The following is a 55,415-nucleotide window of genomic DNA, read 5'->3' on the forward strand; positions in this document are numbered from 1 at the left end:
CGGTTCTGCTCGCGATGCGGGTCGGAGTTGGACGAGGCCGAGGTTGCGAAGGCCCCCTGGTGGCACAAGCTGCGCCCGCGGCGTGGTCCACGCGTCGTCGCCCTGGGCAGTGGAACGGGTACGGGTCGCACCGGTCCGGCGGTCGTTCCCGGTCAGGGCCGGCAGAACTTCGTGAACAAGGTCAAGGTGATAGGCGGAGTCCTGCTCTGTCTGTCCTGTCTCCTGTACGCGATGTACGCGCCCTTCAGGAACGCGGTCGACCGCCAGACCGCCAGTATCCGGGCGGCCGTCAAGGGGTTCGTCGAATCCCAGTACTCGCCGGTCCGCCCCTCCAAGGTGTCTGCTAACAAGGCGATCAAGGGCCACGGCCCTGAGAACACCAAGGACCTGAACACCGCGAGCTACTGGTCCGCGCGGTACGCCTCCGAGGTCCAGTCCTTGGACACAGTCACTCTGAACGTGGAGTTCGACAGCATTGTCCAGCTCGACCAGCTGATCATCACCCCGGGCGTGGCCGACGCGTTCACCGACCACGGTAGGCCCCGGCTGCTCATTCTCAGGTTCACCAACGAGAAGACGATGATGATCAACGTCAAGGACAGTGCGAAGCCGCAGAAGTTCGACCTGTCCGGTGCCACGGGGATCAAGTCCGTATCGATCACTATCGGCGCCATCTTCCCGTCGGAGAAGAACAAGGACGTAGCCATCTCCGAGCTGGAGTTCTTCTCGCTCCTGTCGTGACCCCTCCTTCCCACGCGCGTGGGCGGAACCTTCGTTCCGCCCACGCGCTCCTTTGATGCGCCGTACGGCGAGCACCTGCGACATTCGCGGATCAGCGGTCGTGGTGCGATCACTCGCACACTCCCCTGAAAGGAGCGGTGAAGGCGGACATACTGGCGAGCGAAACCGTATCGTGGGATCTGTTTGCAGGATTTGGTTATAGGATACGGTTTGGATTGGTACAGACGATGCGTACGCATATGAGGGGGCCGCGCTATGGCTGCTGAGCAGGGGACCAACCAGAGTGTGGAGCGGGCCGTCTCCGTCCTGCGGGCTCTCGGCACGGGGAGTTCCGAGCGCCGAGTCTCGGACATCGCCGTCGACGCCGAACTGGGCCCCTCCACCACGTCACGGCTGCTCGCCACCCTGGAGCAGTTCGACCTGGTGGAGCGGAACCCGATCAGCGGTCTCTACCGGCTAGGCCTGGGCACTCTGCCGCTCGCTACGATGGCGCTCAACGGCCACCCTGTCCACCGAGCCTCCCGCATGGTGCTGCAAGGGCTGGCGTCCCGTACCGAGCTGGGCGCGAACGTCGGCATACTGCGCGGCGCCGACCTGGTCTTCCTCGCCAACTTCGAAGGCACCCGTACCCCCAGGGCGTACACGCAGGCGGGAAGCATCGCTCCTCTGCACGCGACGGCGATGGGCAAGTGTCTAATCTCCCGCATGACGGGCGACGAGCGCCGCTCGCTGCTGGGACAGAAGCTGGACGCGCACACGGAGTACACCGTGACCTCGCACGACGGCCTGGACGCGGAGTGCGAGACGGTCCGACGGGTGGGCTACGCCGTCGAGGCACAGGAGCGCGCGCTGGGCCGGTCCTCGCTGGCCGCCCCCGTCCTGGACTCGCAGGGCTCCGTGGTGGCCGCGATCTCCCTATGGGGTCCTGCCTCGCTGCTGGGCAGCCTGTCCGCGACCGGAAAGCCCGGGACCCGGGAAGCGGAGCTGGCTGGCCAAATCATCGAAGCGGCGGACGCGGTCAGCCAGGCGCTGGGAGCGCACTGACCTCGCGCACTGAACCACGCGGTACCCACTGAGCAACGCCCGGCGTACGGAAGCCCGAACTCCCGTACCCGGGCGTTCGGGCTTCCGTATGGCCGACCTGGTGTCTCACCGTCCGAGCGGTCCACCGTCGACGGTGGACCGCTCCGGAGCGTCTGATCAGGCTTCGTAGGCACGCACCGTGAAGAGGTGGGCCCGAGGCGCGCCGTGTGTGGCGTCCACGGTGATCCGAACCGCGTCGGTCTGCACGGGGGCCCCGTCGTCCAGCCGGTGGACGCGGTGGCGACGCCGGTTGTCCCGCACGGTGACCGCGGTGCGCCACTCTCCCGACGCGTCTCGTACCTCGATCCGGTAGTCGCGCAGCAGTTGCGGGGCGATCGCGTCCGGGACGCGGTCCCGGTGCAGGTTGATGAGGTACGTGTCCACGTCGTCGTCCATGACCAGGTGGACCGTGCGCAGCTCGCGCGGAGCGTCCCACTCCAGGGTGAGGTGGGAGCCGGGAGCGGGGTCAGCGGACACCCACATCTGCGGGCCGCCGAACGGACGCTGGTAGCCACTGACCCCCTTGCCCGGCGCGAAGGCGTCCGTGGCCGGCAGGGCCCGGAAGCAGAAGGACCGGCGCCGCAGCTCGCGCGCGGACCAGTCCAGCACCGGCTGGCCCTCCTGCTCGGGGATGTCGTCGTCGACGCCCGGGTCCCCGGCGGCGCGGCTGCGCAGGGCGAGCACGCCCTCGGTGCCCGTCGGCACCAGGTGCCAGGACGCGTGCGGGTTGGCACGGACAATGACGACCACGTTCTCGGGAACGTCGGGCGTATGGCGGAGGGCCGCGGTGACCCACGTCGGTCCCCCGGCCGTGACGGGAACCTGGACGGTGCCCAGTGCGTCGAGGGGCACGGCGTTCTCGGGCAGCCGCGTGCTCCACAGCTCCACGGTGAGTTCGGTGTCCTGCTCAGCGGAGACGAGCAGTTCCACGCCGTCCAGCGCGGGGTCGACGGGCAAGAGCACGCCGTAGTCGCGGTCAAGGAGGCAGGGTTCGGCCGGGGTGCCGGGGCCGGGTTCCGCCGCGAGACGTGAGAGATGGGAGGAGGCGGTGACCTTGGCCGTACGGGCGAGGTCGTCCGGATCCTCGTTGGCGACACCCATCACGGAACCGTCCTGGCGGAGCAGGACCTGCCCCACCAGTCCGGGGTCATCCGTGGCCAGAGCCCGAGGGCTCTGGCCACGCTGGACGCAGAGCGCGGCGGCGGTCCCGGCGGCCTCACCGAGGGTGGCGCACGTCGCCATCACGCGGGTGGCGCCGAAGGCGATGTGTGTGGCGGAGATGTTCCGGCCGGCGAAGAGCAGATTGCCGACGTTCACCGAGTAGAGACTGCGCAGAGGGATGTGGAAGACGCCGTCCGTGTAGCGCTGCAGCGCACCGGGGCCCTCGGCGTACATTCCCTCGACGGGGTGGAGGTCGATGGACCAGCCTCCGAAGGCGATGCGGTCGTCGAAGCGGCGCTGGGCCAGGATGTCCTGCTGGGTGAGGACGTGGTCGCCGATGAAGCGGCGGTACTCGCGCTTCCCGGGGACGCTGCCGACCCATTCCAGGGTGAGGTTGTCGGCGTCGAATTCGCCGGAGTTCTTGATGTGGTCCCAGATACCCATGATCACGGCGTGCAGCTCGTCCCGGATGGCCTCGTTGTCATGGACGGTGTCCATGGCACCGCCCCACTCGATCCACCAGTAGTGGCAGCCGTTGTCGCCGGTGCGCAGGACGCGGTTGCGCAGGATGGGGGTCTGCGAGATGTCCTTGGCGTACGAGGGCGGTATGAAGGGGACGGGGCGGCCTAGGTCCTTGGTGTAGAAGAGGATGGTGGAGCCGAGCAGCGCTCCGTCCGACTCCTCGGGGGCCCAGGGTTCGCCGAAGTCGGCGGCCGATTCGCGGCCGACGCGGCTGCGTGCCCCGGCCAGTTCACCCAGCAGTCCGTCGCCGGTGCAGTCGAGGAAGACCTGGGCGCGGAAGGTGATCAGACGCTCCGATCCTATGGTCCAACCGGTGGCCGAGCGTAGGGTGCGGTCGTCCTCGGGTCCGTCCGCCTCGACTTCCCGGACATCGGTGTTGAGGAACAGGTCGATCAGCGGTTCGGAGCGGACGGCGTCCAGGACCACCTGGTCCCAGTAGTAGGGGTTGCCCTCCGGGTTGCGGTACTGGTTCTCGGTGTAGAGCTCGCCCATGATGCCCGTTTCGCGGGCGTAGCGCTGGACGCCGTGGGCGGTGGCGCCGCAGACCCAGACGCGCACTTCGCTGCTGCTGTTGCCGCCCAGTACCGGGCGGTTGTGGACAAGCGCGACGCGCTGCCCGAGTCGGGCGGCGGCGATGGCGGCGCAGACGCCGGCGAGGCCGCCGCCGATGACCGCGATGTCGTGGTGGAACTCTTCCTGTCGCATCCTCACCGGCTCCCTTGCGATGTGCGAGGGCGTGGTGCACCGTCGCAGAGCCAAGTGTGCACTCCGAAACCGATAAATGGAACTCAAATGCAGAGTGCGGGATCATGCTGCAAGAACGTCGCCGGGGTGTGTAGGCAGCTGTAGGCCGGGATCGAGGCGAGTCGTCGAGCGGCAACGCCTCTGACTAGGCACTTAAGGGCAGAAGAGCTGCCCGAAGGGGCAGTGCTCCGTCGAGAGTGGGACCAGGCCCATTCTGGACACACGGTTGACAGCAATCAGTATGTGATTGATTATCCCGCATATTGCACGTCGGGCTCAATGTGATCCACCGGCGTTGCCTGGGAAGCAGACCCGCCCCGCCGCGACGCGCTACGGGCGGACAACCGCACTCAAGCGGTCCCTCCCCCCCTGCCGCCCCCCCGCCCGAGAGGAAGCCGCATTGACCACCCTGCGTACGGGGCAGACCAAGCGGAACGGCCCACGACTGTCCGACGGCACCTTCGCGGTGCTGCTCGTCCTGCCGGGGCTCGCGCTGTTCGCAGCGATCATCCTGTATCCGCTGCTCGCCTCGCTGACCACCGGCTTCTTCCGCCAGGACCTCCGGTTCCCCGGCCGGGAGTTCGTCGGCCTGTCGAACTTCGCCGACGTGCTGGAACGGAACTTCTGGCCCACGCTCGAGCACACCCTCGTGTTCGCCGGAGGAACCACCGTCGCCGCCTTCGGGATCGGCTTCGCCCTCGCCCTCGCCCTCAACGCGGGCCTGAAGGGCAGCGGCTTCATGCGTGGCCTGTTCCTCTTCCCCTGGGTGATCCCGGGCGTCGTCACCTCGTTCCTGTGGATGTGGATCTTCAACGCCAACTACGGACTGCTCAACGGGGTGCTCATCAAGCTGGGCCTGATGGATGAGGCCGTGTCCTGGCTCGGTGAGCCGGGCACGGCCATGCTCGCGGTGATCGTGACCAAGACCTGGGCGAGTTTCCCCTGGATGATGGTCATGATGCTGGCCGGCCTGCAGACGGTGCCCGGCGAGCTGTACGAAGCCGCCGCCGTCGACGGCGCGGGGATGTTCCGGCGCTTTACCTCCATCACCTGGCCCAGCGTGCGCTCCATCGGCCTGCTCGCCCTGCTGCTGGAGTTCATCTGGAACTTCCAGCACTTCGACACCATCTACGTGCTCACCGGAGGCGGCCCCGCCAACTCCACGCAGACCTTCGCCGTCGCCGTCTTCCAGGACGCCTTCCAGGGCTTCGACCTCGGCCGGGCCAGCGCCCTCGGCGGCCTGTGGATGCTGCTCCTGCTCGCGCTGGTCGGTGGCTACCTGTACCTGTCTCACCGTGAGGACCGCTCATGACCGCGACGACCTTGGAACCGACCCGTGCCGAGGAGCGGTCGCTCCCCCCGCAGAGCGCGCGCCGCCCCCGGATCCGCCCGGACCTCGTGCGCTCCCGGGCCCTGGCCTGGACCGCCCTCCTCGTGATCGGGCTGTTCGCCCTGTTCCCTCTGTACTGGATGCTCGTCACCGCGCTCAGCCCGGCTGACCGGGTGTTCCAGTTCCCTCCGGACTTCGTGCCGAACTCCGTCACCTTCGAGAACTTCCGGGCGGTGCTAGACAACGGGCCGCTGTTCCACTACCTCAAGAACAGCGTTATCGTCTCGCTGACCACCGCGTTCCTCAGCGTGGTGATCTCCACGTACATGGGCTACTCGTTCTCCAAGTTCCGTTACCGCGGCCGCCGGTCGCTGATGAACTTCGTGCTCGCCTCGCAGATGTTCCCCCAGTCGCTGCTGCTGATCACGCTCTACGCGCTGTTCCGCCAGTTCGGGATGCTGGGCAGCTACACCGCGCTCGTGCTGTCGTTCAGCACGTTCACGCTCCCCCTGTGCGTGTGGATGCTGAAGGGCATCTTCGACACGATCCCCGACGCACTGCTGGAGGCCGCCGCCATCGACGGCGCCTCACGCTGGCGCACGCTGCACTCCGTGATCGCACCACTCGCGGCACCGGGTATGGCCGCCGCAGGACTCTTCGCCTTCGTACGGGGCTGGAACGACTTCGTCTTCGCGCTGAGCCTGTCCGACAACAACACGATGACCCTGCCGCCGGGCCTGGTCCACACCTTCATCGGTGAGACCCAGACTTCCTGGCCCACGCTGATGGCCGCGTCGCTGGTGGTCTCCCTCCCCGTCGTCGTCGCCTTCATGTTCCTCCAGCGCTTCCTGGTCGGTGGTCTCACCGCCGGCTCGGTGAAGTAACCCCCCCCGCTCCCCCCCCCCGCACACCCGTCCCCCACCCGCCGTACGCCCACTCGCCTTGGAGGCGCCATGTCCCTCTCCGACCTCTCCCGTCGCAGCCTGCTGCGCGCCGCCGGCATCGGCGCCGTCGGCATCGCCGGATCCAGTGTTCTCTCCGCCTGCGCCCCCGGAGGCAGTGGCTCCGGCGGCAACACCGGCGCCAAGGACTTCGGTTTCACCTCGTGGTCGCTGAGCGAGCCGGCCTACAAGCCGACCATCGAGAGCTTCATCAAGTCCTGGGAATCCACCAACGGCTCCAAGATCAGCACCACCACGATGCCGTACAACCAGTACCTCCAGGAGCTGAGCCTTAAGCTCAACGGACGCCAGGTCTCCGGTGCTGTGCAGCTGGACATCGCCTGGCTGGCCGCCATAGCCCAGACCGGCAGCCTCGCCGACCTCGGTGAGCCGGCGCTCTCGGGTGGCTACACGGTCGCCGGCCTCGCCAGCGGTCAGTACAAGGGAACGCAGTACGGACTGCCGTGGACCACCGGCGCGATCGGGCTCATCGGCAATCAGGACCTGCTGAATGAAGCCGGAATCAAGACGGCACCCACCACGATCGCCCAATTCGAGGACGCGCTGCGCGCTCTCAAGGAGCTCAAGGGCGTCACCCCGTACGCCGCCTCCACCGCGATCGCGCAGCTCGGTGACATCTTCCCGTGGATGCAGACCTTCGGGTCCCCCATCCTCAAGGACGGCAAGGTCGTCATCGGCGACGACGCCTCCATCGACGCGGTCACCTGGTACAAGAAGCTGTACGACGACAAGCTCATCGCCAAGGACGTGGACCGCAACGGCGCCCGTGCCCTGTTCGGCCGCGGCACCGTCGGTTTCTACGACGACGCCATCGTCGGCAAGGCCTCCACGCTCGCGAACGCGAAGGACCCGAAGAAGCTGGGTCGGGCGATGGTGCCGTTCTCCCGGCCCGTGCTGAAGGCCGGCGACTCCCCGCAGGCGCTGCTGTGGGGCCACGTCATCGTGGTGATCAAGGGGGACGGCCAGGACGCCGCTACCCGGTTCGCGCTCAAGACCACCTCCGACGTGGCCACCACGACCGAGTACTTCAAGGCCGTCGGCCTGCCCCCCGCCACCAGCAAGGGCCTTGCCGCCCGCGACATCGCCGCGGACACCTTCACCACCGACTGGACGCGCCGCATCACGGCGACGGCGACCCCCGGGCCCTTCTGGGCGTTCGCGAAGAACGCCCAGATCATCAGCGCCGTGGCACAGCAGGTCCAGGCTGCGCTCGTCGGCCAGTCCTCGCCCAAGCAGGCCATGCAGACGGCACGCGAGCAGGCGACCCAGCTGCTCAAGGACTGACGGCCCCCGATCCGGTGCCGGGGCCCGCACGCCCGCGGCACCGATACCGGCCCGCTCCCGCTCCGCTCCCGCGCCGCCTCCTCGACGTGGGGGAGCGGGCCGGTCCCCGCCCGGCGGCCGTGGTCTTCTCCGAGAAGAGCACGGCCGCCGACTCATGTCTCGGTTCGGCCGCGGGAGGGGAGGACCGTTCCTCTCAGGTCAGGAGAGGCGCGTCAGCTCCTTGTTAGACCGCGGGTGCCCCGCGTCCGAGAGCTGGGGATCGGCTCCGCGCATTGCCCCAAAGGACACTTGACGGGCGAATGGAGGGCGGACACCCTTCTCGTCATATTCACAGGAGTTTCATCAATCAGCTTCTGAATGCCCACTGATGCACGGCCGATCTGGTGTGCGGATCGAATCGTCCGGTTGAGCGGGCGCCTGTGAGTGCGAGTGCACTCGGCAGTCATCTTCCTGTCAGGAGGCTTAGCCTTGTTCTCTTCTTCGATGAGACGTCCCGCGATCGGCGCGTGTGCCGCTGTGACGGCTTTGGTCGTCGGTTTCGGGGCTCCGCCCGTGTTCGCCGTTTCGACGGCTTCGCCCGGCATGCTCTCGGCTCAGGCCGTTGCCGACGCTGTGTTCAGTGATGATTTCTCCGGTGGTCTGGAAAACTGGACAAGGACTCAGGTTCCTGCCGGGGGTGCCGCCTGGGCGGTGAACGACGGTGCCGTCTTGGTCGATACGACCGCGGCGGCGGGCGGGAGCTATCTGCGTCCTTCCGGTGCGCTGAGCCTGCCGGCTGCGTATGAGCTGACGACCAAGGTCCGCGTGGATGAGATCCGTCCGGACGGCACGGTGTCGTTCGTGATGGACATGCAGGACGCGGACAATCCGACGACGAAGGACATCGCCGTTCAGATCACGGGTGTGAAGCCCTCTGGTCGGGCGGGGGTTCAGGTGACCGCGCCCTTGGCGGGGGCGGTGAAGTGTTCCGGTGACTCACCGGTGACGACCGGGGACTGGCTGGACGTGCGGATCGTGCGTGCGGGCGGGATCACGGCGGCATATATGGGTGGGCGTCTGGTGGCCGCGGAGACCTCTCCGACGGCGGGTGGCACGTTCGCCCTGGGGTCCTACCACAGCAAGATGGCCGTGGGCCCGGTCACGGTCCGTTCGCTCAGCAGCACCCCGGCAGGTCATCCCACGACGGCCGCCGGCTGCACATTCAAGGCGCCCGACCAGGACGCTCCGGGTCATCAGGTCACACACGGCAATCCGACGCAGAGCCTGAACGGAACCTGGAACTTCAAGACCGAGAACACGGCCAGTCCGGTCGACCCGGTGAAGCTGTCCACGCCGGGCGCGGACACGGCGGGCTGGGACAGCCTGCCGGTTCCGGGGAACTGGGACCTGCGTGACGCCTACAACACCTACCGGGGCGTGGCCTTTTACCAGCGTTCCTTCACCGTCGCCCACGCCGGCGACGCCGACGCCCGCTACTGGCTCAACATCGACGCCTGCTACCGGACCTGCCAGGTATGGGTCAACGGCAAGCCGGTCAAGACCCTCGCCCTCAGCGACGCGTCGACGAGCGCTACCGACGGCAAGGACGGCACAGGCCTCGTCTGGTCCGAGACGGACGCGCACACCGGTGGTTACACGGCCTTCCAGATGGACGTCACCTCCGCGATCAACCCCAGCGGCACGAACACGGTGGTCGTCAAGGCCGACAACACCGTCACCACCGGCGCCTGGTACCCGTGGGGCGGTCTGTCCCGGGACGTGAGTCTGACGACCACGCAGCCGCTGTCCGTCACGCGGCAGGAGATCACGGCCACGCCGAACCTGACCGACGGCACCGCCTCGGTCACGAGCAAGGTGTTCGTCCGCAACACCAGCGGCACCGACCAGCAGGTCACCGTCAAGGGATCGATCACCTCGGCAGCTACCGGCGCGGACGTGCCCGGGGCAACCGGGCTGACCGGAACCGCGACCATCCCGGCCGGGCAGACCGCACCGGTCACGCTCCACGCGGACCTGGACGCGGACACCTATTCCCTGTGGCAGCTCGACGACCCCGACCTCTACCGCTTCGGAGTCTCCGTCGCCCACAGCTCCGCCCCGAGCACGGTCGTCAACGCTATCAGCGACACCTTCGGTATCCGCCAGGTCAAGATCGACGGCACCAACATGCTGCTCAACGGCCAGAAGCTGAAGATGGCGGGCGCGAACCGGGTCTCCGACGACCCGGTCGACGGCAGCACCGAGCCGGTCGAGAAGATCCGGCGCGACCTGGACATGATGAAGTCCGCGGGCATGAGCGTCACCCGGCTCATGCACTACGCGCAGGCCCCCGCCGTCCTGGACTACGCCGACCGCATCGGCATGCTCATCATCGGCGAGACCCCCGTCTGGGGTGACAACGCCAACCTGACGACCGCCCTGCCCAACATCAAGCAGCAGATGGCCGAGCAGGTCCAGAAGGACTTCAACCATCCCAGCATCTTCGCCTGGTCCGTCGGCAACGAACTCGCCTCGCACACCGAGGCGGGCAGGACGTACGACCGGCGGATGGCCGCCTTCTCCAGGAAGATCGACCCCACCCGGTACGTCACCCAGGTGAACAACAAGATCAACGATCCGAAGTTCGTCCCGTGCGCCACGGGTGAGACCAACTGCGGCGAGAAGGACGGCACGCAGTACATGGACTTCGTCGCCATCAACCTGTACGGCAGCTTCGACGGCGGCGTGCAGTGGGCCCATAAGCTCTACCCGACGAAGCCGATGTTCATCTCGGAGTACAGCACCGACATGAAGTTCGGCAACCAGGGCGGGTATCACACCGGCCAGGAGAGCGTCGACCAGAAGACCGAGACCGGTAACAGGGCCCAGTCGTTCTTCGCGAACAAGGACTATCTGTTCGGCTGGTCGCAGTGGACCTACAACGACTACCGCAGCACCTACAACGACAGCAGCCCCAACAGGGTGCGCGGTTACGGTGACGTGGACGTGTGGGGCCGCCAGAAGGCTTCCTACGGGGCCATGCAGGCAGCGAACGCGCCGGTGAAGAGCATCGTGGTCGCCGGGGTGGAGAACGACAACGGCACCGATGAGACGGTGGTGACGGTGACGCCGCGCGGGCCGCTGGCCACGGCCGGTCCGTCGTGGACGCTGTCCGGCTACAAGCTGGCCGTGAAGGTCACCGGCACCGACGGCGCCGTCGTCGGCGGTGCGGTGGTGGATCTGCCGCAGATCAAGCCGGGTGACGCGGCGCTGCAGGTCCCGGTGGCCTGGAAGCACAGCGATGCCGCCGCGCAGGTCCGTGTCTCGCTGCTGTCGCCGCTGGGATACCAGGAGGCCGTCTCGTTCAAGGACCTCAAGGCTCCGGCGCAGCCGGAGATCACCGGGACGGCCGTCGCCAACGGCTCGGTACGGGTCCGTTTCAGTGACGTCGTCGAGGGGCTGAAGCACACGGTGAAGGCCACCGCCCCCGACGGAACGGTCGCCGCGACGAAGTCCACGTTCGAGCCCTTCGCCGACCTGACCGGTCTGACGAACGGCACCGAGTACACGGTCTCCGTCACCACCGACAACGCGGCCGGAAGCAGCACCCCCGACACCACCAAGCTGACCCCCACCGGCACCCTGCCCTACGGACCGAACCCCGTGAAGGTCATGCCGATCGACCACGGCCTGGTCCTCGGATACACAGAGACCAGCGCCCCCCTGGCCGGCCCGACCGATCCGGTGGGTCGTTTCGGCAAGTTCCAGGTGACGGTGACCGACACCAGCACGGGTACCAAAGTGAAGGACTATCAGACGACGAACCGGCCGGGTACGCGTGTCGAGGGTCTGACGCCCGGTCACACCTATGCCCTGCAGATCCGGCGCCTGAACCCCGATGGCACGGCGTTGACCGCCTGGAGTGAGAAGGTCGAGGGCACCGTTCCCACCGCCGGCCAGGCTCCCGCACTGAAGGTCACCGGCACCCTCGGCGGACCCACCTCCGGCGCCATCGCGGTCACCCCCGCCCCCGGCACCATCCGATACGAGGTCTCCGTCGCGGGCGGCACCCCGTTCCAGGTCAACCGCTCCGCCGTCGACCTGATCCCCGTCGACAACCTCAAGCCCGGCACCAGCTACCCCGTCTCCATCAAGGCCGTGGGACCCGACGGAATCTCTTCCGCCTGGACCGGAACCCTCACCACCACCCAGGCCCCCGCCACCAACGCCAAGATCACCGGCGAACAGGGCGACAAGACCCTGACCTGGACAGCACCCGTCCCCGCACCCTCCTTCTACAACATCAACCGGACCGCCTGCGGCACCACCACGACCACCAAGGTCGCCGGCAGCTCCACCCAGTTCGCCCTCGGCGCCAACGGCGGCTCCTACACCGTCCAAGCCGGCACCGGCACCATCCTGTCCACCTCCACCGCCCCCCTGGCCACCGGCGGCACCACCGACTGCGGCGCCATCATCACCCCCGCCGACACCACGGCCGGAACCGACGGCACCCGCCCCTTCACCACCACCGGCACCTGGAGCCCCAGCACCCTCACCACGACGGACGGGTATCCCAGCGTCTACGCCGACCCCACGGCATCGCCCGCGCCCCGTGTGGTGTGGACGGCCCCGGCCAAGACGGCCGCGTCGACCTACAAGGTCGAGGTCGCCCTTCCGGGCGGCACCAGCGCGACGTGGGTTACCTACACGATCGCCACCGCGACCGGCAACCAGACCAAGACCGTCAACCAGAACACCGCCGGAACCGGCTGGATCGACCTCGGAACCTACGACTTCGCGGCCGGCCAAGCCCCCAAGGTGTCCGTCACCGCGGCCAGCGGCGGTTTCCTGAGAGCGTCCGCGGCACGGTTCAGCGACGCCGGATAACACCCCACTCCACCCGACAAGGAGTCACGACACACCTCCCATATCACCCCCGCGTGGTCATGTGACGAGACCACCGCAGTACCCGGCGATCCCGGACCTCGGACAAGGAGGTCCGGGATCGCCGACATGCGTCCGGGACAGGAGCGAAGCAGGCTCAAATCCCTTATTTTCAAGGCCTGTTGAGGAGTTCCGCAGCGTGTGGACGTGCACTAGGTTCACGGTCAGGGAACTGGTTACCGATCAGTATCAGTAACCGATCACACGACCTAGCGAATGGAACCCGCATGGCTCTTCACGACTCGCTCCGCTGCCGTAGGCCGGTGATCCTCGCGTGGGCACCCGTCACCGCCCTCGCGGCTCTGGCCGGCCTGCCGGGTCCGGCGACCGCGGCGGCGGCCCCCGCGGCCGCTTCTGTTCTGAGCGCGATCGATCCGGCCGGTGTCGATCTTCCTCGATGGATGGACCAGACCCGGAACGTGATCGGAGACCGGCCACTCAACAAGATCGTCATGCCGGGCAGCCACGATGCGGGATCCTGGAGCATCACGGACACGTCAGGTGTCTGCGACACCGCGTCGAACGCGAAGCTGGCGAAGGATCATCCGCAACTCGCGGCGGCGATCTCGATCACCCAGATGTCCTCCATCAAGGAGCAGCTCGACAACGGCTCCCGGTATCTGGACCTCCGCGTGTGCAAGCAGAACGGTGCGTGGTACACCTACCATGGAGGCCCCCTGGGCGGTCTCTTCTTCGACGATCCGGCCACCGGCCGCAAGGGCGAGATCAACGAGATCGCGGAGTGGATCCGCAGCCATCCGACCGAGATCGTCACGATCGAGCTGAGGACGTCCGCTCCCCAGGAAGACGCGGGAGCGAACACCGAAGCGGTCAGGCGGCTGGGAGAGGCGATCGGCACCGCGCGCATCGCCGACAGGCACCGACTGTCGCCGACATCTACCTACAGCCAGTTCATGGCGGCGAGGGCCAACGTCGTCCTGATCGACACCAAATCGTCCTCGAGTGAACCCTGGGTATGGCCAGGAAGCTGGATAGAGGGCCGGAACAGCTACGTCGAAAACAAGGACTGGGGCGGGCTCGTTCTCGAAGCCCTCAAGAACCCCCTGCGGAACCCCACCATCGACAAGATCAGCGGGACGGCCATCACGCGCATGCACGAGGTGCTCTCCACCGACAACGGGGATCCGAGCAAGGTGTTCGTGCTGTCGGGAGCCGTCGACTCCACTCTCGCCATTCCCGGCGCTGTGCAGGACGTCGTCCTCAGCGGCATGAACTACAAGCCCCACGGCAGGCCGTACATGCTCCATCTGGCTCGCGAGCACAACATCAGGCTGCTCGCGAGACTGGAGGGCGACTGGCGCCACTCGTCCATCGCGGACAACACGAACGTCGTGCAGATCGACTACGTCGACATGGCCGGGAAACGAGCCGACGGCTCGGTCATCAACCGCGGGGACGTGAGCCGGGCGATCATCGCCAACAACACCCCGACGACGGCACCCGGGACTCTGATGGGCACCGAGCATCGGGCCGACGGGGGCTGGCCGGCCGCGCAGGCGCTGCCCGGGGCCTACGGTTCACCCGAGTTCGCCGGCGGCGAGCGGGCCGTGACCGCCATGCCGGACGGATCACTCCAGTTCCTCGCGTACGGACTCGACCGTCTGATGTATCACACCATCCGACTCGCCGACGGCACCTGGCAGGGCTGGAGGCGGGTCAACAGCGACTCCGTGGACAAGGGCTTCAACGGTGGACCGCTCGCGATCACGAGTACACCCGACGGGACGATGCACGCCGTGGCCGTCGACAGCAGCGGGAACCTGGTCCATACCCTGCGCCGTCCGGACGGCACCTGGCAGCCACAGGGCTGGACCGGCGTCGCGGGCAACGACCAGCGGGTCTTCAAGGCCGGGGATGTGGCTGTCGCCGGGCTGCCCGACAGTTCCATCAAGGTGCTCGCGTCCGACCAGAACGGACCGATGCAACTGACCGGACGACGGGCGGACGGCCTGTGGGACGGCAGAGGCTGGACGACCGTTCCCGGCGTAGGCGGCTGGCCGACCTTCGCAGGGTTCGATCTCGCCCTCAGCGCGGCGGCCGACCACGCGGTCCAGATCGCCGCGATCGGTCTGGACAACAAGGTCTGGCTCATGACCCAGACGCGCGGCGGGATCAACTCCGCCTGGACCAATCCGCAGTGGAGGCCGAACGACCCCATGCGGGGCTGGGCGGTCTCGATCACCACACTGCCGGACGGGTCCGCCCAGATCGCCGCCGTCGGCATGGACGGCAACGCCTGGCACTCCGTGCGGCCCGCGGGCCGGGACTGGGCGCCGTTCGAGCCGCTGGAGCGCGCATGGGGCCGTCCCCTGGCGGCATCCGGCGTGGGCATCACCGCGCTGCCGGGCGGACGGACGTACATCCTCGCTCATGGCCGCTGACGGGCTGAGGGCGGCCGCTGGCCGGGGGTAGCCGCCCGTCGCGGAGCGCGGTGCCGCCGAGCCGAACCGCGCTCCAAGACGCCCCGGCGAGGGGGTCACGACCGGAAGCCGGTCACGACTACTACCCGGCGTCTTCCCGATAGGGCGGCACAGATTCCCCGATGGACGCCCGCGAGGGATGGAGCCTCGCGGGCAGCCTGAATTCTCCTGGCTTCATGTCTCCCCTGCCCTTCCGCCTGCTCAGTGACGAAAGACGCCTATGAGCACGCGACGGCGCGGTGAGCACAGGAACCCGAGATCATCGCGTCACGCCCGACCGTCCGCTCCGCGACCGGCCATCAGCTGCTTCCCGCTCGTGGTGCTGATCACCGGACTCCTCGCCTGCGTGCAGCTCATCCGTCCACTGCCCGACCCGCATCTCGTCCTCGCCACACCGGTGAGACACACGTTCGCGGGCGAGAAGCCGTCCCTGCCATGGCCCGAGGAAGGACAAGCATCCGTGACGGCCGTCGGGGCCGGTGCCATCGGCCGGTCGGGCGAGCAAAAACCCGTTCCCATCGCGAGTGTCGCGAAGGCGATGACGGCCTACATCATCATGCGTGACCACCCCCTCGAAGAGGGGAAAAAGGGCCCGCTGATCGGGATCGACAGGACCGCCGCGGTCGAGGGACAGCGAGACAGGTCGAACAACGAAAGTACGCTCAACACGGTCCGAGAAGGCGACCGGATCTCCCAGTACGACGCGATCGCCGCCCTCATGATCCCGTCGGCCAACAACATCGCCCGGCTCCTCGCGCGCTGGGACTCCGGCTCCCTGGACAAGTTCGTCGACAAGATGAACCGGACCGCCGAAGAACTGGGCATGTCGAACACGACCTACACGGACCCCTCAGGCCTGGACGCGACCACCGTCAGCACCGCCGAGGACCAGGTCAAGCTGGGCCTGAAGATCGTTCAGGTCGATCGACTGCTCGACATCACCAGACTGCCCAGCTGGGAGGATCCCTCCGGCCGGACATGGACCAACTGGAACCGGCTCGTTCCGTACAACGGCGCCCTGGGCATCAAGACCGGGACCACCACCAGAGCGGGCGGCAACCTGCTGTGGGCCGCCGAGAAGCGGATCGGTGACACCGACCAGCTGATCGTCGGCGCCGTGCTCGGGCAGCACCGCGCACCCATCATCGACACCGTACTTGCCGCGAGCAAGAGACTCATGCTGGCGACGCGGGACACACTGGAGAGCCGCTCTCTCGCGCGCTCGGGTGAAGTCGTGGCATACCTCGAGAACGGCCTCGGCGAACGAGTCCCGCTCGTCGCCACGAAGGACGTCCAGGTAATCGGATGGCCGTCGAGGACCACGAGAATCACCCTCACCGAAGGCGGCCGGCAGCTCCCACGCGCCGCCGCATCCGGAACCGTGGTAGGCACGTTGTCCGTCGGTACGAGCAGCGACGGTGTGGAGGTTCCCGTCGCACTGCAGAAGGACCTCACCACTCCGTCCCTCATCGGCCGGCTCACCCGGATCGGGTGAGCCGGATGCGACGCCGCCGAACGGCATCGTCATGAAGGCCGCCGGACGGGCACCGACGGGTGGACCAGTCTGCCCCGAGCACGGAACTCACCCCCGCCGCCCCGCACCTGTTCCCGAACGGGCGACGGGATCTGCCCCCGTATCGGGACGAATTGCTGGCATCTCCCTGGCGTGCCGCTCCACTCTGGAGCGGCGGCTCGGTCCCTCTCGTTGCCGGCCGCTGTCCTCCGGAATCCCAGGCGGTACCAGATGCCACTGCCGGGTGAAGCGCTTCGGACGAGCGATGCAATGAGAGCGAGCAACTGCAGGTGATGACATGGATGAGCCGACCTCGTACGTTAATGCGGAGGCATCCGCCCCCTCACGAGGCTGGTTCACCCCGAAGAGAAAGCTCGGCGAAGTCGACCCCGGAGCTCGGCAGGCCCGGACGGTCGAGGTGTTCGAGGCCGCGGAAGGGGGCGAGGGGCAGGGGCGAAATTCCCTCCCGTCCGTGCCGAGCGCTGCTTCCCCAGCACACATGCCCATCGGGGATTCGGGATCCGATCGAGTCACTCTCCGGCCCCCCTCGGATTCCTTCCTCGTGCAGCGAACGCTGGGGGAGATCGCGCCAGTCGCCGACAAGGTGACCTCGCACTTCTACGCCCTGTTGTTTGTCCGGCACCCTCACCTCCGGGCACTCTTCCCGCCCGCCATGGACGCTCAGCGCGATCGCCTCCTCAAAGCCCTGCTCACGGCCGCCGACCTGATGGAGAGCCCCACCCGGCTGACCAGCTACCTCCAGGACCTCGGGCGGGGACATCGCAAGTACGGCACCCTGCCGGAGCACTACCCCGCCGTCGGCGAAGCCCTGATCGGCGCGCTCTCCTCCTACGCACCCGATACGTGGGACGACGTGACCGAAGCGGCGTGGGCGCGTACGTACCAGGCCATCGCGGACATCATGACGGACGCCGCCGCGGTCGATGAACGGACAGCGCCGCCGTGGTGGCAGGCGCAAGTGGTCTCGCACGAGATCAGAGCGCCGCAGGTCGCGGAGATCATGGTGCGCACCGATCAGCCGTACCCCTACATTCCCGGCCAGTTCGCGAGTATGGAGACTCCCTGGTGGCCGCGGGTGTGGCGCCACTACTCCTTCGCGGGGGCGCCGCGCGCCGATGATCTGCTGGTGTTCCATGTCAGAGCCCGCCCGGCGGGCTGGGTCTCGAACGCCCTGGTTCATCGAGCCCGCCCCGGGGACTGGCTGCGGCTGGGGCCCCCTCAGGGCTCCATGGTCGTCGACCACAGGATGCAAAGCGGCTTGCTGTGCCTCGGTGGCGGGACCGGAATTGCTCCTGTCAAGGCGATCGTGGAGGACGTGGTCGGGCAGGGCGGGCAGCGGCCGGTAGAGGTCTTCTACGGGGCGAGGAACGGTGACGACTTGTACGAGATGGACGCGCTGCTGCGTCTGAAGCAGAGGTACCCCCCGTTGCACGTGCGAGCAGTGGTAGGCGATGTGTCAGAGATGGCCGATGCCGTGCGGGAATTCGGACCGTGGTACGGGTACGACGCCTACGTCTCCGGACCGGTGGGAATGGTCCGGAAGGGAATTCAAATCCTGGGCGACGAGGGTCTTCGTCCGGAGAACATCTTCCATGACCCGCTGGAGTCACTCCTGCCGGCCGCCGAATGCCGCTGAAGCACCGCCACTGCCCCCGCTCCCCAAATCCGGTCATAGGTTCAATCGTCACGGCCGCCCTACCCTTCGGGCGCTGCCGAGGTAGATCCAATATTGACCGCGACAGTCGGGGCGGGGTGTCAGGGGGCGGCAAGGGGCAGACGCAAGGACGAATAGCCCAGTATGTCGCTATGAAGATGGCGAGGTCGTCGTTCCAAGACGGTGGCTGCATTCCGGCTGAGCACTCGGTGGACGGGAGAGAACCCAGGATGCCACTGGAATTCGACGAGGTACCGGCGGGGGCGGCACCCGATCCGAATGCGTCAAGGAGGCGCTCGGACGGGATCCTCAACCACTGGGTGGTATCGAACATCCCCGCAGACCAGCGCCGCCTTGCCGAAACCGACGAAGAGCTGGGCGTGGAGGGGGGCACCACGAGGGGTACCACCACCTGGATCGGTCTGGCACCGCCGCCCGGTCACGGTCCGCACAAGTACTTCTTCACCCTCTACGCGATCGACACCGCACTGGAACTGCCGCCCTCCGCTGGGCGTGCTGAGCTCGAAAACGCCAGGCAGGGTCATGTTCCGGAGCAGGCGGTCCTCAGGGGCCGTTGCCAACGGTGTTGAGAAGGCTGCGGGGCCGGGCCTGGCTGCCCGGATTGTTTGCTCCGGCCGAGGGCAGTAGGCCCGCGGTCGGAGCGGGGCTGGTCAACGGGGTGGCCGTGGGCTTGCCCCTGCTGGTGGGCGCGGTGGCCGGTGAGCCTGAGGCTGGGGCGCTGGCGTGCCTGGGCGCATATGTGGGCGCGTTCACCAACAAGGGTGGTCCCCGCTGGCAGCGGACGGCGGGGCTAGCTGCGGCGGGTGTCGTCAACGCGTTCGCGTTCTGGGCCGGGGAACTGTCTACTGGGCTGCTCCCGCTCGCTCTTGCCCTGCTGGTGGTGCTGGTATTCATCTCCGCCATGGGCGAGGCGGTGCACGGGACGGTGGCCCGACTGAGCACCATGCCGGCCACCGCCCTCCTGGCCGGAGCTGGCCAGAGCAGCTCCGGTTCCTCAGGCAGCGAGTTACAGGCAGCGCTTCTCGTACTGGGCGGTGGCCTCTGGTACGCCGCCGCTACCGGCCTGCTCACCCCCGCCCCACGTCTGCGCAGCATCCTGGCCGCCGCAGCCGAACCGTACCGGGAAGCCGGCCACCGCCTCATCTGGACTGCTTCCGGCTCAGGCCGCGACGGTGGCGGCGCGAGCATGGTTCCCGCATTGCGCAGGGCAGAGCGGACCGCTCTGAAGCTGCATGGCCCGGGTGGCGATGAAGGCCTGGCGGCCGGGGTCGATCCGCTGCTGCACCAGGCCGTGCTGCTGACCGACCTCACTGCGGCACTGGCCCAGTCCGGCACTCCGCCACCCCCCATTCGCCGACAGTTCACCGCCGCCGCCAAGGCACTGGCAAGCCACCTCTCCCAGACCGCGCGCCTGCTAACCCGTCCGGGCCACGCGGCCACAGCGCCGGATACGACCCAGATGCTGACGGATCTTGTACTCGCCTGCGACGCCATGCGTGCACGGACAGCCCTCGGCCAGGAACCGTACCCGCTGCTCGCCACAGCGGCGCGTCAGCGTCGGCTTCTGGAACGCATCCACAGCGCTGCCCTCATCGCGCGCCGGCAAGCCGGTGCTCTGGCAGCAACCGCTTCCACCCACCTTCTTCCTCCCCCACCGCGCAAGATCGGCTTCGACGCAGCGCGACTGCGCGCCGCGATGACGCTCAGCTCCTCCACCTACCGCCACGCCCTGCGTGTCACGGCCGTGTGCGCCGCCGTCTTCATCCTGGTCACGGTGACGGGCCTTCCGCACGGCGAGTGGGCAACCCTGGCCGTCCTGCGCGTCCTGCGTCCTCACTACGGCACCACCCTCGAACGCGCCGGACAACGCATCGCCGGCAACTTGATCGGCGGCACCTGTGCCGCACTCCTCATCGCAGGCGTCAAAGACCCTGCGGTTGTCGCCGTCCTCCTCTTTGCGATCATCAGCGCAGGGTTCGCCCTTAGACCCGTCAACTACGCGTTCTGGGTGTTCTTCGGCACCCCAGTGGTGCTGCTGATCGGCGATGTCGCACAGAAGGACGACTGGGTATCAGCCTTCGAACGCATCGCCATGACGGTACTCGGCAGCGCCGCCGCACTCCTGGGCGGCTACCTCCTGTGGCCCGCCTGGGACCACGATCGCCTCACCCAGCACACCGCCCAGGCAACCCACGCCGCCACCACCTACCTGGACGCTGCCCTGCACCTACTCTCCGACCCCGAGGCACCCTCCACAGACCGTGTCCGCCGTTCGGCGGAAGACGCCCTCGCCAAGGCTCGGGCCACACGGCAACACGCCAGCAGGGAACCCGGCCGTACGACCGAAGCGCTAGCGGACGCCTCCACTACGCTCACCGCGCTGGCCTCCCTCATAGAAGACATCGGGGTCCTCACGGTCCACGCCACACCACGCGCCGCGGTCATCCCCGGTCTTGCCGATTACCGCATGTACGCCCGCGCAGCCCTGACGGCATCACAGCCCGACGAGCAGGACGCGCATACGCAGGCCATGACCGACACCCTCGACGCCATGCGCCTCTACCTCGCGCAGCTGCACGCCCGGCGCTTCGACGAGTTGCCCACACATCAGAACGACGACACCCGGACACGCGGCGAGGTCCGTGACAACGAACCCGTCATCGCGCTCCTCACAAACATCGCAGCCTGCATCGCGCGGGTCTCCCACTCCTTGCGGTGAGCGCAGCCCGGTCCGAGTGAAGGCAGCACTCCAGCCCGCGCCAGTCCCCATCGCCCAAGGTTCTTTGCCACGTCCGCTCAGCCAGGACCTGCTCTGCACCAGCAAAGTATCGACGTGGACAAGCGCGGACTGGAGCAGGTGCGGTGCCAGCATAGAGGTCGCGGCATGCTCCTTGTCCGAGCCGGACAGCGCGCCGTCCCTTACGCTCCTGACGGCGGCTCTCCCCGCGTCAGGCGTGCTTCGCGTGTTGACTCGGACGCCAGGTTCCCCCCGTATTCATCAAAATGCTTCCAGAAGGACCATTGGAGCAGGTTGAGGCGATAATCGCTGGGATCCATAAGGTAGCCGCCAAGAGCCTGTGGCGGATTATCCAGTTCTCCTTCGTTGATCCAGGACCCTGCGGTCCGGGCAAAAAAGTAGCAGAGAAAATCCAGCACTTCCGTATCTCTGCCGGCCTCTTGCGTGCAGTGCTGACCGAAGCGATCCCACAGGATTTCTAGACCGTCTCTGGCGTCGATCTCTCCCATCCTCCCGAGCGCTCTCTCCATGATGGACTGAGCGTTCTCGCGAAGATAATAGAGCTCTTCATTTGAAAATAGTTTTCCCTTCACCTTCGACATCTTGGCTTCAGTGCGGGAAAAGGTCAAACTTCCGGCCGTACTTCCGGACATTCACGACGGCCCGCCTTGGATTCCCACTGCAGTGACGCGGCGGCTGCCCCTTCCGTCGCCCAGAAGGGCAAAAAGGTGGTCCCGCACCATCATCCCGGCGGACCTGGCGTCTCCGGCACACCTCCTGTCTCGATGGGTGGAAAAACTGTCCCGCTGCTGAGCGCACCCGAAGCCGTCGAGAGCCGGGCGGTGCTTTGCTTTGGGAAGGTCATGATGGCAAAGAAGGATAACTTTTCAGGTCCCCGCAATTACGCGCTGTTCACCGAATTCACAGAGACTCTTACCGAACTCGACGGCGAGTAGGAGCCGCTTGAAAGAGACGGAAATCGTCCGCGACGAGGTGTAGCAGGCCTTCACGGAACATCTGGCGAGGCGGGACGAATGGAGCCGCCCGAACCTCCTCCCTCACGGGCCCGCCACATGCGCCCCGCCTTCTTTGACCTGGTGGTGGTCCCCTTCGGGGCAGGACGCACCCTGGGTGATGAGACCATGCGGGTTTTGGCGGCAGAGCGGGGCAGCGAGACCTGGCCGGGGGCCATGCTCTCCGCAACAGGCATCAGCTTCCGTCTGGTCTTCGACGACCTGTTCCATCTCCTCTCATGAGGAGGGTGAACACCTCTGCTGCGCAAGGGCGTTGTGCTCTCGCACAGGGGTGCCGGACGAACTGTCCAGTTGGGCAGGCCTCGCGTTCCGGCTGAGATCCTCCGGGCTGCGTGAAGGGGCAGCTGTGGAGGGGTTCTGGTTCAGAAATACACGGCGGAAACGGTACTGAAGGGGCATTCGAGACCTGGAGTCTGACGGGGGACTGTCGGGATTCAGGTGTACTGGTTGGACGGCAACAACCCCGCCTTCGCTTACACGGCGGCCACGACCACTCTGGCCGGAAGCTGTCTCACATTGGCAGCATGCGGCGCTCCCATCGACAAAATTCACGACAGTATGCAGAGCGCCATAGCAGCTCGGGAAAGCCCCTCTTCGCAAGGATGGCGGAAACCAGGAGTGAAAATCGCGCGGCGGGAACTCCAGATACTCGGGGCAATCAGCCACGGCTGCCGTGGCTACGAGGAGATCGCCGGAGCCCTTGGCCTCGTGCCCGTAGCCGTAGAATCTCGGGTTTCTGATCTCTGCAGGAAGGCGGGTCTCGGGAAACCGAAAGCAGCCGTCGATCAGATCTGGCAGGACATCGTCGAGGGAACCACGTATTCACCTGTGTGGAACAGCGTCGACAAGAGCGAGCTGCCCGCTCCGAGGCCGGTACGGCCTCAGCCGGGCTCCGGTCTCACCAGGAGTGACCTCGAAATCCTCGGAGCCATTCGTAGCGGCCACCACACGATGAACGATGTGGCGAACGCCCTCGGGGTGACGTCCGTCCCCAACCGGCTGTCGCGGCTGGGTGAGCGGGCGGGGATGTCAGAGGTCAAAGTCGCGGGCGAGATCCTCGGCATGCTCGTGGCCGACGTCGTGAACGGCACGAATGCGTCAGGCGCCTTCACTCACGTCGACCGGACTGAACTGCCCTCCCCTCAGCGCCACCCCTACTGCTCCACAGAGGCCGACCTGGAAATTCTGTGCGCCATTGCCCAGGGGTGCGGGACGGTGTCTGAGATTTCCGCGATGCTTCAGTACCGCCGCAAAGCCGTGTACAAGAAGCTGCGTTCCTTTGGTACGCGGGCCGGCGTCACGGGAACTCCGGTCGAAATCCTGAACCTGCTCGTGTCCGATGTCGCGAACCAGACGAACGCGTCCGGCGTGTTCGCCCGCATCGACCGCAGCACACTGACGCTTCCGCACCCGGAGGGTTTCCGCGGTGTGGGCCGATGACGTGTCGTGCGCGCATCGATCGACCGCGTCTTCCATGAGACGCCGACCCAGGCTGCCCGCACCTACGTGATGGCGTAATCGGCACCGCACAGGGCGGCCTTAGGGGGCAGGGACGGAGCCTAGGGAAACCCCCCGATGTCCGAAAAGCCTGGTTCGCCTTGTATGGGTTTAACGGCTCTCCTTACAAGCCCCCGGAAGTGATCGTCATGTACGCCACTCATCAGCACGTTACCGCCAGCCCCGCCGGGAGCACTGGTGGTGGTGTCGACGGCGACGCACGGCCGACACTGCGGGCTGCCGATGACGGCCGTAGGGAGTTCGGGCTGCCTCTGGAGCACGGCCCCCTGGCACCGGCCGCCGCCCGGCGCCAGGCCCGCCCCGTGCTGGTGGCCTGGGGTATGGACGAGGAGCAGATCTCCAGCGCACTGCTGGTGATCTCGGAGCTGGTCACCAACGCCGTCACCCACGCCCTCCCTCCCGTCGCTCTGCATATGAGTGCCGCAGCCGACGACTCCGGCCGGGTCCAGGTACACGTCAGCGACGGCGGAACGCAGGCGAGTCCCGCCAGCTGGGCGGCCAAGAGGCCTGCGGACGAGCACGGCTGGGGCACCGAGATCGTCTCGGCCCTGACCGACGGTGCCGGTACCGACCTGGATGCAGACGGTCTGATCGACCATTGGGCCGACCTGGCCCCCGCCTAGCGGGCGGGTGGGGCTTCCCACCCATCCGGAGTCAGCAGCCGTGCGAGCCAACCGGTCCGCAGCCCGCGGAGTTCTCACAGACGGTGATCTAAGTACGTCCCCTGACCGAGACGGCTCTGGGCGTCGAATGGCCGCAGCGGCCCGTGCGGGGGAGCCTGAAGGCGTTCCCATACCCGACCTCGGAGCCGACATGTACGAACGGAAAGTCCTGTCAGGCGGAGGGGCACCCGATCGCACTATCCGTCCCGGTGCGGTGCTGTCGGTCACCTGTCTGGCGCTTGCCACTGTCGTGGCAGCGATGGCCTCACTGAACGTGGCGCTTCCTGACATCGCCCGCGAGACCCATGCCAAGCAGTCGGAGCTCTCGTGGATCATCGATGCCTACAGCCTCGTCTTCGCGTCGCTACTGCTCTTCGCCGGCACGCTAGGTGACCGCTTCGGGCGACGCAAGGCCCTTCTCGGCGGCCTCGCCCTGTTCGCCGGTGTCTCATTGGCCGCGACTTTCACCAGCGATGCCACGACGCTGATCGCCCTGCGTGCTCTGTTGGGCGTCGCCGCGGCCTTCGTGATGCCGGCGACTCTGTCGACGATCACCAGCACCTTCCCCCAGGAGCAGCGGGCCCGAGCCGTCAGCATCTGGGCGGCGGTCGCGGGTGGCAGCGCAGTGCTGGGCCTGCTCGCCTCCGGAGCCGTACTGGAGGCGTGGTCCTGGCGCTCGGTCTTCTGGCTGAATGTGCTGCTCGCGGGGGTCGCGCTGATCGGGACCCTGGTCGCGGTGCCGGAATCCGCAGAGCCGGGTCGCCATCCGATCGACATCACAGGCGCTGTGCTAACCGTGGCGGGTCTCGGCGTACTCGTCTATTCGGTCATCGAGGCCCCGAACAACGGGTGGGACAACGTCCGCACCCTCGGTGGAATCGCTGCCGGGATCGTCATTCTCGCCGGATTCGTTCTGTGGGAGCTGCGTCGGCCCTACCCACTGCTGGACCCCCGGCTGTTCCGGCGCCTGCGCCTCTCAGCTGGCTCGCTCTCGGTCACACTGCAGTTCTTCGCCTTCTACGGCTTCATCTTCGTGATGATGCAGTACTTGCAGCTCGTCCGGCGAGACAGCGCGCTGATGGCGGCGGTCAGCCTCCTGCCCATGGCCGCCTTCATGATCCCCGCAGCCCGTATGACCCCCCGCGTGACAGCCCGCTTCGGCAGTCGAGGGCCCTGGGCTGTCGGTCTCCTCGCGATAGCCGTCGGACTGGTCGTCCTGGCCGGGCTGGACGCGGACAGTAGCTACGGGCTGATCGCAGCCGGTCTGGTGCCCCTCGGCATTGGCATGGGGATGGCCATGACGCCGGCCACCGCCTCCATCACCGACCGTCTCCCGCGCGCCCGCCAGAATGTCGGTTCCGCCCTAAACGACCTCTCGCGCGAACTCGGCGGCGCGCTCGGCATCGCGGTGCTCGGCAGCGTGCTGGACGCCGTCTACCGCAGCCACCTTGATGTGAGCGGGCTCCCCGCACCCGTTGCCGAAGCGGCCCGGTCCTCCCTGGCGGCCGCCTCCGCGGTCGGCTCGGAGGAACTGACGGAGCAGGCCCGCGACGCCTTTACCACCGGCATGCATCTGGCTCTCGTCACGGGCGCGGCAGCCGTCCTCATCGCCGCGGTCGTTGTTTTCCTTCTCCTGCACCGCGCGCGCCCGGCACCGCCTGCCGACAGCGACAACTGAATGCCTGGCGGGAGTCGCCGCCTCACGAAGAGGTGAGACGGCGGTCCGCAGTTGCTATGCAGAGAAGTCACGGAGAACGGCGCCCCCACGGGCGGTCGAGGCCACGGCTCCCACCAGCTCGCCTGCCGCGTCCACCACGTCGAGGGCGACCAGCTGGGGATCGTCCAGAACAAGCAGCAGCTCCCCGAGGACGCGGGCGAAAAGCCCGTTGTTCCCGCACCTCATGGCCGTCCTCCCCTCTCGCAGAGCGGCCCGGACCCGGCGGGAGGTAAGCATGCCGTCGTCCGCGGTCGAGGCGAGGAGCCGCTGGGCGACGTGTGCCTCGAGGGGCGACGGGTTCCAGGCGCCTGTGCGGAAGGCCGTCACGAGTTCGTCGACATGACGGCGAGCCCGATAGGTGGCGACGGGTTCCAGGTCGAGGACGAGGTCGGGGGATGGGGGCACGGAAGGTCCTCTCGGAGGTGAGGGCGGAGCTAGTCCATGGCGGCGTGTCCATGAGGTGCCGCAGCCCGAGCGCCCGGCAATTGCCGGTGGTCCGCAGGCAGACCAAGCCTTACCGGCCGTATAGGCAACCCAGGAGGCGAAACTCCGCCCCTTCGGCCGAAGACGCTGCCCTTCAGCGCCATGACCGATAGAATACGTTTAGCCCTTTCTGTATCCATTAGCAGCCGGACGAGAACCGATCGGACCCGGGAATGTCCCTAGTACTGCAACGGTGATTTTCCTGATGGTTGGGCAGGTTCGGGTGGCCTGTGGCTTGTTGTCGGTAGGGGCTGAGGCGGGCTTGGTGTTGTCGTCGGCGTCGCCAGGTCGACCAGTGCACGATGTGGTCGACAGATGCCGGGCGGCGGTGGGTGAGGCGGTGGATCAGGCGTCTGAGTTCGGGAAGGCTCAGCGGGACGAGGCCGGAGGATCCGTTTCTGCTTGCTGGCGTCGAGTTCGCGGGCCCGCAGGAGGGTGAGGCAGGCGTGGGCGGCCATGGCCAGGGAGATGTGGCGGTGCCAGCCGGGGGAGCGGCGGACCTGGTAGTCGTCCAGGCCGCATTCCTGCTTTGCGGTCTGGAAGCACTCCTCGACCGCCCAGCGGCTGCCGGCGACGTGGATCAGCTGGTCGAGTGTGGTGTCGGCGGGGCAGTAGGCGATGTAGTAGCAGATCTCCTCAGGGCGGCGGACACTGCGGCGGGCGATCACCCAGTGCCAGGGCCGGACCTCCACCCTGGACCAGTCGAAGACGCGTGGTCCGTGAGAGCCGTTGCCGCAGGAGCGGCGTTTCCACTTTTGCCTCGGCAGGTCATGGAACAGGTCGTGGACCGGATGGTCGAGGGCCCAGCGCGTGACGACGGTGTCGTGCCGGGTGGGGGCCATGACATGGAAGACGTCCGCCCGCTCCAGCTCGGTCCGCCAGCTCTTGGAGTAGCCATAGCCGTCGTCCGCGGTCACCCACCCGAACGGGATCTTCTCCTCAATCGCCCGGCGGACCATCGCCCGGGCCATCGCGGTCTTCGTCTCGAAGACGACCTCGTCGCCGATGCCAGCCCGCCGGCAGCGTTCGCGGTCGTCGGTCCAGGAGGCCGGCAGGTAGAGGCGTCGGTCGATCAGGGTGCGGCCGCGGCCGGTGGCATAGGCGAGGAAGACTCCCACTTGGCAGTTCTCCGTCCGCCCGGCCGTGCCGGAGTACTGCCGCTGGACCCCGGCTGACCGGTCTCCTTTCTTCAGGAAACCGGTGCCGTCGACGATCAGTACTGCGTCTCGGTCGCCGAGGTGCTCGACCACGTACTGACGCACATCGTCCAGGACCTCGTCGGCGTCCCAGTCGATCCGGTTCAGCAGCCGGTGGAGCCGGTCCGGCCCCGCATGACCGGCCTCCTCCGCCAAGGTCCAGCCGTTCTTCCGCTCCAGCGGAGCAATCAGTCCCCGCATATACGCCAGCGCCGACTCACGCAGCTCCGGCCGGGAGCAACGGTGCACGAACCGCTCGTGCAGAGCCTTCAGTTCACCCACCCACGACCGGGTATCAGACAGTTCCCCACCCATGACCAGATCAACGACCAACCGCTGCCAGATGTAGCAACCGCCCCAGTGGCCGACCGACAGGCCGATGCGTGGCGGCGGTAGTCGCCAAGCCGCCGACTCAATCCGTCCTGGCCCGCAGCCTTGCCGATGTACACGACCGCTGTCCCTTAGTACTCCAGCAGGACTTTGCTGTCTGACCTGCGGGTTTCGCCGGGCGGCGGGAGTGTAGCGGGACTTCGATCGTGCGGGGGCGGTCTCACGGAGACCGCCCCTCGATCGTGCGACAACGCCGCAGGTAGTGACAGCGGCGGGCGGCTGCCTGGCGTCGGCGTCGCCAGTTCGACCAGCTCAGCGCATGGTGCAGTCCGCGGTGTCCGCTCAGGTGCGGGGGCCGGGCACGACAAGCTGCCAGGAGCCGCCGAACCTCCGCCACTGTGAGCTCGATGGCCTCGGCGGTCCCATCTGTTCCGCCCCTTTTTCCCAGGGATGGTGTGCCGTGGCGGCCAGGAAGGCGTGCGCGAGCATGGCCAGAGTGATGTGCCGATACCAGCCCACGTAACGGCGGACTTCGTACTGGTCCAGGCCGCATTCGTTCTTCGCGGCCTGGAAGCACTCCTCGATCGCCCAGCGTGCCCCGGCGACCCGCACCAGCTCCTGGACGGTGACCTGAAGGGGTGCGTATGCGAGGTAGTAGGCGATCTCGTCGGGCTTGCTGATGCTGCGCCGGGCCAGTACCCACCTCATCCGGTGAGGGACCTCACCCTGATAGTCGAACTCGGCGACGGCCGGCAGCCGGACCGCTGCCCAGTGGTAGACGCGGGGCCCTTTCGCGCCGTCGCCGCACGAGATCTTCTCCCATGCTTCGTCCGGGGCCTGCGCGAACACCCCGTCGATGCGTGGGCAGCCCACGGTGAACTGGGACTTGGGGACGGCCAGTACGTAGCCGACGCCCGACTGTTCCAGTAGCCGGCGGAATCGGCTCTCCCCTCCGTAGGCGGAATCCGCAGTGACCCAGGCGAAGGGCAGTGGCGAGGCGAGGGCCCGCAGCACCATGTGCCGGGCCAGTTCACCCTTGGTGGCGAACTCCCGCTCGTCGGGGACCCTTGCGGTGCGGCAGCGTTCCCGGTCCTCGGTCCAGGACTTGGGCAGGTAGAGCTCGCGGTCGACCAGAGCCCGGCCGCGGGCGGTTGCGTAGGCGGCGAAGACGCCGATCTGGCAGTTCTCGGTCCGGCCGGCGGTTCCGGAAGTACTGACGCTGGACCCCGGCTGAGGTGGTGCCCTTCTTGATGAACCCGGTGTCGTCAATGATCAGGATGCCGCTGGCCTCGCCGAGCTTGTCGGCGACGTATCGCTGCAGGTCGTCGCGGATGTCGTCGGGCTCCCACTTCGATCCGGCGAGGAGGTGCTGCAGGCCGTCGGGCGTGCGGTGGCCGGCCTGTTCGGCCAGCTGCCAGCTGTTCTTGCGGGCCACTGGGGCGAGGAGCCCGCGTACGTAGTCACGCATGCGGCGGCGGAGCTCGACTCGGCCGAAGCGGTGCCCGATGGTCAGGAAGAGATCGTCCAGTTCGAGGTCCCACTGCGCGGCGGCGTACTCGGTGATCACCCTCGAAGGTAGCCCCGCCGCTGTCACTACCTGCGGCGTTGTCGCACGATCGAGGGGCGGTCCCCGTGAGGCCGCCCCCGCACGATCGAAGTCCCGCTACACTCCCGCCGCCCGGCGAAACCCGCAGGTCAGACAGCAAAGTCCTGCTGGAGTACTAGTGCCTGTCTGAGTTCCTAGCCGTCATCAGTCGGGTCCTCATTGCGGTGCGGCGGCCGTCTACGCCTGTGGCGGGCTCGATAATCCTTGCCCGTTTAAACGACCTTTAGGTCATTTAAACGGGGCGTGAAGCATGTGATGGTGTATCTGTCAGTTCGCGTCCCGGACCACACGGATCGTTTGTATCCCCTCAGCGCTGTTCAAAGCTCAAGGAGCGCTTGTGCAAGAACACTTCGCCGCCCCAGGCCGGAGGGATGATCTTCCGGAACTACCCGCGGAATTGTGGAGGAACATCGGCCAGTGTCTGCCGATGGAGAACCTGGTTGCTCAGGCGGATACCACCTTTTACGGGCAGTTCCGGGGCGGGGTCAGTGTCACGACCCAGGCCGAGCTCGATGCGGCACTGCAACTTGCGGGCGCGCGGTGCATTGTGGTCGAAGCTGAGGGCCTCACCATTGCCCAGGCCCCGGTAAATAACGCCCCGATCATCGCCCTGAGTAAAGTCCACGCGACCGCAGGCATCATCCACGCCCGCGGCAACATCCACATCACCGCCTCGGGTACCGCCCGCGTCCGCGCCGAAGGACAGGTGCAGGTCACCGCTGATGACGAGACGACAGTGCACGCTCGTGGGCAGGCTCAGGTCACCGCCCACGACAAGGCGAGAGTGTACGCCTACATGCAGGCTCAGATCACCGCCCGTAACGAGACGACCGTGTACACCCGGGGGCAGGCTCAGGTCACCGCTCACGACGAGGCGAGGATATACGCGTATGAGCAGGTGCATGTGACCGCCTATAACGAGACGAGTGTGCACGCGTTTGAGCAGGTGCAGGTGACCGCTCACGACGAGACAATCGTGCACGCTCGGGGGCAGGCTCAGGTAACGGCTTATAGCGAGACAACCGTGTACGCCCGAGAGCGAGCGCAGGTCATGCGACAGAACCAAGCGCACTTCGCAGCAAGTGCGTCGGAGACCGCACCAGCGGGCCTGGTCTGAGACCCAGTACGGAAATTCTCTTGCAGGCGTCCGACATCGCTCATGCCGATTCTGCGGGTCGGGGCACCTGGAGTGGCGGCAGCGACAGCGAGGGAAACGGCGCCCGTGACGAGGGTGCGGCGAAGCATAGGGTCCTCCTGCGGTACGGCTGCCGGTCCGGTTCGGCTCCGTGGCACGAACCGGAAGGCGACCGGCGACTTTCCAGAGAGGTTGGTCAGGACCTTCCTGGTGGCCGTATTGGGCCACCTGGCCCGGCCGGCGCGCCACTCCCGGACATGTCGGCCGTCGTAGGTGCCGGGCTTCCCGGTGAGAGCCTACCGCCCCGAATTCAGCACACTGGCAAGGCTGTTGGCGCTGTACTGATGCTCTCTCATCCATGCCACGAGAGCTTCAGGCTCATCGACGCCACCGCCAGCGCGCGCATGGCCGGGCGGCAGCCGGCCGCCGTCCTTTACACGACGAGCATGGCGGCCCGGCGAGTCCTGGCGCACCGTGCGGCAGGTACTACCACGGAATCCCGGTGCGGATCACGTAGAGGATCGCGTTCACGATCTCTCTCACGTCGTGAACACGCGCCGCCATCCCGGGCCCCAAGCGGGCCGCCCGCCAGGCGGCGAACACGGGCTCGATCAATGCCCAGCGGGCATCGGAGACGTCACTGCGATACGCCCGTCGAGCGGTCATGCCCCGGACAACGAGCACTATGGCCCACAGTCACAAGAACATCCCGAATACCACCTACCTAGATCGGATGCCCTCTTAGTCCATTTCGGCCGACATGTCTGCTGCGGCGTCCAGGAGGAGCGGCGCCAACCGGTCAGCGCACGAGGCTGTCAGCCGGGCACTGACGGCGGAGACGGTGACCGCCAGCAGGGGCTGCTCGCCGCTGCTCGACGGAACCGGTGCGGCCATGCTGGAGACACCGGGAACCACAGTGCCGTGGCCAAAGCAGTAGCCGTACTCGCGGACCTGGACGAGTTGGCGGCGTACCACGGTGAGCGTCTCCTCTAGCGGCGCCGTCGGGGCACGCATCAGTCGTTGCAGGGTGAAATTGGCCTTGAGCTGAGCCTCCACCGCGTCCGGCTCGTGCCAGGCCATCAAGGCGATACCCGCGTAGGTGCAGCCAAGCGGTACCGTCTGACCCACGTCGACGACATAGTGGCGGATCGGATGGGAGCCGTCGGCGCGCAACAGGTAGCGCACCCCGTCCAGCCGCCGGATCGCGACGTACACGGTGTAGCCGGTGCGCCGCGCAAGTTGCAGAGCCACATGTCGTAGGGCGTTCACGTTCCGGACCGGGGAAGGGGCGCTGAAACCGAGCACGTACGTCGCCGGGCCGAGGCCGTAGCGCCGTCCGGGTCGCTGCTCCACCAGGCCGGATGCGGTAAGTTCGCCGAGGATGCGGTGGGCCGTCGGCCGAGAGACATTGGCCTCCCGCGCCAGGTCCAGCAGCCGCCGACCGCCGACTCCCTCACGGGTGAGCGCCATTAGGAGAGCGGCTACCTTCTCCGTCACGCTCGCGCCGCCGCTTGGACGCGGCGAATCGAGGAGCCGGTTCTCCGTTCCTTGTGCCATGTCTTCTCCTCGACGGCCATGGTAGCGATGTAGGCCAGCAATTTCGTTGAGCGGACTTTGAGGCGGAAAAACTTGTACGGACGAGCGCCTACCGGGTGACTCTGTTGACGATACGGGCAGACGCGACGTGTCATCTACGGTGAACAGGCTGCAAAGCAGCCACTCCGATCGGTTCACCGCAAGGTTGGTTTGCCCAACGCCTTGGGCTTGCTCGCCAGACCTCGTGGACTCGCCTTCGCTTCCTGCCACCTCAGCCGCGGGAGAGACATGACAGCCCCCCCTGCCTTCCGGGAGTCGTCCAACCACATCACGGGGACCGTGAGCGCTGACGGGGCACCGGTCCGGTATATCGACACCGGTCCCCAGGCAGAGGGCGACGCCCAAGGACCATGGCGTCCGCCGATCGTTCTCGTCCACGGCACCGGAGGGAGCGCGGAACGCGACTACCGCTTCGTGCTCCCCCTGCTGGCTTCCCGTCAACGCGTGGTCAGCCTCGACTTCTCCCCGCCGACCCGGGCAGCCGGCCATCTCCGTCTCGACCACCTGGAACGGCAGGTCGCCGAGGTATGCCGCGCTGTGTTGCCCGGAGAGTCGGTTACGCTCGTCGGCTACTGCCTCGGAGCGGTCGTAGCAACGGCGCTGGCCGCACACCAGCCAGACCTGGTCTGCCGACTGGTCACGATCGCGGGCTGGGCCAAGACCGACCCGCAGCAAAAGCTACGCAGCGAAGTCTGGCGCCGACTGCGCGCGGAGGGCTCCGCAGCCCTGACCTCTTATATGGAGTTCTGCGCGCTCGGCGGCCCATTCCTCGCCCAGCGGGACCTGCTTCTCGCCCACACGGACCTGGAGCAGGTCGCGCCGCTGCTGGCGCCCGGCGGCCCCGGGGCATTCTTGGACCTGCAGATGGCATTGAACGAGTCGGTCGACATCAGGCACCTCCTTGCACGGGTGCGCGCTACCACCCTGGTGATCGGATGTACGCACGACCAGATGACACCCGTCAGGCACAGCAAGGCATTGTTCGGGTCGATCCGGGACGCCTGCTATACCGAGATCGCCTCAGGCCACGCCGTCGTCTTCGAACGCCCGGCCCAACTCGTTCAACTCATCGATCGGTTCAACGGCGACCCAGGCCGCTTCCCGAGCGGATCGCTCATCCCCGAGACCCACGTCTGACATCCGAAGTGACGCATGGAGAGACGCCATGAACGCTGCCGACGCTGCCACTACGACCAAGCACCCGCCCAGACCTGCGGCCCGGTCGGACAGGGATGAGGTCGCTCAACAGGCCGACGTGCTGGTCATCGGGACCGGCTTCGCCGGATTGGGCACCGCTACTCGCCTCAAGCGCCAGGGCCAGCACTCCTTCGTCATCTTGGAACGCGCCGACGACGTTGGCGGTACCTGGCGCGACAACACCTACCCCGGAGTCGCCTGCGACGTCCCCTCCCATCTGTACTCCTTCTCCTTCCGGCCCAACCCCAACTGGTCGCGCCTATTCGCCCCGGGGGCCGAGATCCACGCGTACCTGCGGGACATCGCCCGAGAGGAGGGCCTTTGGCCTCACATCCGCTTCGGCGCCGAGGTCACCCAAGCTCGCTGGGACGTCGCCCATCGACAGTGGGTGGTCACCACCACGCGCGGCACCTTCACCGGCCGTTTCCTCATCACCGGAACGGGGCAGTTCAGCGACTGGCTCCTCCCTGACATCCCCGGCCTGGACGGCTTCAATGGCCCGGTTTTCCATTCCGCCGACTGGGACCACACGACCCGCCTGGCCGGGCGGCGCGTCGCCGTGGTCGGCTCCGGAGCGAGCGCGGCGCAGGTCATCCCCGAGGTCGCCGAGGCCGCCGCCGAGGTCGTCGTCTTCCAGCGCAGTGCTCCCTACGTCGTGCCCCGCCTCGACCGTCCTCTCACCGAAATCGAGAAGGGGCAATTTCGCCGGGACCCCGACGCCATACCTGCACATCGCGCGGAGGTCTTCTGGTACTTGGAAGCCGGATACGGGGCCCGCCGGTTAGCACCGCACCAACTCGCCGAGGCCAAAGCCATCGCCCGCTCTCATCTCGAACGGCACATCAACGACCCGGATCTGCGGGCCGCGCTCACCCCCGACTACGAACTGGGTTGCAAGCGCATCCTCGTCTCGGACACGTACTACCCCACCCTGATCCGCGACCACGTCCGGCTGGAGCCGTCCGCCCTCGCCCGCGTGGAAGAGGGTAAAGCCGTCGCGGCATCAGGCACCCGTCACGCTGTGGACGTCATCGTGCTGTGCACTGGATTCGAGACGACCGAACCGCCATACGCCCACCTAGTCCACAACGGAGAGGGAACCTCACTTGCGGAGCACTGGACGCTCGGCATGGAGGCCTATGCCTCCACCACAGTCGCCGGGTTCCCGAACCTCTTCCTCATCGGCGGGCCCAACGGCGGCCTCGGAAACAACTCGATCGTCCATGTCGTCGAGGCCCAGATCGAGTACCTTCTCGGCGCCCTGGAATGGAGCCGCACCCACGCTGGCCACATCGTGGAGGTATCCGCCCAGGCCCAAGAGCAATACACCCGTGAGCTCGACCAACGCAGCACGGGCACGGTCTGGTACTCCAACGGTTGCGAGACTTACTACACCGACCCGCGAAGCGGGCGGTTGACACTGCTCTGGCCGGACTTCGCCGACGAGTTTCGCCACCGCAACGGCACATTCGACCCGGCCCCTTACCTGCAGCCGGGCAACGCTCCGTGACGTACTACCCGCCGCGTAAACCCCCCCTTGTCCTATGAAGCACCCGGAGAGCCGGCGCTCCGCCTCCCGACCGGCCGGGCCGGCCGCACCGACACCGGACCAGGGAAAATGCGACCACCGGCACCACGAGCAAATCCTCGACCGCGTCGCAGACGGGAAGGTCAACTCGGAGCGGCCCGGCGCGCGCCGCGCGCCGCTTGGGCACAAGGATCGCACCCGGGGCGAGGACCAGTGAGCGATCCATGCTCCCGGAAACTGCCCGCAGACCCTCCCGGCGGCCGGCGCGCCGCCCTGGTGTGGGGCGTCGGCGTCGCCGTCTATTTTGTCGCCGTCATCTTCCGGACCTCACTCGGCGTCGCCGGAATCGATGCCGCCGACCGCTTCGGCGTCAACGCCAGCGCCCTATCCACCTTCTCCATCCTTCAGCTCCTCGTCTATGCGGCCATGCAGATTCCCGTGGGGCTGCTCGTCGACCGCCTCGGCACCAAGAGGGTGCTGACCAGCGGCGTTCTGCTCTTCACCACCGGGCAGCTCGGCTTCGCGCTGTCGTCGTCGTATGGCATGGCCCTCATCTCTCGTGCGTTGCTCGGCTGCGGCGACGCCATGACCTTCATCAGCGTGCTCAGGCTCGGTGCCCACTGGTTCCCGGCCCGCAAGGGCCCCCTAGTGGCCCAGGTCACCTCGCTCTGCGGGATGGCCGGCAACTTCGTCTCCACCCTTGTACTCTCGCGCGTGCTGCACGGAATGGGGTGGACGGCCGCCTTCGCCGGCAGCGTGGCCGCGGGACCCCTCGTCCTGCTCCTGCTCGTCCTCTTCCTCAAAGACCACCCTGAGGGCCGCGAACCGCCCCTCGTTCATGGTGCGGCCGCGGCTCGCCTGCGGTGCCAGATCGCCCACTCATGGCGCGAGCCCGGCACCCGGCTCGGGGCGTGGGTGCATTTCACCACCCAGTTCCCCTCGGTGGTCTTCTTGCTGCTGTGGGGCATGCCCTTCCTCGTGGAGGCGCAGCACCTCAGCCGCGAAACCGCCGCCGTGCTGATGACCTTGGTGATCGCCTCCAACATGGTCCTTGGCCTCGTCTACGGGCAGATCATCGCCCGCCACCCCTGCGCCCGCACACCGCTCGCCCTCGCCACCATCGGTGCAAGCGCCCTGCTATGGGCGGTGTCTGTGCATCACCTTGGGGACCATGCGCCCCTATGGGTGCTGATCACCCTGTGCACCGTCCTCGGCGCCTGCGCCCCGGCCTCGATGATTGGCTTCGACTTCGCCAGCCCCGCCAATCCGCCCGAGCGCCAGGGCACAGCCTCAGGCATCGTCAACATGAGCGGTTCCGTCGCTTCCACGATCGCTCTGCTCGCTGTGGGCCTGCTGCACGACGCGACCGGCGGCGACTACCAGATCGCTTTCTCGTCGGTCTTCCTCCTTCAGGCGCTCGGCGTCACCCAGATCCTCCGCCTGCGCAAGCGCACGGTCCACCGGGAACGCGAACGCCTGCTCGCCAGCGATCCTTAGGACGGCGGCGTATCCACTAGACCGCCCCCGTCCCCGGACCAGACCAGCGGGAGCCGCGCCTGCGATGGTGCTAAGGCGGTTGTCCTACGTGGTGAGGCGGATGAGCCGTTTGTAGCGTGCAGAGGGCTGCGGCGAGGCCGAGGAAGGCGAGGTAGTTGCGGGGATGGCGCTCGTAGCGGTGGTTGAGGCGGCGGTAGCCCGTGAGCCAGGACAGGGTGCGCTCGATGACCCAGCGCCGGCGACCGAGTCGTTCGCTCGACTCGATGCCCTTGCGGGCGATCCGAACTGTGATACGTCCGCCACTAACCGTTTCCGCAGTTCAGGTACGTCGTAGGTCTTGTCTGCGTGGAGTTTGCCGTGCTCGTAGTTCCAGCCGCGATACGGGTCGTGTCTCGATTGGAGACCGGCAACCATCGACTTCAGCGCTTGGCTCCCGTGCGTGTTAGCCACGGAGACGCCGATGACCAGGGGCAGTCCGTTCGCATCCGACAGGACGTGCATCCTGGAACCTGCTCTACCCCGGTCCATGGGGCTCGGACCTGTGAGCTCGCCCCCGTTACCTTCTACGTGGCCCCGCAATGGGGTTCCGGTCTCCGGGTCCGGCATGACTTGCGCCCCTTGTCGATCATGGTCGAAAAGTGGTGTCACCGGCCGGGAGGCATTGGCAGACCGCTGATCAGGGGCATGACCGCTCGCCTTGCTCGTCGAGGTGAAGCAGGCCTTCGTAACGTGGATGCCGGCACGCTGATGCCGCAGGTGAGACCGGGAAGGGTCTGCTGGGGAGGACTTATGCACCATAATGGCGAGCTCGATGTCTACCTCGGTCTGGACGTCGGCAAGGGTGAACACCACGGCACTGCCATCACCCCGGCGGGTAAGAGAGTATTCGACAAACCGCTGCCGAACAGTGAACCGCGGTTGCGGGAGCTGTTTACGAAACTGCAGGCCAGGCACGGAACCGTGCTGGTCGTGGTGGACCAGCGGCCTCGATCGGGGCTCTGCCGCTGGCCGTTGCCCGCGATGCCGGCTGCCACGTGGCCTACCTTCCCGGGCTGACGATGCGGCGGATCGCCGATCTGTATCCAGGTGAGTCGAAGACCGACGCTCGTGACGCCGCGATCATCGCGGTTGCTGCCCGGACCATGCCGCATACCCTGCTTGACCAGGCTCCGGATGACGAAACGGTCGCCGAGCTGAACATGGTCATTGGTTTTGACGACGACCTGGCCGGCGAGGTGACCCGGGTCAAGAACCGCATGCGCGGCCTCCTCACCCAGATCCATCCCTCGCTCGAGAGAGTGCTGAGCCCTCGTCTGGATCATCCGGCGGTCCTGTTTCTGCTGGAACGCTACGGATCGCCCTCTCAGCTGAGGAAAGCCGGCAGGCGGCGGCTGGTAACGATTCTGCGGCCCAAAGCACTACACATGGCCGAACGTCTCGTTGAGGACATCTTCACCGCCCTGGACGAGCAGACCGTCATCGTTCCCGGCACCGAGGCCCCGGCACTGATCATTCCCATCCTGGCCGGCTCGCTGGCCGCAGTGCTCGACCAGCGCAAGCTCCTGGCCAGCAGGATCGAAGAACTGCTGGAGGCCCACCCTCTTTCCCAGGTCCTGATCTCGATGCCCGGCATCGGGGTCAGGACCGCGGCCCGGATCCTCGTCGACATCGGTGACGGCAGTGGTTTCACCGCCGCCGGGCACCTCGCCGCCTACGCCGGCCACCCGCAGATCCGGCTTGTCCATCCGCGGCGAGCACCCTTCCAGGCGAGACAACCGGCACCTCAAGCGAGCGTTCTACCTCGCCGGGTTCGCCTCACTGTTGCAGCCCGACTCACGCGCCTCCTAACAAGAAACGACGCGAGGGGAAACACCACGTCGCGGCCCTCGTTTGCCTGGCCCGCCACCCGAACGAACACCGACTCCAACTCAGCCTGCCAGCGCTCTACTTCAGCTATCGCCTCCATACCCGGACAACAACAACCACCAGCTCAGGACACGAAATCTCACCGGAGTAGGCGGGACGCAGGACACGCCTGATGAGACGCTCTTCGCCGCGATCATCTACGTGCTGGTCAGCGGCTGCGCCTGGCGGGCCTTGCCGCCGTGCTTCGGGGTCTCGAAGTCCACCGCCCATCGCCGGTTCCTGATCTGGTCACGGGCCGGGGTGTGGGGCCGGCTGCACGAGGAGATCCTGCACCACCTCGACGACGCCGGCCTGCTCGACCTGTCCCGAGCCGTCCTCGACTCCGCCCATGTGAGGGCGAAAAAAGGGGCGAACTCACAGGCCCGAGCCCCGTGGACCGGGGCAAAGCGGGTTCCAAGATGCACATCCTGTCGGACGCGAACGGACTGCCCCTCCTCGTCGGAGTCTCGGCCGCCAACACCCACGACAGCCAGGCCCTCAAGCCCATGGTGCTCGGTCACCAAACGAGACACGACCCCCACCGCGGCCGTCACTTCAAACCCCAGCGCCTGCACGCCGACAAGGCCTATGACATACCTGAGCTGCGAAAATGGCTCCGCAGGAAACGCATCGGCGTCCGGATCGCCCGCAAGGGCATCGAGTCGTCAGAACGACTCGGACGTCGCCGGTGGGTGATCGAGCGGACCATGTCCTAGCTGACCGGCTACCGCCGGCTCAACCACCGCTATGAACGCCATCCCCGCAACTACCTGGCCTTCCTCGGCCTCGCCGCAGCCATCTGCTGCTACAAGCGACTCGTCCGCCTCACCACATAGGACACGGTCTAAGGGCACCTGCGCACCATGATCGCGCGTGCGGGGCAGATTTCCTCAGCCTCAAGGGCACCATCATCCTCATCGGTCTCCCGCACACGCACATCCACCCGCTGATCACGGAGCTCGAAGATTTCCGGCGCCACGGCCGCGCATATACCGGACCCGATACACCTCGTCGGGTCCGCCTCCACTACGTACTTGCCGGGCATGCCGTCACCATCCCACCGGGAGCGTGCGCGGGCCCCACAGCGAGGCCTCCATCTTCCAGGTGACCTCCCCAGCGATCGCCAGTTCCGGACAGCGTGTGATGAGCGCGGTGAGGACCTCCTGCAGCTCGACTCTGCCCAGCGGGGCACCCACACAGTGATGGAACCCATGTCCGAAGGCGACATGCTTGATGCCCTGACGCGTGACGTCCAGGACATCAGGGTTCTCGAACTGCGCCGGGTCGTGGTTCGCCGCCCCCAGGTCCACCAGCACAGCCTCTCCTGCGCGAACCAGCGTGCCCCCCACTTCCACGTCCGCTCTCGCGTACCGCGGATGCAGTGATCCGATACGCAATTGCACGAACCGCAAGAGTTCCTCGACCGCGTTTGGTACGAGATCGGGGTCCTCACGCAAGAGCGCGAACTGGTCCGGATGTTGCAGCAGGGTGTAGGCGAAGTTGGCGATCTGCGAGGAAGGACTGACGCTGCCGGCCAGTTGGAGACACAGGCACAACTGCTCCATCTCATGGTCGGAGAGCGGGGTCTTGTCACGCCCGCCCTCGATGAGCAGCGTGATTAGGTCGTCCCGTGGATCCTCCCGGTGGCTGCGGATGAGCTCGCGGACGTAGGCGCGGAATGCCTCGAAGTTCGCTTCGAACTCTTCCGTCGGAAGCGAGTTGCTCATCAGCAGAGCCTCGCTCCATGCCCGGAGCTGAGGGAAGTCGGCCTCAGGTGCGCCCAGCAACCGGCGTAGCACCGCCAGCGGGAGTGGAATCGCGAGCTGGGACACGAGATCGGCCGACCGTCCGCTGGCGTGCATCCGGTCCAGGTACACCGCCACTAGGGAACGCACCCAGGGCCGCATGCTTTCGACCTGCCGGACAGTGAAGGCACGGGCTACGGCGGCGCGGACCCATGTGTGCTGCGGCGGATCCATGGCGATCAGACCTCGTCCAGCGCGGCCCTTGGTAGCGCGGGGCTCGTCGTGCAGCGTCGACTCGGAGCGGCCGAAACGCCTGTCGCTCAGGACACTACGGGCGTCGACATGGCGGGTCACTAGCCACGCCGGCTCTCCGTAGGCCAGCTGAACGCGTGCCAGACCGGCTCGCGCGCGTACGTGCTCGTACTCCGCAGACAGGCGCAGCCCGATGGGTGCATTGAAGGGATAGGCGGCGGAGGATTCGGGATGAAGTGCCGGATCCATGGATGACCTCCGAGGGTCTGTAGTCCAGACGAGACGGCTGACGGTGGGCGATAAGGGCCGGGGAAAACGATGGTGCTCGCGAGAACCGATGTTCTGCCGGGCGACAGCGCCGGGCCATTCCCGGACGGGTAGATGGCCGTCTAAGTACCCCGCCGCGCACTGACGGCGCGACCGGCCAGGCGTATCAATTCAGGCAGAGGAAGTGACCCGGCCGGAAGCCTCTCGAGGGCAAAGCGGTTTGCCAGACGCTGCAGCAGCTCGTTGAGCGGAGCCGGGACGCCGTGAAGGCGGCCGAGAAAGACGATCTCACCGTTGAGGTGGTCTGCCTCAATGGTGCCGGTGCCTCGGAGCAGGGACTGCCACGAGGACCCGCCTGCCCTGCCCACGCCACTTACAGGGAACAGGTCGGCACGCCCGACTCGGGCGCTTAGCTGCTCCGCCCTGCTGGCGTGGGCGATCCCTGCCGCCGCCAGAACCGCCTCCCCCTCAGCGCGTACCCGCTCAGCAAGCCGAATGGCTTCAGGGGTGGTGATCGGGCCGCTGAGCGCCTCAAGGGCGTTGTTCAAGTTGCCGAGCAGTTTGGCGTATAGCCAGTAGGAGACATTGGGTGTGACCGACACATCGAAGCACGCGGCGGTTAGATCACGGGCGATGCGCTGAGCGAGGTCGTCAGCGCCACTGGGATACCTGCCCAGGTGCAGCACGCCGCTTCGGGGATGTCCATAGGCGTGCACGACGCCGGGTTCGCTGAATGAGGAGGGCAGCCACACGCACGTCGCATACGTGCGGCTGAATCGGCGCAGCCCGATGCGGGGGCCCTCGATTCCATTCTGCATGTGCACCAGCGGAAGGTGCTCCGCTGCCGTACCATGATGGCGCACCGGGGCGCCTGTCCAGGGTAGGAGTGCCGTCTCGGTGTCCTGTGTCTTGACGGCGAGAACGAGGACATCGTTCTTGCCCAGTGCGCCCAGTGCGCGGGGGCCGTCGATGATCGACGGTCGGTGTGTCGTATCCCCTTGCGGTGTTACGAGCTGCAGGCCCTTCCGCTGAATCGCTTCCAGATGGAGGCCGCGTGCTACCAGCACCACGTCATGGCCGGCCTGGGTCAGGCGGGCCCCGAGGGTGCCGCCCACGGCACCGGCCCCGATGATCACGTAGCGCAGGTGGGGCGGGGAGGAGGGCCGCTGCGAGGTGCTCACGCTTCCTCCTTTTCTGTCGGGTGGGAGGGCCGCGTCATCCCGCGACCAGAAGGCATGCGTCCCAGCGGTAGGCGAGCGGCGCGTCGACGGCCACCGTGTACAGGACGAGGTCCCTTCCGGTGCTGCCGTGAAGCAAGCCCGTCCCGCCCGCAGCAGGGCTGTCACGGAGTTCTTGGGAGACAAGAGCGCGCAGCCGCGGTAGCTCTCCGGAGAGCCGTGGGTCCGTTGCATCGGTCGCAGCGCGCCAGAACGTGAGCAGCAGCCCAGCCCATCCGTCGGCGATGCCGGCGCCGGAGAGGGCCATGAGCTGCGCCGGCTCGCGCAGTAGAGAAAGCAGGGCGTCTTCGGCAGCCTTCTGCCGGCGGAGGTCAGACAGTGCGAGCCCGGCGAGCTGTTCAGCCCGCGCTACGCCTGGTGCCCCCAGGCTCCACGACGGTCGAGGAACGATGCCGGGCATGGGCACGAAAGTGTCCTCGCGACGGCAAATCGTCTGGGGCCACGTGGGGCCCGTTGCCCTTTCGCGGCGGAAGAGGTCCAGCCACGCGCAGAAGCGCTCGATCGCCTCTGCCTGCCCGCAGACCCTCACATCGTGTCTCAGCGCGGTCGCGAGTAGCGCCAGCGGACCGGCCAGGCCGTGGGCCATCCCAGTGTGGACGTATCCGTCCGCGGGGACCACTGACGTGCTTCGCACGCGGTCGGGGACGCACCACCAGCCGGGCAGTCGTTGCCCCTCCAGCGTCAAGGGTTCGCTGAGGCGTACCAGGTAGGAGAGCACGTCGCGGAGCAGTTCGCTGTCGGTGTGCCGCTCAAGGAGGAATGTACCGATGCCGGATAACCCGGAGACGAGATTCCATTCGCTGGACTTCGAGAGCTGCCTCGCTTCGATACGGGCGTGGGCGGCCGCCAAGCGCCGGCGGGTCATGTCGGCGATTTGGGCGTCCAGCAGGACGCGGGCGGTCCGGAAGGCGTGGGGGCCGGAGGCGTGCAGCGCGTAGGAGACGGCCGGCGCACCGCGGAACAGGCCAGCGGACGGTGTCGCGTTTATGGGAGCACCGATCGCTGCAGCTGCCCAGCTATGGGCCGGGTCGTGATCGCCCCCGCCTCGCGCGTACTCGAACGCAGCGAGGGCGATCCCGGGTGCTCCATGGGCGAGACACTGACTTCGGCATTGAACTGGCACATCAGCCTTGGCCCGGACAAAGGGCGCGTCGGTGATGGGCGCCACTGCCACGCCCGGCTGACGCGCCAGGCGAACAAGGCGATACACCGGCCCTAGGGCTGGAGACGGCGTCAAAGCGGTGCTCACGTCAGCCGCCTGACAGAACTAGACGGGTACGGACGGCCTCGGCGAGAAGCTCCACGGCCGAAGGGCAGTAACCGAAGAACAGCCGCGGGCTTGTGAGCTCCAGTTCACCGAGGAGCAGATGTCCCTCGTCGTCCCGGATCACGTCCACCCGTACTACGAGCTCTCCGCGGACCCCGGCCATGTCGACTACGGCGTCTCCCACCGCGAGGAGTTCCGCCTCCAGAGGGTAAGAGCCGTGCGAGCCGCCGTGAGATTCCTGGATGCGGATCTCGCCAGCAGCAGGCCACTTGCGAACGGCGTGGGTAGGCTGTCCGTCGACGTAGACTAGAGAGATCTCCCCCTCATCCTCGATACGGCGCAGCAGAGGCTGGACTATCCAATCCCCGGTGGATCCCGCGTCAAGCGCCGGAAGGTCGGCTTCCGCCAGGCGGTGGACGCCCCGCCCGCCCATGCTGATGGCGGGCTTCAGGACCGCCTCGTCCCAACCGTAATCGGCTGCGACGCTCGCGGCAGCGGACGGCCTGGCGATCACGGCCGTGGGGATCGTCGGCGCTCCGCGCTGCCACAGCTCGCGGAGGTAGCCCTTGTGCTGGTTGCCGCGGACCGTCTCATAGGAGTTGACGACCGACGTCACCGCGGACACGGTGGCGTACCAGGCCAGAAACTCCTCAGGTCGGGAGGGGTAGTCCCAAGGAGAGCGGACCAGGACGACGTCGAAGGCACCCCAATCCATGGACGAGTCGTCCCACACGGCGATGCCCGCCTTCATGCCACGCCGGCTCAAGGCGTCCAGCAGCGGCCGGTCCTCCTCGTACAAGTGGGGATACTTGCGGCAGGTCACGATGGCGACGTGGGGCAGCTGAGCGTGGCTGAGTCCGCCGGGCGGGTGGCTACGGCCGCTCATGGCGCCGGCTTCCTGTGTGGTCCGCCGTGGCGGAGGCCGGCGCGGTGCCCTTCAGCGCGAGTGCGGCTTCGAGGAGGGCGGAATCGTCCGTGTCGGCCACGTCATCCCATCCTGCCGAGCGAAGAAGGGGACCGATGGGGACGTTGTACTGGGCGGCGACGCGCAGAGCGGCGTCGAGCTCTGCGGAGTGGAACCCGCCCTCGCCCATGCACTGATCGAGGTAGCCGACACCGCGGTCGCGCGGACGGCGTTTGGCGATGAGCTGCTCTGCGGCCTTCGCCAGGGCGTCGCTGTCGGCGTATGCCACGCCGGTCTGCCGCCATGCGGCGGAGGAGAGTACCTCGAGCTGTGCGTTGCCGGCGCTGCGACCGATGCCGCGGAGGGTTCCGTCGAGAACCGAAGCCCCGGCGTCCAGGGCCGCCAGGGAGTTGGCGACCGCGAGTGTCAGATTGTCGTGCCCGTGAAAACCGACCCTGGCCCCGGCGTCTATGGCGGACACGGTACGGCTGACGACATCGCGCGGCAACATGGTGCCGGCTGAGTCCACTAGGTAGACGACGGTCGCGCCGGCGGAGGTCGCGTCCTTCGCAAGGCGGGCGAAGTCCGAAACGCTGACGCTGTGCGCCGTGATGGCGTTGAACGTCGCCGTGACGCCGAGGGACCGCACCGCCTCGATCATGGGCAGCGCCTCCCTCCAACGCGTCGCGGCGGTCGCCACCCGGATGAAGGACACGCCAGCCTCGGCCGCGTGTCGCAGGTCGGCCGACCGTGCGGTGCCCACGCCGGCTATGACGCCGATCACCGCCTGGGGTGCAGCCTTCTTGGAGGTGACGATGGCCGCGATGTCGTCGACGTCGTCACGGCTTGCCAGCCCGGTCTCGGCGCCGACCTCGACATGCCGGACACCCGCCGCCACAAGCGCGCGCGTAATCGCAGTGGCGCTCAGGACATCGAATCGACACTCGTAGGGCCCCTCGCGGAGCGTGCAGTCCAGCAGGGTGCCATCGGGAAAGGCTGTGTTTCCGGGGTTGGGGGGTGGAGAGCGAAGAGGGGTCGTGTTCACAGTGCGCGCAGTCCCTTCGTGAGTCGGCCTAGACCCTCGGTGAGCACAGGAGTGGCGGCGGCGAAGCAAATGCGCAGGTGATGCTCGCCGCTCGGCCCGTCGTACGAGCCCGCACGCACCCGCACACCGTGGTCGGTCAGGTGCTGCACAACGTCGACCGAGGTCCGGCTTCCGAGGTAGCGGGCGAAGACGTAGAACGTCGCCTCAGGCGTCTTGGCCGTTAGCAGTTCGGTCTCGCGGACCCAGGCCATCGTCATGTTCCGATGCGCGGTGTATACACGCAGCATGGGGGCGAACAGCTCCGGGCCGGTCCGAAGGGCGGCGAGGGCCGCCCGCTGCACGGCCGCGTTCGCGACGAGGTTGTAGGTCCGGTGGACCAGGTTCACCGGCTCCGCCAAGCCGGGCGGGAGTACTAGGTAGCCGATTCTCCAGCCGGCCATGGCGTATGTTTTGGACAAGGTGCGGCTCATGATCAGCCGAGATCGCAGGCAGGGCACGTCGAGGGTCGACGTGAACGGTCGTCCGTCATAGACCATGTCGGCGTATGCCTCGTCGGCGAGCAGTACGCAGCCGGTGTCGGCGAGCAGTTCGCCCAGCGCGTGGAGCTCGTCGCGGGTGAAGACCACGCCGGTGGGGCTGGCCGGGTGACAGAGAATGATGACCTTGGCGCCGCCTGCCGCTCTGTGCAGCGCGGCAAGGTCAAGATGACCATCCGACCGGAAGGCGACGCGGACGGGAACGCCGCCGACCAAGGCGATCTGCTCCCCGTACGCCGCATATGTGGGATCGAGGAGCACTACCCGGTCGCCGGGGTCTACCAGCGTGGTCAGGACCGACGATACGGCAGCGGTCGAACCTGGAGTGATGACGACTTGCGTAGGACTAATGTCGAAGTCGCTTCTCGCGCTGGCGGCTTGGGCAATATGGGTGCGCAGCTCAAGGTCGCCATCGAGGTCGCCGTAGTGGGTGTAGCCCTCACGGATTGCCGCCGCTGCAGCCTCGGTGACGAGGCCGGGAGTGCGGAAAGCCGGGTCACCTCGGTCGAGGGAGATGACCCCCTGCTTCCCCTCTTCACGGGTAATGCGACGAGGGAGTGCGAGCGTGCGCCGGGCTGCTGCGGAAAGGCCCGAGATGAGGCGGTCGGGAGGGAAGCGACCGGTCACAGGCGCGGTGACCCCGGGCACCGGTGACGCGGTACACGAGGTGACCTGCGGCCCCGGCGCATGAGAACCGTGTTCCCCGGTGCTCACGGGTTGGGTAAGGTAGTAAAAGTCACGGTCTGGACCTTCCTGTGGTGAGCCGAGAGGAAGCGACTGCAGTGGGTGGTAGTGGTCGACCGGAGGCGAGGACGCTCCACAGGGGGCTGCCCGCGTCCGCCAACGAGTGGTGGAACCGGATGGACCGCACCGTGCGAGTCCGCCGACATGGCTGCTGAAGGCAATTCTTCACGAGCGGCGGCGGATCCGTCACGCGGGCGAAGGCGAAGAGGGCCATCATCTAGTGCTACATCGTGCGATTGTGAATGCGTCGCTGACTCGTCACAGCGATCAAGATGGGCCAGTTGGATGCAAGGTCAGCGCGCAACGCCCCGCTGGTTGCTGCTGACGTCGCACAGGTCAGGCGCTTGGTCAGTCGACGGCTCGTCCGACGTTGGTAGGGGTCGTCGGACGAGTCTTGGCGATCTGCCTGTACCGAAGCCGGCTTCATAGGAATCGCTCTGAGGCGGTCAGGAACTCTGCCACCTCCGAGGTATTGCGATATGCAAGAAGTTGCTCGTGGAGGACTCGGAGCCGGTCCGTTGCCCGAGCGGAGTGGAGCGTGAGGTATCCATCGAGGAAGTTGCGGCAATGAGTGACCGCCGGGCCCAAGCGGCCGAGACGCAAATGTGCTTCGGCGAGGTGAGCGTGCGTGAGCACCGTGGCGCGACGCTCGAAGGGTTGACGCATGCGCAATGACGCGGTGTAGGCACGTATACCCGCCGCGACGTCGCCCATGGCGACGAAGGCCTCGGCACGCTGGAAGTGCAAGGCGCCAGGCGGGTAGGTGCTGAACGAATCGGGCGCGGGGCTGACCTGCTGGTAGGACCGCGTCGCGCTGGCGAGCATTGCCAGAGCCGCGGACTTGTCGTGATGGGCCAGTAAGACGGCGAGTTGGGCCTTCGCGTACGTCTGGACGGCGGGTGGGGCGCCGGCTGCAAACATGGCGGCTCTTCGAGCTAGATCAAGGACGATCGGACCGTGATAGCCGAGTTCGTAGGCGTGAGCCACCATGGACCGAAGGGCGACGGAGAGCATCGCGTCATCAGCAGCTTCACTCGCGAGTTGCGCTGCGACCTGGTGGTAATGCTGAGCTGTCCGGTGGCGCCCGCTGTCGGCGCACATCCCCGCCAGAAGCAGCGTGAGTTGGGCAGTGGCGGACATCAGTGCCTCGCCTGGCCCGCCAGGCGTGCGGAGGATGAGAAGAGGGGTGACATGGTGTGAGATGTAGGCGGCCAAGGGAATGCGGACGTGTTCGCCGCCATACAACTCGGCGGTGTTTTGAAAGACCGCGGCCATGCCGCTTAAGACCGCTTCCTCTGCCTCGGCTGCCGCGTTCTTGAGCGTGGAGGTCGATCTCCGTGGCGATGCGCTCGTGAACCAGTCGGGCAGAGCTAGCGCCGCCAGACTAGGGTGCGAGTCTCTCGATGACGCTGCCTGGGTGAGCTCTAAGCGGGTGAGCTGAATGATCTTATGGATGGGCTCCGCCTGCCAAGAAGGGTCCACGAACGGGGCGGGGCCGTTCGTCAGGCCGGCCTCCTGGGCGGTCACCGGTCTTCCCGCAGCGCGCGAAAGGCATTCCAGCAACAGCGCGGGCGCGGGCGGCCGTGGCCGGGCGCCCTGGAGCCAGCGCCGCACCGTGGTCCGGTCGTAGGCGACGGTTATGCCCCGCTCTGCGGCGACGCCGCGCAAGGCGTGGGCCAGCCGTGCCGGACTCCAGCCAATGGTCGTCAAGAGCGACTGCAGCGGCGTGATGACCGGTCCTGTCGCGGGCGGTGGCGCGTCGGGCACCGTACCGGTTGGGTGTATCGGCGACTCTGACATGCGATGCCTCCCTTAGGCGGGCAACGGCTGCCATAGAGCAAGACCAGAGTCTGGCTAGCGCCGTCGACGCGCCATCAGCTATTAACCAAAGCGCGAGAAGGAACCTGTGTATAGTCAGACTGCTATGTGGGCAAGGGTGGATGAGGCGAGCTTGTACCCTTGTGATTGCTCATCATGGTTGTCGTGAATCAGGGCGAACCTAGGTCATATTCGAGCGGTGTGCGTCGCCGAGCTGTATCGTCTGATGCAGGGCCCCGCAACTCTGCACGTCGAGTCAATCGGCCAGGGTTCGGCGGTTGAGCCGGGATGCCCATGGTCTGTCTGACGACGACCATGAATCTCCCGGACAGCCGATCATCGAGTCGGCTTGAAAACAGAAGAGGCACTTGCGGACGACATCGAGCCGGTCGGCATCAACCCCGCCGAGCTGAAATGTGCAGCAGCCGAGGTGTGCCGTACCGCGTCGGGAGTCACACCCGGTTCCATCCCGGCCGCGCTGCTCCACTACGTGATCGCGGCGGTCCGACGGCGCTCGGCGCGTTCAACCTGCCGCAGCAGCAAGTCGGCGAACTGGATGATCTCAGCCGCCTCAATCGGGTCGTCGAAATCGACGGTGCGGTGGCTGGCGGGGTTCTTGTACGCGCCCATCGCGCTGGCCAACAGTGCGGAAGCGGCCTCCTGTTCGCCGCCTTCGGCTCCGGCGTCCAGGCCCGTGCGGCGGCCGCGCTCATGGACCAGGTCCAGGGCGGATGCGGCCCCGTCGTCGGGGACACGAGGGACGGCCTCTTCTACTGGCCGGTCCCGCCCGGGACGACCGGCCGGTGGGAGCCGCACACGCACGCCGTCTGTCTCGGTGCGCCGTTCAAGATCATGCTGCCGCCCCTGAACCGCACGGCGCCGCTGGGTACGCCGGGCCCGTACTGGTTCCGGCCTTCGGCGAGCGACCGCCTGGTCCCGACCGCCCCACTCAGGGCAGTTTCGAGCCCCGGCCGCATGCTGGTCAGCCCGGACGATGGTGGAATCGACCGACACCAGCCACTCGACGTCGCCCGGAGCGGCCTCCTCTCGTGCGGGAGCCTCTTGACTCATCCTCCGGTCAGCCTTTACGGGCAGAGCGAAGCGACTTCGGGGCAGATGCGGAACATGCGGCACCAAGGGCGTGCAGTGTGGGTGGAAAATCAGGTCTCGGCCTGATGTCAACCGGATGTGAGAACCTGAAATGCCAAACGACGTTGGATGGCTGCTCTCGGCAGCGCGCGACGAGTGGTCCCTGGCGGCGGACACCCTCCGGGAAGCGGGGTCGGCGTGGTCAGAGCACCCTCAGCAGTTCGTGCACGACCTGTATCCCGTGGTGGAATCCCCGGAACTAGCGGCAGCCTATTTGGCCAGTAATGGGGCAACCGTCCCCGGTTGCCTGGTTGCACGCGATTACTGCGGGTGGCTGCGTCATGTGATCGTGGAGGACTGGGAATCTGCAGTGATCGAGGCGCGTGAATCACTGGGCTGGCCTGAGTGCGACGTACCCTGGCTTGTACGGCTGGTCCAGTGCCTGGGAGGGGATCGCCGAAGCCCGCAGAGTGAATTCGCCCTTCGCCTCTACGGAGAAATTTCCGCTGGTGGTCTGAGCCAGCTCTGGTCAGTCGTGCAGGAAGTGAAAGATCAGCGGCTTGAGCAATTGTCCCGCGTGCCTGACACAGGCGCGCAGGAGCATTCCTTCGGAGACGATTACGATCACCATGGTCGGGAGGAGCTGTACTTCGAGACGGGATACCCCTATCCCAAGAACATTCCACGGCAGAATGTTAGGCACCAGGAAGCGGCCGAAGAGGCTTCCGCTCACCTTGGTCGGGGGGAAGCGTACTCCGAGATGGGCGACCCCGGCCCCGAGAGCGTCGCGCGGCAGAAAGTCAAGCACCAGGAAGCGGCCAAGGAAGGGGCGCGGCGGGACGAGAGCCGAGTCCTGGAATACTGGCTCCAACAAATAGCCGATGTGGACGCGGCGAACCGCGAGGTGCTGAAGGATGCCCCGCCCGGAGCGACTCTGTACTTCGCCTTCAATGCCAGAACGAAAATCGCTTTGATCGAAAACCTGAAGACGCCCGGGAACCTGTACTACAAATCCTGGCAGGCAGATTTCGCCGGAAAGAATAATGGTCTGCTGGTGCAAGGATCTCTGAAGGTTGTGAAGAGGGGGACAAGGACGTCCAGGGGGTCCGTCGTCGTAGGCGGCGCGCTGACTGAAAGCCCCGACACCAAGAAAATCCTGAGGCGCTTCACGGATAAGTCTATAGGTCGCGCGATCAAGTACGTTTCGGTAGAAGATTTCCTTCAAAGGGGTATGGGGACCCCGGAATGGGCTGAGTTCAAGGAGCTCGCCCAGCGGGCTGGTGCAGCAGAAGGGGTCGAGTTCCTCGAGTTCCTGGCGAACAAGGGGACGAATCTCCGATCTCTGTGCAGAGACTATGTGATGGAAGGTGCGAAGCAAGAGGTGAACGTAATTGACGCTGCGAGCCGGCCGGTCAGGGAAAAGTTCGCCAACAAGCTGAAACTCCACACGAGTGACTTCGATCCGATCAAGGAGGAAGTGTGCCTGATGCTTTCCGAAAACTTCCACGCCCAGCTGCGCAGGATTTTGGGATTCGATCGGTGAGCTCACTTCCGGCCCGGGGTTAGGAGTTGTCGGAGTGGTGGTCATCCGGCACGGGGGCACCGCTGCTCACCTCCTTGCCGCCCTCGGCGACGGGAGGGCCTCCGGGGGCCATGGGGCCGGAGCAGGACTCGCGCCGCCCTGACCGGGCTGCTACCACCCTGCTACCCTGTGGAGATGAGCACCAGTGACAGGAAGCAGACGCAGCTCCGGTTGACCCCCGACCTGCTCGCCGCGGGGAAGGACGCGGCCGCCGCCCGTGGCCTGGACTTCAACAAGTACGTCGAGCGCCTCATCTCCGAGGACACCAGCGGCGCCCGGGCGGCGGGAATGGCCGCCGCCCAGCGCCTCATCGATGCGCACGGCGATTTCCTGTCCGAACTCGAAGAACGCCTCGACGCGCAGAGCAAGCCACGTTCGCAGAGCGCGTCCCCCTCGCGGAACCGGGGCGCCGCTGCGTGAGCATGTCCCTGCACGTCGACCTGTCCTGGCTTCTGGAAGTCGCCGAGCGCGCCGGCCACGGGGATCCCGCGCCCGACGACCTCGGAGTTCCGCTCGCCGCTGTCGCCCGCCACAGCGCGGAGCTTCTCGAGCAGCCGGTGTACGGGGGGCCGTACGCCCGTGCGGCCGCCCTCACCCACACGCTCGGTCGCTGCCGCTGGCTGGAGCGTTCCAACCTCACTGTCGCTTGTGCGGTAGCCGTGATGTACCTCAGTGCCAGCGGCATCGGAGTCGCTCCGACGCGCGACCAACTCACCGCTTTGGCACATGAGTTGTACGACCCTCGCTGCTCCGCCGCCCGTATCGCGGAGCAGCTGCGCACCTGGGAGGCCTGAGGGGGCAACGGGCTGGGCGAGGAAGGGACGTGTGAGGTCGGCGGCCCGCGTCGTCACGTCTCGCGGGCATGCATCATGTCGCGCAGCGCTCGCCGACCTCGGATGCCGTTCTTGGCGTAGACGTTCGCCAGGTGGTACTCGACCGTCTTGGCGCTGAGGTACAGCTCTGCCGCGATCTCGCGGTTCGTCCAGCCACGGGCGACCAGCAGGGCGATATCCCGTTCCCGGTCGGTCAGTGCCTCCCAGAAACCCCCGTCGTACCCGCCCTGTACCGAAGAGGTTCCCAGGCCCTCCACCAGCAGCGCGCGGCACCGTTGCCGGAACGGCTCCGCGCCCAGCCCGGCGAACACCTTCTCCGCGGCGCGCAAGTGACCGCGCGCGCCCTCCGCGTCGGCGGTCCGCAGGAGTACGGCGCCCAGATCCAGCCGGATGCAGGCCTTGTGCAGCACGGGGTCGCCGCCGTGGGAAGGCACGGCGAGCCCTTCCTCGTAGGCGCGCACGGCGGCCTCCAGGTCGCCTTCGGCACTCGCGATCGCGCCCTCGACCCACCGCACCACCACAGGAAGCAGCGCGCCGTGCGGTGTGGCTGCCGCCAGCTCCCTGAGTACGGCCCGGGCCCGCCCGGTGTCACCCGTGAGCGCGTACGACGCTCCGAGCAGGGGCATGTGCCGGAGAGCGTAGAGGCGGGAGCGGCTCTCGTTGGCGGGGTCCTCCACAGCAGGTCCGAGGAGGGCCACCACCTTCTGGTGGTCGCCGGCGGCGAACTCCACCGCTGCCTGGGTGGCCGCGAGATGGAAAGCGGGGCCCTCGAAATCCGCCGACGCCTCGGTCCGTGCTTCCCGCAAGGCCCACCGGGCCTCGTCGAGCCGGCCGCTGAAGCCGTGCAGTACGGCGATGAAGCCGTTGAGCGCGAAGGCGTCGGAGGGCCGGCCGGTGGTGTGCGTGATGTCCAGAGCCACCGATAGGTTGCGGCGGACGTCCTGCCATTCGCCCAGCGCGAAGTGGCACCAGAGGCTGTGGGTCAGCGCCGAGACACTGCTGATTCTCGACACCCCGAGGTCACGCCGTCGGGCCGCCGCCGTGAGGTCGTTCACCGCGCCGACGAGGTCTCCCGCGAGGCTGCGGAACATGCCTCGGTAGATGAGCGCGTCGGTGTGGGTGGCCGGTACGCGGACGGGGAGGTCCGGCAGATGGCCGAGGTGTTCCAGGCCCAGGGCGGGACCGCCGATGAGGGCGTGACCGTAAGCAAGGTTGGCCTGGGCCATCCCTTGCACCGCCTCGTCCCGGGCGTGCCGCAGGGCGAACAGGGAGGAGTCGAGCGACTCCTGTCCTAGCCCCAGGTAGCCCTCCGCGACGCCCAGCTCCGCCGCCGCGGACGCGGCCAGAACCATCTCTCCACGGGCGGTGAAGCCCGCGCGCGCCCGGTCGAGGTGAGATCGGGCGCGTGAGGCCTCGTCCTTCGCCAGACTCAGCAGGCCCAGTGCCTCGTCCCGCCGTGGTCCGTCGGGGGACCGCAGTACGGCCTGCTCGTGGCGCAGCGCGACTCGAGGCCTGCCCCCTGTCACATGGAGGCGCACGGCCGAGACCAGTGCCTCCTGCCGGTGCCCGGCATCGGGGTCGACCTGGGCTGCGGCGAAGAGGTGGTCGGCGGCGAGCGCCACGTGCCCGGCCTGTACTTCTCGTGCCGCGGCGTCGAGCAGCTCCCTGGCCAGAGTGGCGTCGTACGTCTCCGCCGCCGCCACCTGATGGCGCCAGCTCGCCGGTGGCCGCAGGATCTGGGCGGCCCTGAGGTGTATGCGGTTTCGTTCCGCTCGGGGCATCGCCGCGTACAGGGCGTCCCGCTGGCCGGCGTGCACCAGAGCCACAGCGGGTACGGCGCCGCTCACCCACACGGCGGCGTGCTGGATCACCAGAACGTCGGCGTCCGCACCGGCCGATGCCGTGCCCAGCAACTCGTTGAGGAGCGGGACGGTCGCGGGGGCGTCCAGGACGGCGAGCATGTTGAGAAGCGCGCGGCTCGCCGCGGGAAAGGAACGCGACCAGGCGCCGACGGCGTCACGGAGGGAAACGGGCACCCTCATGGCGGTCGGGTCGTCGGGCAGGTTGCCCCCGAAGGCTCCGAGAGCGGCCTCCAGGAACAACGGGTTTCCGTCGCTCCACACGGCGAGAGCCCACAGTTTCTCGTCGGAATGCGGTCGGGAGGTCCGGTCCTCGACGAAGTCTCGGGTCTCCTCCGGTCGGAATCCTGTCAGCTCGATGAGTTCCGGGGTCGGCACCAGGTCCGTCAGACCCATGTCCCTCACCGTCTGGGCGGGCTGCTGGGTACAGACGACGGTCAGCACGTGCTCCGCCCGCTGACGCAGGAGAGCGAAGCCGACGGCTTGCAGAGACTCGATGTCGATCCTGTGCGCGTCGTCCAGCCAGAACAGCACCGGTGCGTCCTCGAGCAGCGAGTCGAGCAGGTTGATGACTGCCGCCCCCATGCCGAGAACCGAGAGCTGGGGACCCGAGGCCCCCTGGGCGAGCGGCTCCGGGGCGTAGGCGCCGCCATCAGTGAGGAGACCGGTGACGGTGTAGAAGGGCAGATCCGGATTCGGCGGTACGTCCCATGCCCTGAGGACGTTGAATTCCTTGTCGACCCGCTCCACGAAATGCTCGACGAGAACCGTCTTGCCTGTGCCGTCCGCGCCAGAAATCACGACGACCCGGGGAATTCCACGGGCCACGGTCCGGGCGGTACTCCGCAGGATCTCCAACTCATCGGAGCGCCCGATGAACCGGTGGCCGCGGGAATCATTCACGCGCACTCCAGACGCCGAAGCTCGACGGAAACCAGCAGTGCGCCCCATCCTACTGAGAGCATCGCGCCGACGGCGGGAGCGGCGGGCCGAGGACGTCGCGCCCGCTCCGGTCCGGCGGAGCGTCTGTGCGGGTCGCGGCGTCCGGCGAACCAGCAGAGCCCCCAGGCCGTCGGCCGTGTCGAGAGAGCTCGACACCGACGACGGCTGAGGGCTCCACGTCACGTCACCACCCTGGCTGACCAGTGCTTATAGCACCGCGAGCCAGGGCGGCGAAGGGTTGTGGCAGGAAGCGACGCCGACTGGGTATCGAGTCGCGGAAGGCGTCAGAGCCGTCCCCATCGGCCGGCGTACAGCGTCTGGAAGGCATGGGTGATCGCCGTGGTCGTGGCATGTACGACGTGCGGATGCACCTCATGTGCGACACGGGTGGCGATGTCCTGCGCGATATATCCCACGTTGTACTCGGAACCCTGGGAACCGAGGTTCGTGAGGTCCGAGCTGGGAATGTTGCTACGGAGTGCGTTGGCCGATACGTGGTACCCACTCTGCTCAAGCTGAGCAGCTACATAATGCACGAACTCCTCATCGAAATCAGCGAAGTTCGGGTTTGGTTGAGGCGTGAAGATATCCCCACTTTGTGTGCAGAATGACCTGACGGGTGCACTTGCAGAATTCATCTTACAGAGCGCCTTAAGAGCTCGTAACACGATCTTGTTGAACGGTCCTGGTCGGCCGTGACCGGTGTGACGATTCGGCCGTTCGGGAGGGTGTGACTACCCGGCCGTGGAT

Annotated in this window: 36 protein-coding genes and 6 pseudogenes (1 of these 42 running past the window's edge); 23 read left to right on the forward strand and 19 right to left on the reverse strand. The window is 67.1% G+C overall.

Translation table 11 applies throughout. The features are described 5' to 3' along the window. Both ACZ68P_RS30520 and ACZ68P_RS30525 read left to right on the forward strand, forming a co-directional pair. Positions 1–741, forward strand: partial view of an NADase-type glycan-binding domain-containing protein gene (locus tag ACZ68P_RS30520; protein ID WP_471011869.1) — the 3' portion only. The gene continues 477 nt to the left of window position 1, outside the view; the window shows 741 of its 1,218 coding nt (coding positions 478–1,218); its start codon lies beyond the left edge, outside the window; its stop codon occupies positions 739–741. A gap of 255 nt (positions 742–996) precedes the next feature. Then, a complete protein-coding gene (locus ACZ68P_RS30525) occupies positions 997–1,785 on the forward strand; it encodes an IclR family transcriptional regulator (protein WP_471011870.1) in 789 nt (262 codons plus the stop codon). A 156-nt stretch (positions 1,786–1,941) separates the two neighbouring features. On the opposite strand, the gene ACZ68P_RS30530 is transcribed toward ACZ68P_RS30525, so the two are convergent. Continuing rightward, positions 1,942–4,212 carry an FAD-dependent oxidoreductase gene (locus ACZ68P_RS30530; RefSeq protein WP_471011871.1) on the reverse strand — a complete coding sequence of 757 codons (2,271 nt, stop codon included), beginning with the start codon at positions 4,210–4,212 and terminating at the stop codon, positions 1,942–1,944. Positions 4,213–4,651: 439 nt separating this feature from the next. Between ACZ68P_RS30530 and ACZ68P_RS30535 the strand changes: the two genes are divergently transcribed. From ACZ68P_RS30535 to ACZ68P_RS30575, 9 genes are all read left to right on the forward strand, one after another. Then, positions 4,652–5,563, forward strand: coding sequence for a carbohydrate ABC transporter permease (locus tag ACZ68P_RS30535; protein ID WP_471011874.1), 912 nt, complete (start codon positions 4,652–4,654; stop codon positions 5,561–5,563). Next, positions 5,560–6,465 carry a carbohydrate ABC transporter permease gene (locus ACZ68P_RS30540; RefSeq protein ID WP_471011875.1) on the forward strand — a complete coding sequence of 302 codons (906 nt, stop codon included), beginning with the start codon at positions 5,560–5,562 and terminating at the stop codon, positions 6,463–6,465. The genes ACZ68P_RS30535 and ACZ68P_RS30540 overlap by 4 nt, the downstream gene beginning before the upstream one ends. A 69-nt stretch (positions 6,466–6,534) precedes the next feature. Then, a complete protein-coding gene (locus ACZ68P_RS30545) occupies positions 6,535–7,827 on the forward strand; it encodes an ABC transporter substrate-binding protein (RefSeq protein WP_471011877.1) in 1,293 nt (430 codons plus the stop codon). A gap of 708 nt (positions 7,828–8,535) precedes the next feature. Continuing rightward, the gene (locus ACZ68P_RS30550; RefSeq protein WP_471011878.1) at positions 8,536–12,696 is read left to right on the forward strand and encodes a glycoside hydrolase family 2 TIM barrel-domain containing protein; all 4,161 of its coding nucleotides are present in this window, start codon (positions 8,536–8,538) and stop codon (positions 12,694–12,696) included. A 284-nt stretch (positions 12,697–12,980) separates the two neighbouring features. Further along, positions 12,981–15,155 (forward strand): hypothetical protein, encoded by a 2,175-nt coding sequence (locus ACZ68P_RS30555; protein WP_471011879.1) that lies wholly within the window; start codon positions 12,981–12,983, stop codon positions 15,153–15,155. A 355-nt stretch (positions 15,156–15,510) separates the two neighbouring features. Beyond that, positions 15,511–16,689 carry a D-alanyl-D-alanine carboxypeptidase family protein gene (locus tag ACZ68P_RS30560; RefSeq protein WP_471011882.1) on the forward strand — a complete coding sequence of 393 codons (1,179 nt, stop codon included), beginning with the start codon at positions 15,511–15,513 and terminating at the stop codon, positions 16,687–16,689. Positions 16,690–17,005: 316 nt separating this feature from the next. After that, a complete protein-coding gene (locus tag ACZ68P_RS30565; RefSeq protein ID WP_471011885.1) occupies positions 17,006–18,364 on the forward strand; it encodes a globin domain-containing protein in 1,359 nt (452 codons plus the stop codon). A 176-nt stretch (positions 18,365–18,540) separates the two neighbouring features. Continuing rightward, positions 18,541–18,972, forward strand: coding sequence for a YbhB/YbcL family Raf kinase inhibitor-like protein (locus ACZ68P_RS30570; protein ID WP_471011942.1), 432 nt, complete (start codon positions 18,541–18,543; stop codon positions 18,970–18,972). Positions 18,973–19,073: 101 nt separating this feature from the next. Then, positions 19,074–21,122 carry an FUSC family protein gene (locus ACZ68P_RS30575; RefSeq protein ID WP_471011887.1) on the forward strand — a complete coding sequence of 683 codons (2,049 nt, stop codon included), beginning with the start codon at positions 19,074–19,076 and terminating at the stop codon, positions 21,120–21,122. A gap of 200 nt (positions 21,123–21,322) precedes the next feature. On the opposite strand, the gene ACZ68P_RS30580 is transcribed toward ACZ68P_RS30575, so the two are convergent. After that, entirely contained in the window at positions 21,323–21,793 is a 471-nt protein-coding gene (locus ACZ68P_RS30580) for a hypothetical protein (protein WP_471011889.1), read from the reverse strand. Between the two features lie 828 nt (positions 21,794–22,621). On the opposite strand from ACZ68P_RS30580, the gene ACZ68P_RS30585 reads away from it, so the two are divergent. The 3 genes from ACZ68P_RS30585 (at position 22,622) to ACZ68P_RS30595 (ending at position 26,032) form a co-directional block, all read left to right on the forward strand. Next, the gene (locus tag ACZ68P_RS30585; protein ID WP_471011891.1) at positions 22,622–23,614 is read left to right on the forward strand and encodes a hypothetical protein; all 993 of its coding nucleotides are present in this window, start codon (positions 22,622–22,624) and stop codon (positions 23,612–23,614) included. Positions 23,615–23,820: 206 nt separating this feature from the next. Next, complete coding sequence (locus ACZ68P_RS30590; protein ID WP_471011892.1) at positions 23,821–24,315, forward strand: ATP-binding protein; 495 nt, start codon at positions 23,821–23,823, stop codon at positions 24,313–24,315. 253 nt (positions 24,316–24,568) lie between these two features. Further along, complete coding sequence (locus ACZ68P_RS30595) at positions 24,569–26,032, forward strand: MFS transporter (protein ID WP_471011893.1); 1,464 nt, start codon at positions 24,569–24,571, stop codon at positions 26,030–26,032. A 54-nt stretch (positions 26,033–26,086) separates the two neighbouring features. Here the strand turns inward: ACZ68P_RS30595 and ACZ68P_RS30600 are convergent, their stop codons facing one another. The 3 genes and pseudogenes from ACZ68P_RS30600 to ACZ68P_RS30610 all read right to left on the reverse strand — a co-directional run bounded on the left by ACZ68P_RS30600 (position 26,087) and on the right by ACZ68P_RS30610 (position 29,647). Further along, a complete protein-coding gene (locus tag ACZ68P_RS30600) occupies positions 26,087–26,476 on the reverse strand; it encodes a hypothetical protein (protein ID WP_471011895.1) in 390 nt (129 codons plus the stop codon). Positions 26,477–26,923: 447 nt separating this feature from the next. Next, positions 26,924–28,065, reverse strand: a pseudogene (locus ACZ68P_RS30605) (IS701 family transposase). A gap of 357 nt (positions 28,066–28,422) precedes the next feature. Continuing rightward, a pseudogene (locus ACZ68P_RS30610) lies at positions 28,423–29,647 on the reverse strand (IS701 family transposase). A gap of 466 nt (positions 29,648–30,113) precedes the next feature. On the opposite strand from ACZ68P_RS30610, the gene ACZ68P_RS30615 reads away from it, so the two are divergent. Beyond that, a complete protein-coding gene (locus tag ACZ68P_RS30615; protein WP_471011896.1) occupies positions 30,114–30,803 on the forward strand; it encodes a hypothetical protein in 690 nt (229 codons plus the stop codon). 507 nt (positions 30,804–31,310) lie between these two features. On the opposite strand, the pseudogene ACZ68P_RS30620 reads toward ACZ68P_RS30615, so the two are convergent. Together ACZ68P_RS30620 and ACZ68P_RS30625 are read right to left on the reverse strand one after the other, a co-directional pair. Next, positions 31,311–31,487 (reverse strand): annotated as a pseudogene (locus tag ACZ68P_RS30620) (transposase); the annotation flags it as partial. Between the two features lie 75 nt (positions 31,488–31,562). Then, the gene (locus ACZ68P_RS30625) at positions 31,563–32,378 is read right to left on the reverse strand and encodes an IclR family transcriptional regulator (protein WP_471011898.1); all 816 of its coding nucleotides are present in this window, start codon (positions 32,376–32,378) and stop codon (positions 31,563–31,565) included. Between the two features lie 318 nt (positions 32,379–32,696). On the opposite strand from ACZ68P_RS30625, the gene ACZ68P_RS30630 reads away from it, so the two are divergent. The 3 genes from ACZ68P_RS30630 (at position 32,697) to ACZ68P_RS30640 (ending at position 36,639) form a co-directional block, all read left to right on the forward strand. Further along, positions 32,697–33,554: an alpha/beta fold hydrolase gene (locus ACZ68P_RS30630; protein WP_471011899.1), complete on the forward strand. Its 858-nt coding sequence runs from the start codon at positions 32,697–32,699 to the stop codon at positions 33,552–33,554. A 28-nt stretch (positions 33,555–33,582) separates the two neighbouring features. Further along, positions 33,583–35,124 carry a flavin-containing monooxygenase gene (locus ACZ68P_RS30635; RefSeq protein ID WP_471011902.1) on the forward strand — a complete coding sequence of 514 codons (1,542 nt, stop codon included), beginning with the start codon at positions 33,583–33,585 and terminating at the stop codon, positions 35,122–35,124. A gap of 231 nt (positions 35,125–35,355) precedes the next feature. After that, complete coding sequence (locus ACZ68P_RS30640; RefSeq protein WP_471011904.1) at positions 35,356–36,639, forward strand: MFS transporter; 1,284 nt, start codon at positions 35,356–35,358, stop codon at positions 36,637–36,639. Between the two features lie 84 nt (positions 36,640–36,723). Here the strand turns inward: ACZ68P_RS30640 and ACZ68P_RS30645 are convergent. Continuing rightward, a pseudogene (locus ACZ68P_RS30645) lies at positions 36,724–37,194 on the reverse strand (transposase); the annotation flags it as partial. Positions 37,195–37,428: 234 nt separating this feature from the next. Here ACZ68P_RS30645 and ACZ68P_RS30650 point away from each other — a divergent pair. Continuing rightward, a pseudogene (locus tag ACZ68P_RS30650) lies at positions 37,429–38,656 on the forward strand (IS110 family RNA-guided transposase). Continuing rightward, positions 38,656–39,380: pseudogene (locus ACZ68P_RS30655) on the forward strand (IS5 family transposase); the annotation flags it as partial. The pseudogenes ACZ68P_RS30650 and ACZ68P_RS30655, both read left to right, overlap by 1 nt. 8 nt (positions 39,381–39,388) lie before the next feature. Here ACZ68P_RS30655 and ACZ68P_RS30660 read toward each other — a convergent pair. The 9 genes from ACZ68P_RS30660 to ACZ68P_RS30700 all read right to left on the reverse strand — a co-directional run bounded on the left by ACZ68P_RS30660 (position 39,389) and on the right by ACZ68P_RS30700 (position 49,182). Next, on the reverse strand, positions 39,389–39,589 hold the full coding sequence (locus tag ACZ68P_RS30660; RefSeq protein WP_471011906.1) for a ferredoxin: 201 nt from the start codon (positions 39,587–39,589) through the stop codon (positions 39,389–39,391). 4 nt (positions 39,590–39,593) lie between these two features. Beyond that, positions 39,594–40,790, reverse strand: coding sequence for a cytochrome P450 (locus ACZ68P_RS30665; RefSeq protein ID WP_471011908.1), 1,197 nt, complete (start codon positions 40,788–40,790; stop codon positions 39,594–39,596). A gap of 140 nt (positions 40,791–40,930) precedes the next feature. Beyond that, positions 40,931–41,953 carry a ketopantoate reductase family protein gene (locus ACZ68P_RS30670; protein WP_471011944.1) on the reverse strand — a complete coding sequence of 341 codons (1,023 nt, stop codon included), beginning with the start codon at positions 41,951–41,953 and terminating at the stop codon, positions 40,931–40,933. 70 nt (positions 41,954–42,023) lie between these two features. Beyond that, positions 42,024–43,295: a lanthionine synthetase C family protein gene (locus ACZ68P_RS30675; RefSeq protein ID WP_471011909.1), complete on the reverse strand. Its 1,272-nt coding sequence runs from the start codon at positions 43,293–43,295 to the stop codon at positions 42,024–42,026. Between the two features lies 1 nt (position 43,296). Continuing rightward, positions 43,297–44,199, reverse strand: coding sequence for an ATP-grasp domain-containing protein (locus ACZ68P_RS30680; protein ID WP_471011912.1), 903 nt, complete (start codon positions 44,197–44,199; stop codon positions 43,297–43,299). Next, positions 44,186–45,262: a beta/alpha barrel domain-containing protein gene (locus ACZ68P_RS30685; RefSeq protein WP_471011913.1), complete on the reverse strand. Its 1,077-nt coding sequence runs from the start codon at positions 45,260–45,262 to the stop codon at positions 44,186–44,188. The genes ACZ68P_RS30680 and ACZ68P_RS30685 overlap by 14 nt, the downstream gene beginning before the upstream one ends. Next, positions 45,259–46,446, reverse strand: a complete 1,188-nt coding sequence (locus ACZ68P_RS30690) for a pyridoxal phosphate-dependent aminotransferase (protein WP_471011915.1) — start codon at positions 46,444–46,446, stop codon at positions 45,259–45,261. Before ACZ68P_RS30690 ends, ACZ68P_RS30685 begins: the two co-directional genes overlap by 4 nt. A 519-nt stretch (positions 46,447–46,965) precedes the next feature. Further along, positions 46,966–48,342 carry a hypothetical protein gene (locus tag ACZ68P_RS30695; protein WP_471011917.1) on the reverse strand — a complete coding sequence of 459 codons (1,377 nt, stop codon included), beginning with the start codon at positions 48,340–48,342 and terminating at the stop codon, positions 46,966–46,968. A gap of 504 nt (positions 48,343–48,846) precedes the next feature. Beyond that, positions 48,847–49,182, reverse strand: a complete 336-nt coding sequence (locus ACZ68P_RS30700; RefSeq protein ID WP_471011919.1) for a TIGR02391 family protein — start codon at positions 49,180–49,182, stop codon at positions 48,847–48,849. 490 nt (positions 49,183–49,672) lie between these two features. Here ACZ68P_RS30700 and ACZ68P_RS30705 point away from each other — a divergent pair, with 490 nt between their 5' ends. The 3 genes from ACZ68P_RS30705 to ACZ68P_RS30715 all read left to right on the forward strand — a co-directional run bounded on the left by ACZ68P_RS30705 (position 49,673) and on the right by ACZ68P_RS30715 (position 51,825). Continuing rightward, positions 49,673–50,992, forward strand: coding sequence for a hypothetical protein (locus ACZ68P_RS30705; protein ID WP_471011921.1), 1,320 nt, complete (start codon positions 49,673–49,675; stop codon positions 50,990–50,992). 174 nt (positions 50,993–51,166) lie between these two features. Then, complete coding sequence (locus ACZ68P_RS30710; RefSeq protein ID WP_471011924.1) at positions 51,167–51,451, forward strand: hypothetical protein; 285 nt, start codon at positions 51,167–51,169, stop codon at positions 51,449–51,451. A 2-nt stretch (positions 51,452–51,453) separates the two neighbouring features. After that, positions 51,454–51,825, forward strand: a complete 372-nt coding sequence (locus tag ACZ68P_RS30715) for a fic family toxin-antitoxin system, toxin component (protein ID WP_471011945.1) — start codon at positions 51,454–51,456, stop codon at positions 51,823–51,825. 53 nt (positions 51,826–51,878) lie between these two features. On the opposite strand, the gene ACZ68P_RS30720 is transcribed toward ACZ68P_RS30715, so the two are convergent. Both ACZ68P_RS30720 and ACZ68P_RS30725 read right to left on the reverse strand, forming a co-directional pair. Then, positions 51,879–54,626 carry an AAA family ATPase gene (locus ACZ68P_RS30720; protein ID WP_471011926.1) on the reverse strand — a complete coding sequence of 916 codons (2,748 nt, stop codon included), beginning with the start codon at positions 54,624–54,626 and terminating at the stop codon, positions 51,879–51,881. Between the two features lie 323 nt (positions 54,627–54,949). After that, the gene (locus ACZ68P_RS30725; RefSeq protein ID WP_471011929.1) at positions 54,950–55,303 is read right to left on the reverse strand and encodes a hypothetical protein; all 354 of its coding nucleotides are present in this window, start codon (positions 55,301–55,303) and stop codon (positions 54,950–54,952) included. Positions 55,304–55,415 lie beyond the last annotated feature (112 nt).

The organism is Streptomyces sp. NPDC036822 (assembly GCF_055609145.1).

Excerpts from the sequence above, each read along its gene's own strand:
- ACZ68P_RS30570 (WP_471011942.1), top strand. The coding sequence starts at position 18,541 with ATGGCGAGGTCGTCGTTCCAAGACGGTGGCTGCATTCCGGCTGAGCAC.
- ACZ68P_RS30555 (WP_471011879.1), top strand. The coding sequence starts at position 12,981 with ATGGCTCTTCACGACTCGCTCCGCTGCCGTAGGCCGGTGATCCTCGCG.
- ACZ68P_RS30695 (WP_471011917.1), bottom strand. The coding sequence starts at position 48,342 with ATGTCAGAGTCGCCGATACACCCAACCGGTACGGTGCCCGACGCGCCA.
- ACZ68P_RS30525 (WP_471011870.1), top strand. The coding sequence starts at position 997 with ATGGCTGCTGAGCAGGGGACCAACCAGAGTGTGGAGCGGGCCGTCTCC.
- ACZ68P_RS30590 (WP_471011892.1), top strand. The coding sequence starts at position 23,821 with ATGTACGCCACTCATCAGCACGTTACCGCCAGCCCCGCCGGGAGCACT.
- ACZ68P_RS30665 (WP_471011908.1), bottom strand. The coding sequence starts at position 40,790 with ATGGATCCGGCACTTCATCCCGAATCCTCCGCCGCCTATCCCTTCAAT.
- ACZ68P_RS30715 (WP_471011945.1), top strand. The coding sequence starts at position 51,454 with ATGTCCCTGCACGTCGACCTGTCCTGGCTTCTGGAAGTCGCCGAGCGC.
- ACZ68P_RS30530 (WP_471011871.1), bottom strand. The coding sequence starts at position 4,212 with ATGCGACAGGAAGAGTTCCACCACGACATCGCGGTCATCGGCGGCGGC.
- ACZ68P_RS30565 (WP_471011885.1), top strand. The coding sequence starts at position 17,006 with ATGGATGAGCCGACCTCGTACGTTAATGCGGAGGCATCCGCCCCCTCA.
- ACZ68P_RS30540 (WP_471011875.1), top strand. The coding sequence starts at position 5,560 with ATGACCGCGACGACCTTGGAACCGACCCGTGCCGAGGAGCGGTCGCTC.
- ACZ68P_RS30710 (WP_471011924.1), top strand. The coding sequence starts at position 51,167 with ATGAGCACCAGTGACAGGAAGCAGACGCAGCTCCGGTTGACCCCCGAC.
- ACZ68P_RS30680 (WP_471011912.1), bottom strand. The coding sequence starts at position 44,199 with ATGAGCGGCCGTAGCCACCCGCCCGGCGGACTCAGCCACGCTCAGCTG.
- ACZ68P_RS30725 (WP_471011929.1), bottom strand. The coding sequence starts at position 55,303 with ATGAATTCTGCAAGTGCACCCGTCAGGTCATTCTGCACACAAAGTGGG.
- ACZ68P_RS30635 (WP_471011902.1), top strand. The coding sequence starts at position 33,583 with ATGAACGCTGCCGACGCTGCCACTACGACCAAGCACCCGCCCAGACCT.
- ACZ68P_RS30580 (WP_471011889.1), bottom strand. The coding sequence starts at position 21,793 with ATGTCCGGAAGTACGGCCGGAAGTTTGACCTTTTCCCGCACTGAAGCC.
- ACZ68P_RS30545 (WP_471011877.1), top strand. The coding sequence starts at position 6,535 with ATGTCCCTCTCCGACCTCTCCCGTCGCAGCCTGCTGCGCGCCGCCGGC.
- ACZ68P_RS30625 (WP_471011898.1), bottom strand. The coding sequence starts at position 32,378 with ATGGCACAAGGAACGGAGAACCGGCTCCTCGATTCGCCGCGTCCAAGC.
- ACZ68P_RS30615 (WP_471011896.1), top strand. The coding sequence starts at position 30,114 with ATGGAGAACCTGGTTGCTCAGGCGGATACCACCTTTTACGGGCAGTTC.
- ACZ68P_RS30660 (WP_471011906.1), bottom strand. The coding sequence starts at position 39,589 with ATGCCCGGCAAGTACGTAGTGGAGGCGGACCCGACGAGGTGTATCGGG.